General features: G+C 68.6%; 56 protein-coding genes and 1 pseudogene (1 of these 57 running past the window's edge). 28 read left to right on the top strand and 29 right to left on the bottom strand.

What is annotated here, in order from left to right; translation table 11 throughout:
- Positions 1-6: 6 nt before the first annotated feature.
- The 8 genes from sctJ to LGM42_RS28220 form a co-directional block, all read right to left on the bottom strand.
- Entirely contained in the window at positions 7-891 is an 885-nt protein-coding gene (sctJ, locus tag LGM42_RS28185) for a type III secretion system inner membrane ring lipoprotein SctJ (protein ID WP_319001467.1), read from the bottom strand.
- A gap of 54 nt (positions 892-945) precedes the next feature.
- Positions 946-1422: a hypothetical protein gene (locus LGM42_RS28190; protein WP_059585108.1), complete on the bottom strand. Its 477-nt coding sequence runs from the start codon at positions 1420-1422 to the stop codon at positions 946-948.
- A 124-nt stretch (positions 1423-1546) separates the two neighbouring features.
- Positions 1547-1759, bottom strand: coding sequence for a hypothetical protein (locus tag LGM42_RS28195; RefSeq protein WP_006480857.1), 213 nt, complete (start codon positions 1757-1759; stop codon positions 1547-1549).
- Positions 1760-1899: 140 nt separating this feature from the next.
- Positions 1900-3249 (bottom strand): type III secretion system inner membrane ring subunit SctD, encoded by a 1350-nt coding sequence (sctD, locus tag LGM42_RS28200; RefSeq protein ID WP_059639767.1) that lies wholly within the window; start codon positions 3247-3249, stop codon positions 1900-1902.
- Complete coding sequence (gene sctC, locus LGM42_RS28205; protein WP_060310647.1) at positions 3230-5281, bottom strand: type III secretion system outer membrane ring subunit SctC; 2052 nt, start codon at positions 5279-5281, stop codon at positions 3230-3232. Before sctC ends, sctD begins: the two co-directional genes overlap by 20 nt.
- Entirely contained in the window at positions 5281-5559 is a 279-nt protein-coding gene (gene sctS / locus LGM42_RS28210) for a type III secretion system export apparatus subunit SctS (protein WP_006480854.1), read from the bottom strand. The genes sctC and sctS overlap by 1 nt, the downstream gene beginning before the upstream one ends.
- Entirely contained in the window at positions 5556-7772 is a 2217-nt protein-coding gene (gene sctV / locus LGM42_RS28215) for a type III secretion system export apparatus subunit SctV (RefSeq protein ID WP_226233964.1), read from the bottom strand. Before sctV ends, sctS begins: the two co-directional genes overlap by 4 nt.
- A 250-nt stretch (positions 7773-8022) precedes the next feature.
- Positions 8023-8856: a helix-turn-helix transcriptional regulator gene (locus tag LGM42_RS28220; RefSeq protein WP_226233966.1), complete on the bottom strand. Its 834-nt coding sequence runs from the start codon at positions 8854-8856 to the stop codon at positions 8023-8025.
- Between the two features lie 283 nt (positions 8857-9139).
- Between LGM42_RS28220 and LGM42_RS28225 the strand changes: the two genes are divergently transcribed.
- Positions 9140-10048, top strand: a complete 909-nt coding sequence (locus tag LGM42_RS28225) for a helix-turn-helix transcriptional regulator (protein WP_059585107.1) — start codon at positions 9140-9142, stop codon at positions 10046-10048.
- A gap of 114 nt (positions 10049-10162) precedes the next feature.
- Here LGM42_RS28225 and LGM42_RS28230 read toward each other — a convergent pair whose 3' ends face one another.
- Both LGM42_RS28230 and LGM42_RS28235 read right to left on the bottom strand, forming a co-directional pair.
- Entirely contained in the window at positions 10163-11809 is a 1647-nt protein-coding gene (locus tag LGM42_RS28230) for an NRAMP family divalent metal transporter (RefSeq protein WP_226233972.1), read from the bottom strand.
- Between the two features lie 122 nt (positions 11810-11931).
- The gene (locus tag LGM42_RS28235) at positions 11932-12069 is read right to left on the bottom strand and encodes a hypothetical protein (RefSeq protein WP_180278249.1); all 138 of its coding nucleotides are present in this window, start codon (positions 12067-12069) and stop codon (positions 11932-11934) included.
- 1079 nt (positions 12070-13148) lie between these two features.
- On the opposite strand from LGM42_RS28235, the gene LGM42_RS28240 reads away from it, so the two are divergent.
- On the top strand, positions 13149-13415 hold the full coding sequence (locus LGM42_RS28240; protein WP_226233974.1) for a hypothetical protein: 267 nt from the start codon (positions 13149-13151) through the stop codon (positions 13413-13415).
- A gap of 85 nt (positions 13416-13500) precedes the next feature.
- Positions 13501-14988: a carbohydrate porin gene (locus LGM42_RS28245; protein ID WP_226233975.1), complete on the top strand. Its 1488-nt coding sequence runs from the start codon at positions 13501-13503 to the stop codon at positions 14986-14988.
- A gap of 103 nt (positions 14989-15091) precedes the next feature.
- Here the strand turns inward: LGM42_RS28245 and treA are convergent, their stop codons facing one another.
- Positions 15092-16810 carry an alpha,alpha-trehalase TreA gene (treA, locus tag LGM42_RS28250; protein WP_226233977.1) on the bottom strand — a complete coding sequence of 573 codons (1719 nt, stop codon included), beginning with the start codon at positions 16808-16810 and terminating at the stop codon, positions 15092-15094.
- 137 nt (positions 16811-16947) lie between these two features.
- On the bottom strand, positions 16948-17577 hold the full coding sequence (locus tag LGM42_RS28255; RefSeq protein WP_226233979.1) for a TetR/AcrR family transcriptional regulator: 630 nt from the start codon (positions 17575-17577) through the stop codon (positions 16948-16950).
- Positions 17578-17946: 369 nt separating this feature from the next.
- Between LGM42_RS28255 and LGM42_RS28260 the strand changes: the two genes are divergently transcribed.
- From LGM42_RS28260 to LGM42_RS28275, 4 genes are all read left to right on the top strand, one after another.
- Positions 17947-19335, top strand: coding sequence for an MFS transporter (locus tag LGM42_RS28260; protein ID WP_059584688.1), 1389 nt, complete (start codon positions 17947-17949; stop codon positions 19333-19335).
- A 397-nt stretch (positions 19336-19732) separates the two neighbouring features.
- On the top strand, positions 19733-20503 hold the full coding sequence (uppS, locus tag LGM42_RS28265) for a polyprenyl diphosphate synthase (protein ID WP_226233981.1): 771 nt from the start codon (positions 19733-19735) through the stop codon (positions 20501-20503).
- A 53-nt stretch (positions 20504-20556) separates the two neighbouring features.
- A complete protein-coding gene (locus tag LGM42_RS28270) occupies positions 20557-21636 on the top strand; it encodes a terpene synthase family protein (protein WP_099317680.1) in 1080 nt (359 codons plus the stop codon).
- Positions 21637-21971: 335 nt separating this feature from the next.
- The gene (locus LGM42_RS28275) at positions 21972-23183 is read left to right on the top strand and encodes a winged helix-turn-helix domain-containing protein (protein ID WP_226233983.1); all 1212 of its coding nucleotides are present in this window, start codon (positions 21972-21974) and stop codon (positions 23181-23183) included.
- 60 nt (positions 23184-23243) lie between these two features.
- Here the strand turns inward: LGM42_RS28275 and fabI are convergent, their stop codons facing one another.
- The 4 genes from fabI to LGM42_RS28295 are packed head-to-tail and all read right to left on the bottom strand — an operon-like array spanning position 23244 to position 27354.
- Complete coding sequence (gene fabI, locus LGM42_RS28280; RefSeq protein ID WP_226233985.1) at positions 23244-24005, bottom strand: enoyl-ACP reductase FabI; 762 nt, start codon at positions 24003-24005, stop codon at positions 23244-23246.
- A gap of 28 nt (positions 24006-24033) precedes the next feature.
- Positions 24034-25155 (bottom strand): alpha/beta fold hydrolase, encoded by a 1122-nt coding sequence (locus LGM42_RS28285; protein ID WP_226233987.1) that lies wholly within the window; start codon positions 25153-25155, stop codon positions 24034-24036.
- Between the two features lie 8 nt (positions 25156-25163).
- Positions 25164-26372, bottom strand: coding sequence for an acetate/propionate family kinase (locus LGM42_RS28290; protein WP_226233989.1), 1209 nt, complete (start codon positions 26370-26372; stop codon positions 25164-25166).
- A gap of 10 nt (positions 26373-26382) precedes the next feature.
- A complete protein-coding gene (locus LGM42_RS28295) occupies positions 26383-27354 on the bottom strand; it encodes a phosphate acetyltransferase (RefSeq protein WP_226233994.1) in 972 nt (323 codons plus the stop codon).
- 148 nt (positions 27355-27502) lie between these two features.
- Here LGM42_RS28295 and atpG point away from each other — a divergent pair, with 148 nt between their 5' ends.
- Together atpG and atpC are read left to right on the top strand one after the other, a co-directional pair.
- Positions 27503-28372, top strand: coding sequence for an ATP synthase F1 subunit gamma (gene atpG, locus LGM42_RS28300; RefSeq protein WP_099317684.1), 870 nt, complete (start codon positions 27503-27505; stop codon positions 28370-28372).
- A gap of 10 nt (positions 28373-28382) precedes the next feature.
- A complete protein-coding gene (gene atpC, locus LGM42_RS28305; RefSeq protein WP_059584674.1) occupies positions 28383-28841 on the top strand; it encodes an ATP synthase F1 subunit epsilon in 459 nt (152 codons plus the stop codon).
- A 27-nt stretch (positions 28842-28868) separates the two neighbouring features.
- Here atpC and LGM42_RS28310 read toward each other — a convergent pair whose 3' ends face one another.
- Positions 28869-29087 (bottom strand): DUF1653 domain-containing protein, encoded by a 219-nt coding sequence (locus LGM42_RS28310; protein ID WP_006480837.1) that lies wholly within the window; start codon positions 29085-29087, stop codon positions 28869-28871.
- A 57-nt stretch (positions 29088-29144) separates the two neighbouring features.
- On the bottom strand, positions 29145-29588 hold the full coding sequence (locus tag LGM42_RS28315) for a GNAT family N-acetyltransferase (RefSeq protein ID WP_060311647.1): 444 nt from the start codon (positions 29586-29588) through the stop codon (positions 29145-29147).
- 204 nt (positions 29589-29792) lie between these two features.
- Between LGM42_RS28315 and LGM42_RS28320 the strand changes: the two genes are divergently transcribed.
- The 4 genes from LGM42_RS28320 (at position 29793) to LGM42_RS28335 (ending at position 31979) form a co-directional block, all read left to right on the top strand.
- Positions 29793-30053: a type II toxin-antitoxin system Phd/YefM family antitoxin gene (locus LGM42_RS28320; protein WP_226233996.1), complete on the top strand. Its 261-nt coding sequence runs from the start codon at positions 29793-29795 to the stop codon at positions 30051-30053.
- Positions 30050-30316, top strand: coding sequence for a Txe/YoeB family addiction module toxin (locus tag LGM42_RS28325; protein WP_226234003.1), 267 nt, complete (start codon positions 30050-30052; stop codon positions 30314-30316). The genes LGM42_RS28320 and LGM42_RS28325 overlap by 4 nt, the downstream gene beginning before the upstream one ends.
- Before the next feature lie 48 nt (positions 30317-30364).
- Positions 30365-30988 (top strand): HAD hydrolase-like protein, encoded by a 624-nt coding sequence (locus LGM42_RS28330; protein WP_226234004.1) that lies wholly within the window; start codon positions 30365-30367, stop codon positions 30986-30988.
- 385 nt (positions 30989-31373) lie between these two features.
- Positions 31374-31979 (top strand): DUF4142 domain-containing protein, encoded by a 606-nt coding sequence (locus tag LGM42_RS28335; RefSeq protein ID WP_226234005.1) that lies wholly within the window; start codon positions 31374-31376, stop codon positions 31977-31979.
- A 111-nt stretch (positions 31980-32090) separates the two neighbouring features.
- Here LGM42_RS28335 and LGM42_RS28340 read toward each other — a convergent pair whose 3' ends face one another.
- Positions 32091-32690, bottom strand: coding sequence for a GNAT family N-acetyltransferase (locus LGM42_RS28340; RefSeq protein ID WP_226234006.1), 600 nt, complete (start codon positions 32688-32690; stop codon positions 32091-32093).
- Between the two features lie 60 nt (positions 32691-32750).
- Positions 32751-33665 (bottom strand): LysR family transcriptional regulator, encoded by a 915-nt coding sequence (locus LGM42_RS28345; protein WP_059639790.1) that lies wholly within the window; start codon positions 33663-33665, stop codon positions 32751-32753.
- Between the two features lie 108 nt (positions 33666-33773).
- On the opposite strand from LGM42_RS28345, the gene lysA reads away from it, so the two are divergent.
- Positions 33774-35057: a diaminopimelate decarboxylase gene (gene lysA / locus LGM42_RS28350; protein WP_226234007.1), complete on the top strand. Its 1284-nt coding sequence runs from the start codon at positions 33774-33776 to the stop codon at positions 35055-35057.
- A gap of 132 nt (positions 35058-35189) precedes the next feature.
- On the opposite strand, the gene LGM42_RS28355 is transcribed toward lysA, so the two are convergent.
- Positions 35190-36077 carry a DMT family transporter gene (locus LGM42_RS28355; protein ID WP_060310630.1) on the bottom strand — a complete coding sequence of 296 codons (888 nt, stop codon included), beginning with the start codon at positions 36075-36077 and terminating at the stop codon, positions 35190-35192.
- A gap of 124 nt (positions 36078-36201) precedes the next feature.
- Here LGM42_RS28355 and LGM42_RS28360 point away from each other — a divergent pair, with 124 nt between their 5' ends.
- Complete coding sequence (locus LGM42_RS28360; RefSeq protein WP_226234008.1) at positions 36202-37665, top strand: PLP-dependent aminotransferase family protein; 1464 nt, start codon at positions 36202-36204, stop codon at positions 37663-37665.
- A gap of 42 nt (positions 37666-37707) precedes the next feature.
- Here LGM42_RS28360 and LGM42_RS28365 read toward each other — a convergent pair whose 3' ends face one another.
- A complete protein-coding gene (locus LGM42_RS28365) occupies positions 37708-39141 on the bottom strand; it encodes a nicotinate phosphoribosyltransferase (RefSeq protein ID WP_226234010.1) in 1434 nt (477 codons plus the stop codon).
- A gap of 73 nt (positions 39142-39214) precedes the next feature.
- Entirely contained in the window at positions 39215-40255 is a 1041-nt protein-coding gene (locus LGM42_RS28370) for a bifunctional nicotinamide-nucleotide adenylyltransferase/Nudix hydroxylase (RefSeq protein ID WP_060310627.1), read from the bottom strand.
- 191 nt (positions 40256-40446) lie between these two features.
- On the opposite strand from LGM42_RS28370, the gene LGM42_RS28375 reads away from it, so the two are divergent.
- Positions 40447-40899, top strand: a complete 453-nt coding sequence (locus LGM42_RS28375; RefSeq protein ID WP_059584660.1) for an SRPBCC family protein — start codon at positions 40447-40449, stop codon at positions 40897-40899.
- Here LGM42_RS28375 and speD read toward each other — a convergent pair.
- The 5 genes from speD to LGM42_RS28400 are packed head-to-tail and all read right to left on the bottom strand — an operon-like array spanning position 40827 to position 44400.
- On the bottom strand, positions 40827-41279 hold the full coding sequence (gene speD / locus LGM42_RS28380) for an adenosylmethionine decarboxylase (protein WP_226234012.1): 453 nt from the start codon (positions 41277-41279) through the stop codon (positions 40827-40829). The two genes, LGM42_RS28375 and speD, sit on opposite strands and share 73 nt — an antisense overlap.
- On the bottom strand, positions 41276-41425 hold the full coding sequence (locus LGM42_RS28385) for a hypothetical protein (RefSeq protein WP_155634559.1): 150 nt from the start codon (positions 41423-41425) through the stop codon (positions 41276-41278). The genes speD and LGM42_RS28385 overlap by 4 nt, the downstream gene beginning before the upstream one ends.
- Positions 41422-42936, bottom strand: coding sequence for a DUF4178 domain-containing protein (locus tag LGM42_RS28390; protein WP_226234014.1), 1515 nt, complete (start codon positions 42934-42936; stop codon positions 41422-41424). The genes LGM42_RS28385 and LGM42_RS28390 overlap by 4 nt, the downstream gene beginning before the upstream one ends.
- 9 nt (positions 42937-42945) lie before the next feature.
- On the bottom strand, positions 42946-43986 hold the full coding sequence (locus tag LGM42_RS28395; RefSeq protein WP_226234015.1) for an SPFH domain-containing protein: 1041 nt from the start codon (positions 43984-43986) through the stop codon (positions 42946-42948).
- Between the two features lie 27 nt (positions 43987-44013).
- A complete protein-coding gene (locus LGM42_RS28400; protein ID WP_099317695.1) occupies positions 44014-44400 on the bottom strand; it encodes a DUF350 domain-containing protein in 387 nt (128 codons plus the stop codon).
- A 121-nt stretch (positions 44401-44521) separates the two neighbouring features.
- Here LGM42_RS28400 and LGM42_RS28405 point away from each other — a divergent pair, with 121 nt between their 5' ends.
- The 5 genes from LGM42_RS28405 (at position 44522) to LGM42_RS28425 (ending at position 49587) form a co-directional block, all read left to right on the top strand.
- Positions 44522-46036 carry a polyamine aminopropyltransferase gene (locus LGM42_RS28405; protein ID WP_069617304.1) on the top strand — a complete coding sequence of 505 codons (1515 nt, stop codon included), beginning with the start codon at positions 44522-44524 and terminating at the stop codon, positions 46034-46036.
- Positions 46036-47655 (top strand): NAD(P)/FAD-dependent oxidoreductase, encoded by a 1620-nt coding sequence (locus tag LGM42_RS28410; protein WP_226234017.1) that lies wholly within the window; start codon positions 46036-46038, stop codon positions 47653-47655. Before LGM42_RS28405 ends, LGM42_RS28410 begins: the two co-directional genes overlap by 1 nt.
- Positions 47656-47779: 124 nt before the next feature.
- On the top strand, positions 47780-48544 hold the full coding sequence (locus LGM42_RS28415; RefSeq protein WP_226234019.1) for an N-acetylmuramoyl-L-alanine amidase family protein: 765 nt from the start codon (positions 47780-47782) through the stop codon (positions 48542-48544).
- Positions 48545-48599: 55 nt separating this feature from the next.
- Positions 48600-48989, top strand: coding sequence for a lysozyme inhibitor LprI family protein (locus LGM42_RS28420; protein ID WP_059584645.1), 390 nt, complete (start codon positions 48600-48602; stop codon positions 48987-48989).
- A gap of 67 nt (positions 48990-49056) precedes the next feature.
- On the top strand, positions 49057-49587 hold the full coding sequence (locus tag LGM42_RS28425; RefSeq protein WP_060310618.1) for a GNAT family N-acetyltransferase: 531 nt from the start codon (positions 49057-49059) through the stop codon (positions 49585-49587).
- A 25-nt stretch (positions 49588-49612) separates the two neighbouring features.
- Here the strand turns inward: LGM42_RS28425 and LGM42_RS28430 are convergent.
- Positions 49613-49777 (bottom strand): annotated as a pseudogene (locus tag LGM42_RS28430) (glutamine synthetase); the annotation flags it as partial.
- Positions 49778-50190: 413 nt separating this feature from the next.
- Here LGM42_RS28430 and LGM42_RS28435 point away from each other — a divergent pair.
- The 7 genes from LGM42_RS28435 to LGM42_RS28465 form a co-directional block, all read left to right on the top strand.
- Positions 50191-51339 (top strand): acyl-CoA dehydrogenase family protein, encoded by a 1149-nt coding sequence (locus LGM42_RS28435; protein WP_226234021.1) that lies wholly within the window; start codon positions 50191-50193, stop codon positions 51337-51339.
- A 35-nt stretch (positions 51340-51374) separates the two neighbouring features.
- Positions 51375-51779 (top strand): thioesterase family protein, encoded by a 405-nt coding sequence (locus LGM42_RS28440; protein ID WP_059584619.1) that lies wholly within the window; start codon positions 51375-51377, stop codon positions 51777-51779.
- A gap of 17 nt (positions 51780-51796) precedes the next feature.
- On the top strand, positions 51797-52816 hold the full coding sequence (locus LGM42_RS28445; RefSeq protein WP_226234024.1) for a nitronate monooxygenase: 1020 nt from the start codon (positions 51797-51799) through the stop codon (positions 52814-52816).
- A complete protein-coding gene (gene pheA, locus LGM42_RS28450; protein ID WP_226234026.1) occupies positions 52813-53955 on the top strand; it encodes a prephenate dehydratase in 1143 nt (380 codons plus the stop codon). Before LGM42_RS28445 ends, pheA begins: the two co-directional genes overlap by 4 nt.
- The gene (locus tag LGM42_RS28455) at positions 53952-54623 is read left to right on the top strand and encodes a hypothetical protein (protein WP_060968649.1); all 672 of its coding nucleotides are present in this window, start codon (positions 53952-53954) and stop codon (positions 54621-54623) included. Before pheA ends, LGM42_RS28455 begins: the two co-directional genes overlap by 4 nt.
- The gene (locus LGM42_RS28460; protein WP_226234028.1) at positions 54620-55144 is read left to right on the top strand and encodes a shikimate kinase; all 525 of its coding nucleotides are present in this window, start codon (positions 54620-54622) and stop codon (positions 55142-55144) included. The genes LGM42_RS28455 and LGM42_RS28460 overlap by 4 nt, the downstream gene beginning before the upstream one ends.
- A gap of 163 nt (positions 55145-55307) precedes the next feature.
- Positions 55308-55859, top strand: partial view of an efflux transporter outer membrane subunit gene (locus LGM42_RS28465; RefSeq protein WP_226234030.1) — the start only. Its footprint extends 894 nt past the window's final position; only the first 552 of its 1446 coding nucleotides appear in the window; it begins with the start codon at positions 55308-55310; the stop codon falls past the right edge of the window.

The following is a 55859-nucleotide window of genomic DNA, read 5'->3' on the forward strand; positions in this document are numbered from 1 at the left end:
GATCGCTCATGCGCCGTCGCGCGCGCCGACCGGCGTACGCAGCCCGCCGCCCGCCTGCTGCGCGGCCGCCCCGCCGCCGTTCGCACCGCGCGGCGCGCCGAGCAGGCCCGCGAGCCGCGCGCCGAACATCCCGCGCCGGGCGGCCGACAGCGCGATCACCGCACAGGTCAGCAGGATCAGCGCGAACACGAGCCAGCCGAGCGGCGAGCGCAGCCGCAGGATGTCCGACACCGCGCCGCCGATCCCGTCCACGCGCGTCGCGCGCGCCGCGGCCGGCTGCAGGAACAGCGACACGTTGTCGTACTGCAGCCCTTCGATGCTGTGCGCGACCAGATCCTTGACCATCGGCGCCATCGCGCGCAGGTCGACGCCCGGCCGGTAGCGGATGTACACCGCCGCCGACGACGGCTTGATCTTGTCGGCGAGCGGATCGTTCTCCGGAATCACGACCTGCACGCGCGCGACCACCACGCCCTCGATGTCCTGCAGCGTGCGCGACAGGTCCTGCGACACGCCGTACAGGTAGCGCACGCGCTCCTCGGCCGGCGTCGACACGAGGCCCTGCTTCTGGAACAGCTCGCCGAGGCTCGCATAGCTCGGCTTCGGCAGCCCGTTCGCGTGCAGCACCGTGAGCGCCGCCTGCATGTCGCCGTCCGCGACGCTCACGAGCCACGCGTTGCGGTCCGACGTATCGCGCGCGTCGTTGTCCTTCGACGCGCTGATGCCCGCGTCGCCGAGCACCGCGATCATCTGGTTCGCGTCGCGCTCCGACAGGCCCGAGTACAGCTCCTTCTGGCACCCGGCCAACAGCACGAGCAGCCCCGCGAGCAGCGCGCGCGCCGCCCGGCTGCGCCACGCATGCGTGCGCGGCGTCGAATCGATCGTCGTCATCCGTTTGTCCGGTTCAGGGCGCATGAGGCCGTATCCTCCGGCCCGCACGCGCTTTCACTCCTGCGTCTTCAGCACCGTGTGCGTGAAGCCGTTCGCCGCCTGCGCAACCGACAGGCTCAACTGGTATTCCGAAATCGTGGTGGTTGCCGTCCACTGGAAATCCATCGCCTTCACCATCGTCATCAGCGGGTCGCTGCGGCTGTCCGCCATCGACGTCAGCATCTCGGTGCGATGCTTGTCGATGTTCGCGTACCGCGAATCGAGATCGTTGCCGTACGTGCGCAACCGCTCGACGAGCGACGACGGGTTCGCCTGCGCGGGCGTCATCCGCACGGCCGGCGCCGCATCCGCCGGCGCGCGCGACATCGCGACGCCCGACGAAGACGGCGCAGCGGCCGGCGACGCGCCCGGCTGCATCAGCGCATCGAACTGGCGCACCTGCGCCGGATCGGACGTCGCGCCCGTTTGCTGCGCGGCGCCCGCGAGCGCGGCTGCGCCCGGCGGCGCCGCGCCTACGCCTGTTACCGACATGATCGTGTCCTCCTTGACCGGCAGAGCCGGAAACGGGCCGGCCGGCACGCGCACACGCCACGCCGGGCGCCCGTCGTGGGCGGCTCCGGCACGCGGCGTCGCGCGGCCCGGCCGGCGACCGGCGTCACGCGCGGCCGGCGGAACTCAGGTGTTGCGCAACCTGGGCGTTCGCCGTCCCCTCCTGCGCGGTCACTGCGTTGCTGGTTTCGAACGTCGCAGTCGATTGCTGAACCTGGAAATTGATCTTCGTCAGTTCGAGCTGCGTCTTGGTCAGGTCGTCGGCCTGCTTCTGCACGTCGCCCGTGTTCGTCACACCACCTGCTGCCGAGGTACCCATGCTTCGCTCCTTTACGTGAACCACACTCCACATTCCGGCGGCGGCCCCATGCCCCGCCGGCGACGTGACGCGCCGCATGCATGCGGCGTGTCGCGTGATGCGCGCATCGCAAAACGCGCTGCGCCTGATTCGTCGCGACGCTAATGCGCCGCCTCCTTCGCCGATACCCCGACACCGGCCGCCGGCTCGCCCGGCAGCAGCGTCGGCCCTGGCACCGGCCGCGCGACGCCGGCCGCCGCGCCGCTCGCGAGCGGCGCCACGGGCGGCGCGCTCGCCTGCTCGGGCGCGCTCGCCGGCGCGCCGCCGAGCGGCATCGTGATGCGCTGGCCGTTGCGTGCGAACACCACTTCGTCCGGGCCGATCGACACGACCGTCGCGCCTTCCTTCATCCGCGCACCTTCGAAATAGCGGCTGCCGTCGACCGTCTCGATGTAGCGCTGGTCGCCGTCGCCGGCGAACACGGTCGTGATCTCCGGAATGCCCGCCGTGCCGCCGAGCGTCGTCGCCGTGCGCGGCGCGGCCGCGTCGGCATCGCGCACGTGATCGACCACCTCGAGCGCCGGGCGCGCATCCTTCATGTAGTTGCGGATGCGCGGCTCGATCTGCGCGCGCGCGGCCGCCCCCGTCAGCTCGATCCGGCCGCGGCCGAGATACGTGACCGTCAGCGCCGTGTCGCTGAAATAGGTCTGCGCGGTCGCGACCAGATCGCTGACCACGTAGATGTTGCCGAGCGCCGCGTTGTCGACGCCCGCGACGATCTGCGCGACGCGCTCGCGCGCGGCCGGGTCGCTCACGTAGCCCGACACGATCACGCCGTCGTCGCGCGGCGCGACCGCCAGCTCCGGATACGCGTGCAGCAGTTGCTGCAGCCGGTGCGTGCGCGCGAGCACCGATTCGTGCTGCCACGGCAGCCGCCCCGACCACGCGACGAAGCCGTAGCCGAGCGCGCCGAGCAGCACGCCGACCCACAGCGCGACCAGCGCGATCACGAGCCGCCGGCTGCCCAGCCGCCGCAGCCCGCCCGTGAGCCAGCCGAGCCACGCGGCCTCGCGCGCGGCGTCCGGCGCGTCCGTTTCGTCGGGCACCGCGACGCTCGCCTGCGCATGCCGTGCGATGCCGAGCCGGATCGAGCCGACGGTCACGACGTCGTTCGGCGTCAGCGAGCGGCGGCCGGCGCCGAGCGGCTCGTCGTTGAACAGCACCGGCGCGCCAGTGTCGCCGCCGTGGTTCTGCACGGTCACCGCGAGCGCGCCGACCTGCAGGCACACCTGCTTCGCGCCGATCTCGCGATCGGGCAGGATCACTTCGCAGTCGGCCGCCGTGCCGACCCAGTTCGCGCCGCGCGCGAGCGACATCGTGCGGCCGTACATCGGCCCGCTCAGGAAGCACAGGTTCCACGGCGACGCGAGCGCGGCCGAACCAGCCCCCGCGCCTGCCGCGCCGCCGGGCAATGCGCCGTCGCCGTGCGGATCAATGATGCTCGTCGACATGCGTGACCACTCCTGCGGTCGTCGCCGCCGGCTGCGACGCCGCGCCCACGGGCGGCGGCAACGCGGGCGGACCAAACTTCGTGCCGGGCAGCGGCTTCGGCGTCAGCGGCACCGTGACGTCGTTGTCCGGCGGCCGATACATCGACATCCCCTCCGGGTTCGCCGGACCGTCGACGCCCGGGTTCACGGGCGAGCCGTCCGGCGCATACATCGACGCGTTCGTCACGACGCGCGGCGTCAGCAGATAGAAGCGCTCCATGTGGTTGCCCGACTTGTCGGTGTACTTGAACAGGTTGCCGATCAGCGGGATGTCGGACAGCCAGGGCACGCCGCTCTTGTTCAGCCGCACCTCGTCGTCGTTGAAGCCGGCGATCAGGAGGCTCTTGCCTTCGTCGATCATCGTCTTGGTGACGATGTTGCGCTGCTGGATCACCGGCACGTTCGACACGGCCTGCCCCGGCACGATGTTGCCGTCCTGGATGTCGATCGACATCATCACGCTCTGTGGGCTGCGAACGGCTACCGCGGACACGGCCGCGGCGTTGCGGATCGCCTCGTCGACGATCATCGGCGTCACCTTGATGCTGGTGCCGGTCGTCACGCTGTACAGCGACGAATCCTGGTAGCCGGGCACCTGCACGTAGAACTGCGTGAGGTTCTCGAGGATCGCCTCGGTGTTGTCGAGCGCGAGCACCTTCGGCTTCGATCGCAGTTGGGCCTGACCCTTCTGCGCGAGCGCGTTCACGCGCGTGAGCAGGTAGTTGCGCAGCGACCCGCCGATCGACGCGGTCAGCGCGATGCCGGTCGGCATGAAGGCGCCCGTCTGCCCGGTTTCCGACGTGCCGATGCCGAACGTCAGCGGCGGGTTGCCGACGCCGTTGTACTGCGTGTTGCCGTTCAGCGGGTTCTGGCCGTTGCCGATCTGCACGTCGCCGTGCGTCGTGTGCAGGCGCCAGTCGATCCCGAGGCTGTCGAGCGAATCCTCGTTGATGTCGATGATCGTCACGTTGATCTCGACGATGCGCGGCCGCTCGTCGAGCTGGCCGATCAGCGACTGGTAGCGATACATGTTCTCCGGCAGGTCGCGCACGATCACCGCGTTGATCGCCGGATCGGCGACGATCTGCGGCAGCGTGTCGCCGCCGCCGGTCGAGAACGGCGAGAAGCCGCCGCCCATGCTGCCGTCCGTACCGCCATAACCGCCCTGTCGCGGGCCGCCGGAGATGTCGGGGAAGTCGAGCCGCGGCACCGCGATCGTCAGCCCCGAGCCGAGCTTCACCTGTCGCGCGGCCTGGCCGAGCGGCGTGCTCGCCGGCGCCGCGGCCGTGTCGCCGGTCTTGCCGAACAGCCGGCGCAGGATCGTCGCGACACCCGGCACCGTCACTTCCTTGCCCGAGCGGTTGATCGTGAAGTCCGACGCCCAGCCGTATTTCAGCCGGAACGCGCGGATATCCGCATGCGCGCCGTTCGCCGACGGATCGCCGACCGAGCCGATCGCCTGCCGCACGAGTTCGACATAGCGGCGCGGGCCGGCCACGTACACGCTGTTCGAGCGGTCGTTGATCACCAGCGTGTAGCGCTTGTCCGGAATCTGCATCGCCTGCAGCGCACGGCCGATTTCGCCGGATGCGTTCGGCGGGATCGGGATCATCTGCGTCTGCGACTGGTCGGCCGGATCGACGTACAGGAACGAGCCGTCGTAGTACCACGTGAGCCCGTAGGTCGAGCAGATCGTGTCGAGCGTCTGCTGCGGCGTGCCGGAAAAGCGGCCGCTGATCACGCCGTCGACCTTCGGGTCGACCACCGCCGTCACGCCCTGCGACGACGCGAGCTCGCGGATGAAGTCGCCGATCTTCTTGCCGTTCGCGACGATCGTGAACGGCTTGTTGCGCCAGCGCAGGTCCGCGGCGCGCGCATGCTGCGCGGGCGCCATGCACAGCGACGCCGTGAGCAGCGCGGTCGCGCACACGGCAAGCGCGGCCCGTTGCAGGCTGCGCGGTTGAAACCGGATCGAGGCGACGCGTCGACGCATCAAAGGACTCCTGTTGAAGAAACGAACATGCGTTCCAGCGCCTGCTGCGCGAAGCGCAGCACTTCGCCGCCGAGCCAGCCCGACAGCAGCACGAGCGCGACCATCACGGCGATCAGCCGCACCGCGATGCCGATATTGGCGTCCTGCACCTGCGTGACGGCCTGCAGGATCGCGACGACGAGGCCCGTGACGGTCGCGATCAGCACGATCGGCAGCGACAGCAGCAGCACGAGCATCAGCGCCTGGCGCGTCAGGTCGAGGATCGTCGAGCTCGTCATTGCACGGCTCCCGGCGCGCGCACGTCGGCGCCCGCGCCGACCGTACCGTCGTCCGGCGGGTTCTTCACCCAGCCGACCGTATGCAACTGCACGTCCTCCTCGACTTCCTGGTACGACAGCACCGCGAGGTCGGGCAGCACCGGCTGCAGGATCGTCTTCACGTAGCGGCGCGCGCCGAGCGCGACCATCACCGCGAGCCGCGCGGCGCCCGGCGCGTTGCCGTGGCCACTGTGGCCGCCGGGGCCGGCCGCCTGCGCAGCCTGCACGATCGCGCGCACCTGTTCGCCGATGTCCTGCTTGACCGCGCTCGACAGCGCGAGGAAATTGCCCTGTTTCGTGCGCATCACCGCGCGCTCGATCCGCTCCTGCAGGTTCTGCTCGAACAGCACGACCCGCAGCTGGCGCGCCGTGCCCGCGTGGCGATCGGTGATCATCCGGCGCAGGTCGACGCGCACGAGTTCGACCAGCGCGATCACGTCGTCGGGCTCGTTCGGCGCCCACGTGATCAGGCTCTCGAAGATCACGCGCAAGTTGCGGATCGGCACCTGTTCGGCGAGCAGCCGGCGCAGCACCTCGGTCACGCGCTGCAACGGCACGAGCCGCGTCAGTTCGCCGACGAGCTCCGGGTGATCGCGACGCACCAGATGCACGAGCGCCTGCGTCTCCTGGATGCCGAGCAATTCGTCCGCATGCTGGCGCACGATCTGCTCGACGTGCGCGGCCAGCGCGCTTTCGCTCGACAGCCACTTGCCGTCCGGCGCCGCACCGTCGGGCTTGATCCACAGCGCGGTCGCGAACGGGCCGAACGCCTCGGCCGGCTGGCGCTCCGCGCGCTCCGGCAGCGGCGCGACGCCGTCCCACAGCAGCCAGCCCGGCTTCAGCGCGCCGTGCGCGGCGAGCACGTCCTGCAGGTAGATCCGGTACGTGCCGGCCGGCGCACCCTCGTCGTCGTTCAGCGTGATGCGCGGAAACACCGTGCCGATGTCCGCGTCGACGCGCGCCTTCGCGCTCGACAGCGCCGCCTGCAATTGCGCGAGGTTCAGGCCCGTGCGCAGGTCGTCGGACAGCGATACCGCGATCAGCGACGTGACGCCGGCCGCGTGCGACACCTTCGCCGGCTGGCCGTCGTCGGCCGCGCCGACGCGCCCCGCGACATGAATCAGGTTGAAGCTCGGCGCGGACGTCTTGCGCTTCAACTGCGAGAACGCGAAGGCGCCGAGGCCGAGCGCGATCAGCGCGAACGACCATTTCGGAAAGCCGGGCACGACCAGAAAGCCGCTCAGCACGAACGCCGCGATCAGCAGCGCGCGCGGGTGCGCGCCCAGTTGCTCGCCGAGCTGTTCGCCGAGCTGGCGCTGTCGCGCATCGCGCGTCGCGACGCGCGTCGTCACGATGCCGGCCGCGATCGATACCAGCAGCGACGGAATCTGCGACGCCATCCCGTCGCCGACCGTCAGGATCGCGTAACGCTGCAGCGCCTCGCCGATGTCCATCCCGTGCATCAGCGTGCCGACCGCGATCCCCGCGACGATGTTGATGAACGCGATCACGAGGCCCGCGATCGCGTCGCCCTTCACGAACTTCATCGCGCCGTCCATCGCGCCGTGCATCTGCGATTCCTGCTCGAGCTTCTCGCGGCGCTCGCGCGCCTCGTCGGCGCTGATGATGCCCGCGCGCAGGTCCGCGTCGATGCTCATCTGCTTGCCCGGCATCGCATCGAGCGAGAAGCGCGCGCCGACTTCGGCCACCCGCTCCGACCCTTTCGCGATCACGATGAACTGCACGACCGCGATCACGAGGAACACGACGCCGCCCACCACCACGTTGTTGCCGACCACCAGCCGTCCGAACGCGTCGATCACGTGACCGGCGTTCGCATGCAGCAGGATCAGCTTGCACGACGCGATGTTCAGCGCGAGCCGGAACAGCGTCGTAAACAGCAGCAGCGCGGGAAACGACGAGAAGCTGACCGCCGACGGCACATAGGTCGACACCGTCAGCAGCACGACGCTCGCCGCGAGATTCAGCGAGATCATCCCGTCTAGCGCGGCCTGCGGCAGCGGCAGGATGAACAGCGCGACGACCGCGACGATGAAGGTCGCGAGAAACAGGTCGGCGCGCGGCGAGGCGCCTCCGAGGCGCCGTCCGGACACGCCGCGGCCGGCGGAAAACAACCGCTGCCAGTCGCGGGGGAGCGCCTTCGGTTCAGCCATCGTGCCGTTGTCCTGTCGTTATCGCCGGCTGGCACGGGCAACCCTTCCCCGTGCTGCGCGGACCGTTGAATGGGACGAGTGTAGCGACGGGAAACCGCGGAAAAAGAAGCGCGCCTCGTAGCGTGAAAGCGCGTTTTCCTCAGACGATCGAATCGGACTACGAAACCCGGCGGCCCGCTCGGGCACGCGCCGCCGGAACCGCTTCCATCGCGCGCCGCGGGCGCCGGCGCGCGTGTCCGGCAGGCTTACGTCAGGACGGCAGCCGCCGCGCGGCGAGGTACGCGAGCTGCGCGCGGTTCTGCACGTTGAAGAGCTTTTCCAGCGAGCGGATGTGGTGCCCAACCTTGTGCAGCGACGTGCGCAGCGCGCTCGCGATCTCCTGGTCGGACAGCCCGTGCACGAGCCGGTCGAGCACCTGCTGCTGCTCGTCGGCGAGCGCGAAGCCGCGCATGCGCGCGACGCGCGCCTCGAGGAACGGCAGCGCGACGCGATGCACGGCAAGGCTGACCGACAGCGCGCCGCCGATCACGCGATCGTCGATCCATTCGGTGCCGTGCGTTTCCGACGTCAGGTTCACCGCGACGCGCAGGTCGAGGCGCGGCGCCGACAAGCTGAAGATCACGCCGCTGTTCATCGCATGCGCGCGCAGATGGCCGGCGAGCGCCAGCACCTTGCGGTCGCCGCTGCCGTGCGCGGCCGCCTCGATCTCGTCGAGCCGCCACGCGACCGGGAAGCCGCTCTGCCGCACCTGCGCGAAGCGCGGGTCGCTGTCGTACAGCATCCCTTCGATGAACGGCTGCATGAACGTCGCCGGCGCGAGGTCGCGCAGCAGATGCGCGCGCAGAATGCGCCGCCCGATCATTTCGTAGGCGCCGTAACCGAGCGTACTGAATCCGATTTGCCGCAATCGCGCATGGCATTGCGCGAAATCGAATGACGCGAGGTCGGTTTTACCGGGTGCCATTTGAATACCGGTAAAAAAGTCGCGCTCGACTGCGTGATATTCGTTCGAATAAGCGGCAGCGGCCGCTATATCGGCTTGTGAGAACCATTCGACGCGTGGTGCGCCGTCAGCATATGTCATGAGGAGCCCGCCCTTTCCCAATATGTGAAACTGCGCCCCGTCACGATCTGGTCTTTTCTTTATGATTTTCTGGTCGTCGTTATATGCGCGCGAACATGAACCTTTCGCCGACATTAGTATTACGGCATATTACCCACACACCGGCATTTTTGTACAATGCCCCCGCGTTTCGTCAGGGATGACGGTCGGCGCAGATCACAACGATGCTCGGTCGCACCGCCGCGAATGCCGTACTCGATACGGCCGCCGCCAGGCGATGCGCGTCGATTCCGAGGGATGGCTCATGTCCGATATTGCATTGCACGAAGAAGCGGTCGCCCCAACCACCTTGCCGCGCGCGTCGCGCGGATCGGACGCAGGCGCGGACGCGCTGCGCGAGCGCACCGTGCAGGTCGTCTGGTGCGACGACGTCAAGCGCGGCGACGTCGCGCAGCCGCACGCGCCGAAGCTCGGCGTGGCCGATACGCTCGCGCACGCGCAGAGCACGGCCGAGCGCAACCGGATCGTCACGAGCCTGCTGCATCTGACAGGCTTCTCGACGTTCGCGTACTTCGCACTCGAATTCACGCGCGAGCGCGTCGAAAGTCTCTACCTGCACGAGGCGTTCACGCCGGCCACCTATCGCGGCGACTACGTGCGCCACAACCATCATGACGTCGATCCGCGCACGCTCGGCGCGCGCGTGTGCAACATGCCGATCGTGTGGGATCTGCAGCAATTGCGCCGCGAGCACCGCGAGCGCGACGACGCGCCGCGCGTGAGCCCTGCCGCGCTCGACGGCTTCCTGCAGACGATGCAGGACGACGGGATGTGCAGCGGCATCATGTATTCGATGGCCGTGCCCGGCACGCGGCTGCACGCGTTCATGAGCTTCACCGCGCCGCGCCGCACGCGCGAATGGATCACGCCGGCGACGATCGAGCAGGCGCTGTCGATCGGGCTGTCGGTACACAAGTTCGCGTCGCCGCAATTGATCTCGACGTCGCGCGAGCGCGCGGTCAACGGGCTCACGCCGTTCGAGCAGGAACTGCTGCTCGGCATCGCCGAAGGCGCGTCCGACAAGGAAATCGGCCGGCGTCTCGACACCAGCGCGCACAACGTCGACTATCACCTGCGCAAGCTGCGCAAGCGCTTCGGCGTCGCGAACCGGATCCAGCTCACCTATCTGACGTCGAAGCTCGAGTTGATCTGACGACGGCGGCGCAGTGCGGTTTCGCGCCGACGAACGCGTCAACGCACATGCCGGCCTCGCGGGCCGGCATGTGCGGGTGGCGGCGCGGCGCCGCTTGCTGGCGGACGATCGCCGTTACTTCATCAGCGTCATCTGCACGACCTTCACGATCACGAGGCCGACCGCGATCACCAGATAGCCGCGCAGCACGGCCATCCAGATCCGCGTCGCGAGCGTCATGTTCTGCGGTTCGAGCGTATCGAGCGGCGGCATGCGCCACGTGTCGCGCAGCGAACGATCGATGGCCGGCTCGACGACGCGCCTGTTGCGGCGAATCAGTACCGTCGCGAGATAGCCGGCGATCGCGAGCACGGTGCCGCCCACCAGCACGTCGACGATCGCCTCGCCGCTGATGTCCGGATACATCACCGACGCGGTCAGGATGATCGACAGCAGCACCAGCACCCAGATCACCGCGCCCGTAAATATGTTGAGCTTCGTCGAGTTGACCCAGGGCCCAAGCACCTGGCGGTCGTTGCACAGCACCAGCAGGAACACCGTCGCGCTCGGCAGCAGCACGCCGGCCAGCGTCTGCACGGCTTCGGTCAGCAGGCCGAGCGGGCTGCCCGGGATCAGCACGAGCGCGGCCGCGGCCGCGACGATGCCGAAATAGACGAGATAGAAGCCCTTCGCGTCGGTCACCCCGCGGTGCAGCGAGTGGCGGATCCGGAATACGTCGCCGATCGCGTACGCGGTCGACAGCGACACGGCCGCCGCGCCGATGATGCACGCGTCGAGCAGCGCGACGGCGAACAGCGTCGCGCTCGTGCGGCCCGCATACTTCTCGAGGCCCGCGATGACGCCGCCAGCGTCGGTGAAGTTGCCGGCTTCCGGATGGCCGCCGAACAGCGCCGAGCTGAAGCCGATCATCGCGACCGCGCCGACCAGCACGAACGCGATGCCGATCCACAAGTCGGCCTTTTCATATTTCATGAAGCGCGGCGTGATGCGCTTGTCGATCACGTAGCTTTGCTGGAAGAACAACTGCCATGGCGCGACCGTCGTGCCGACGATACCGATCACGAGCAGCATCACGTCCGACAGCTTCGCGTGCGCGGGCCAGTTCGGCACGAAGAAATCGCGCGTCATCTGCGCGACGGGCGGGTGGATCGACACGAGCACCGGCACGAGCAGCAGGCTCAGCACGCACAGTCCGATCGCGAACCGCTCGAAGCGCCGGAAATCGCCGGTACTCACCGCGGCCATCGTCAGCGCCGCGGCCACGCATACGCCGGCCACCTTCGGCAATCCGAAGAAATCGAGCACGAAGGTGATGCCGATGAACTCGGTGACGATGGTCAGCGCGTTGAGCAGGAACAGGTCGATCACGCTGAACGCGCCCCAGAACTTGCCGAAGCGCTCGAAGATCAGGCGCGCATGGCCGACGCCCGTGACCGCGCCGAGGCGCAGCACCATTTCCTGGTTCACGTACAGCACGGGCACGAGCAGCAGCAACGTCCACAGCAGCGTCGTGCCGTAGTTCTGGCCGGCCTGCGTATACGTGCCGAATGCGCCGGCGTCGTTGTCGCCGACCATCACGATCAGCCCCGGGCCGATGATCGCGAGCAGCGTGCGCAGGCGCGCCCACCACGTGCCGCGCGCGCCGGTGTCGTGGTGCGAGATGGTGCCGAGCGCACCGCGGATGTCGCCCAGATGGGCTTCGTCGAGCACGGCGCCGCGCTCGACCGGGATCGGTGGAGAGACGTTGGAGGGCGTGGACATGATGTGTTCCGTACGGCTAAGGGTTATGCGATTCGATGAGCGTGTGACCTTGGAATGCGCACGGGGCGGCCCCTCGAAGGCGGCCGCGCGTGCGCATGCCGAGGCGCGCTCGGCGCTTCTTTTCAGTGGATCAATGCTTTCAGCTGGTTCAGCAGACGGGAGAACACCCGCGGACGGGCGTCGAGCGTCAGCATCGCGTCGTAGTGCTGGCGCGATTCCGTGACGTGCGGAAGGTTCGACAGCAGAAGGCCGAAGTTCATGGTCTGGCTCCGTGCGGCGACGGCAGCGTGCCGGCCGCGTGATGGGCGCGGGGCCAGTCCGGGGCCTGAACGGCGTGTCAGGCTAGTCGGCCGGATTGTCCCCGCGACCCGGGTTCAAAAGGGTCTGCGTATGCAACGGGCATAAGGGACAACTGTCACTGTCGTTCATGGCGGCTCCTGTGCGGTGTTCCGGGGAACACGGTTGACCGCCGTCCGGCCGGCGGGCCGGCATTCGCGCGCCCGGAGAACGGATGCGCGAACGCGGCCGCCTGCCTGGCGGCGGTGAAACCGGGCAACGCATGCGAGAACGCATCACGCTAACCGGCGCGAATCAGGGTGCACGTAGGGAGTGGCTGCGGAATACTGCTGCGCGCACCGTTTGCCTGGCAGACAAACGGCGGCTTCGATGAGGCGCGGACGTCGGTCGCTCAGGCGGAAATTTCGTTCGAAGATCGACTACTGCAGGCGTCCAAGGCGGCGGCCCCAAGAGTGAAGATGGCGGATTCTATGGATCGCGCGAAAGCGAAGTCAACCCCTTGAAACCCCATTTTTCGAAATAAATTCCCCGCATGATGCGACTGAAAGATTTGCCCTTGAATTGACGTTCTGAAACCTTTCAGCGTCGTCACGACGCAACGATGCGCCGATGCGCGGGAGCAACGGCCCGACCTGCGCCGCGCGCCCTCGTCACGCTCGCGGAGCGGGTACGTGGCCGCCGCGCGCCGCTGCGACACGCACACCGCGCAGCGCAACCGTCATGCGTTTTTTACTTGCGCCGCAGCAAAAGTCGCGACTACAATCCGCCCCAATTCATTACGGGAGTCCCTCCGTGGACGCATGCTCTAGTTGCAGTTCGATGCCGGTCCAGGCCGGCCAAGCCATCGCGAGATAGCAGCCAGACGCATGTCTTTCGCCGCTAGCTCGCACTCGTCGGGTTAGCGCGCCTCCATCCGGGCCGGCCATCGCCGGTTCGTCAGTCGCACGCTTCGCCATGTTCCACCCTCCGATCGCAGGCCGCGTCATGCACCCGCGCTCGATCACGTCGTCCGGCGTTCGCCGGACGGAACGGAGGCAGCGTCATGTTCTTTCAATCGTTCGCGTTCAAGTTCAAGCGCGTCGTGCACGTCGCGTGCGACCGCTCGTTTTCCGGCCGCTCGCCGCTCGCCCGTGCATTCGGCCGCTGGCGTGGCCTGGCCCTCGCCCACGTCCCCGCGGCGCCCCGCCCGCTCGATTGCGTGCTGATCGCCGCGACGGCGGCCGCGGTCGCGCTCGTCGCGCTACTGTGCTCGGCCGCGTCACACGTCGGCTTCGCGCAGGTGTGGCGCGTCGGCGGCTGGCTGCCGTAAGTCCTTCCCCATGCGGGCCGTCTCGCCATGCGGCCCGCATCACGTTCCCGTTTCTTCAGCCAACCTGATCAATCTGCCAACCCAAATGAAGAACCCGCTCGCTCCCGTCCCGCGCAAGCTTCGCCTCGACGCGCTCGCCGCGCTGTTGCTGTCGCTCGCCACCGCATCCGCATTCGCGCAAGCCTCGGCGCCCGCCGCCGAACCGGCGGCCGGCACGAACGATGCCGCCGCCCCCGCGCAACCACAGGCCGCCGATGCCGCCGCGCCCGCGCCCACCGGCTTGTGGGAGCGTTCGAACCTCCTAGGCAACATGGGCGGCCTGCGCGACGTGCTCGACGAACACGGCGTCACGCTGAGCCTGCAGGAAACCAGCGAATACCTGTACAACGCGTCCGGGGGCACGGGCCGCGGCGGCGCGTACCAGGGGCTCACGCAATTCGGTTTCAACGTCGATACCGGCAAGGCGATCGGCCTGCCGGGCGGCACGTTCAACGTGTCGGGGCTGCAGATCCACGGCACCAACCTGTCGCAGCGCTACCTGCAAACCTTGCAGACCGCGACCGGCATCGAGGCCAATTCGACCACGCGCCTGTGGGAGCTCTGGTATCAGCAGTCGCTGCTCGACGGCAAGGTCGACGTGAAAGTCGGCCAGCAGAGCGTCGACCAGGAATTCATGGTGAGCGAGAACGCGGCGACGTTCATGAACGCGACGTTCGGCTGGCCCGTGCTGCCGTCCACCGACCTGCCGTCCGGCGGCCCCGCGTATCCGCTGTCGTCGCTCGGCGTGCGGCTGCGCGTGAAGCCGGCCGACGCGTGGACCGCGATAGTCGGCGTGTTCGACGGCAACCCGGCCGGCCGCACCGACGGCGACGCGCAGGTGCTGAACGCGCACGGCACCAACTTCAATCTGCGCAGCGGCGCATTCGTGATCGGCGAAGTGCAGTACGCGCTGAACGCGCCGCCCGCCGACCCGAAGGCGCCGCAGCCGGCCGGCCTGCCCGGCACGTACAAGCTCGGCGTCTGGTATCACTCGCAGCACGCGAACGATCCGCGCTACGGCACCGACGGGCTGTCGCTCGCCGATCCGGCGAGCAACGGCACGCCCGCCACGCATCGCGGCAACTACGGCTTCTATGCGGTCGCGGATCAAATGGTGTGGCGGCCGTCGGCCGACAGCCCGCGCTCGGTCGGCGTGTTCGCGCGCGTGATGGGCTCGCCCGGCGACCGCAATGTCGTCGATTTCGCGGCCAATGCCGGCGTGACGCTGAAGGCGCCGTTCGCCGGACGCGACAACGACGTCGCCGGCATCGCGATCGGCTACGCGAAGATCGGCTCGCATGCGCGCGGCCTCGACGGCGATACCGGCGTGTACACGACGCCCGGCTATCCGGTGCGCCGCGCGGAAACCGTGATCGAGGCGACCTACCAGTATCAGGTCGCGCCGTGGTGGCAAGTGCAGGCCGACCTGCAGCACTTCTTCCGTCCGGGCGGCGGCATCCCGAACCCGAACACGGTCGGCGCGCGCATCGGCGACGAAACCGTGGTCGGCGTGCGCACGACGATCACGTTCTGATGCGAGCCGCATGAAGACCCGGGCCGGCCGGCCGCTTGCGCGACGGTCCGGCCCGTGCGGTGGCCTGCGGTACGGGCATGCGGCCCCTCCCGCGCACTACACATTATTCGCCGTACAGCCCGAGCAGTTTCAGCGTGACGCCGTTGGTCCAGCCGAAGCCGTCCTGCAACGGATATTCGCCCCCTCCGCCGCCGCCCGTGCCGGTGCCTTCGACCACGTACTTCTCGACGAGCTTGCCTTCGGTCGCGTACACCTGCTTCACGTCGGCCAGGAATCGCGTGCCAATGTCCTTCGCGAGCGCCGGTTCGCCGTAACGGCGCAGCCCGTCGATCGCGATCCACTGCAGCGGCGCCCAGCCGTTCGGCGCATCCCATTGCTGGCCCGTGTTCTCGGTCGTCGTCACGAGGCCGCCCGGCTGCAGCAGCGTCTTGCGCACTTCGCGCGCGGTCGCCTTCGCGCGCTCCGGCCACGCCACGCCCGCGAACAGCGGATACAGCGCGGCCGCCGTCACGCCGTCGCGCGGCTTGCGCAACTGCCAGTCATAGTCGCCGTAATAGCCGCGGCGGTTCCACAGGTAGTGATTGATCGCGGCCGCGCGCCGTCCAGCCCGCGCCGAGAAATCGGCCACGCAGCCGATGTCGCGCGTGAGCGCGCAGCCCTTCACGATGGTCGTCTCGAGATGGAACATCAGGCTGTTCAGGTCGACCGGCACGATCGAGGTCGTGCGGATCGTCGCGAGCGTCTTGCCGTCTCCGAACCAGCGCGAGCTGTAGTCCCAGCCGCTTTCGGCGCCCGCGCGCAGGTCGCGGTACACCTCGTTCGCCGGACGGGACGGCACCGATTTCGCGGTCGTCACGTCCTGGAGATACGATTCGTCGCGCGGCGTGTCGCTCGCATCCCAGTAGCGGTTCAGCACCGCGCCGTCGGGCATCGTGACCACGTGGCGCGCGGCCTGCCCGCGCGGCGTCGTGGTTTCGCCCTGCATCCAGTACGCATGCTCCTTGCGCAGCGCCGGCAGGTATTTCTGGTAGACCTTGTCGCCTTCGACCCGTGCGGCGAGCGTGACCATGTACGCGAAGAACGGCGGCTGCGAGCGGCTCGCATAATACGTGCGATTGCCGTTCGGAATGTGCCCGACCGTATCGATCAGGTAGGCGAAGTTGTCGAGCATGTCGTCGACGAGATCCTCGCGCCCCGACACCTGCAGCCCGAGCATCGTGAAATAGGTGTCCCAGTAGTAGCCTTCGCGGAAGCGGCCGCCCGGCACGACGTACGGCTTCGGCATCGGAATCAGCGAACTGTACGGGGGCGCCGTGACGCTCGTGCGCGTGAGCTGCGGCCACAGCCAGTCGATGTGCTGGCGCAGCGTCTGGTTCGGCGGCGGCGTCACGCCGCCTGCCGCGGGCGGTGTGAAATGCTGGTCGACGAACGCCTTCAGCGAGAAACCGGGCTGCGATTTCTGTTGCTGATACAACTGCACGATCGTCGCGGGATCGGTGTCGGGCGTGGCGTCGACGAAGGTCTTCTGGTCAGGATAGAGCTGCGCGGTCTGCACCGCGACGAACAGGTCGCCGTAGAGCTGGCTCGGCGGCGGCAGCAGCGTGCCCGACACGGGCGCGGAAGCGGCCGCGGTGGTGGCCGGCAACGCCGACTGGCTGGCCGCTTGCGCGGCGGCCTGATGCGCATTGTCGGCCTGCGCGGCGCAGCCGGCGACGGCGAGATAGGCGATGGCCAGCGCGGCGGCCCAGCGCAGACGCGGCGCGGGCGGCGACTGACGCGACGAGAAACGAGATGCAAGCGGTGCGGCACGACGTGACGTCATGGCGTGTCCCCTCCTTTCGAATGGTGAGTGGATCGGCACGAGGTCTCGTTCGCGCGCGCGTTCGTCTCGATGGCCTTCGATCGATACGCGTCATGTTGTGGTGTGAATGGGCCCGACTGTCGCACGAAACATGCGTGTCAAGCAAGTTTCGATTCGCGCGACTCCCGCAGATAACCGTGCACCGCCCGCCACGCGCGCACTTCGAGCGCATCGGCATCGGTCTCGCCGCGGGCGCCCGCCGCATCGACGATGCCTTTCACGATCGCGAGCAGATCGTGCGCGACCACGTCGGGCGCGGCGACGCGTGGCGCATCGCGCAGCCCAAGCGCATGCAGCAAGGTCGCGTGGATGCGGTCCGCGACGCGCGCGGTGCGCGCGCCGAGCGGCAACCGCGCCTCCTCGAAATCGATCAGCCGCGCGAGCGCCGGCCGGCGCATCTGGTGTGCGACGGCCCCGCGCACCAGCGCGCGCAGCACGTCGTCGCAGGACGACCGCGCGGCCGCGCGGTCGACGTCGTCGAGCAGATGCGCGCTCTCGCGCTCGACGAGCGCGGCCGTCAGCGCATCGCGGTTCGGGAAGTATTGATAGAGGGAGCCGATGCTCACGCCGGCCAGCGCGGCCACGGCATTCGTCGTGTAGCCATCGAAGCCGTCGCGCTCCAGAACGCGGGCGGCGGCCTCGACGATCGCATCGACGGTGGCCATCGAGCGGCGCTGGCGCGGCGCCTTGCGGGGCAAAAGCGGGATGCGCGAGGACGATTCGGACATGGCGGGAAGGCGGCTTTTGAATATGAGCAAGTGCTCATATTTTAGAAACGCACCGCCGCACCGTCAAAAGGAATCGACATGGCCGGCCGACGCGCCGGATGAAACGCCGCTCGGAGGAAATCACTGCGTCGACATACTGTCTGGCCTCGAAAATACGCACGCGCGTCGCCACGGCGACGCTGCGTGGTTCATCAGTCGAGCAGTGCATCCAGCACGCACAAGCGGCACATCGACCGCATGCGCGCAGTCGTTCTTTCCGCACCCTCAGCCGGAAAAGACGACTGTTGCAACATGCGGAACAACTGTTGTCATACGTGACGCAGCGCTCACATTATGGGCATAATGGCGTCTTTACCGCGCGCCCTCCTCATGTCGCCCGTCTTTCTAGCACCGCTCATCGTTGCCTGTGCGTTGTTCATGGAAAGCGTCGACGCGAACATCATCGTCACCGCACTGCCTGCGATGGCGAGGGACTTCGGGCACAACCCCGTCACGCTGAACATCGCGATCACGGCCTACGTGGTCGGTCTCGGCGTGTTCATCCCGATCTGCGGCTGGCTCGCCGACCGCTTCAGCGCCCGCTCCGTGTTCCGCACCGCGATCGGCATCTTCGTCGTCGGCTCGCTGATGTGCGCGGCATCCAACTCCCTCGGCGTGCTCACGTTCGCGCGCTTCATCCAGGGCGTCGGCGGCGCGATGATGGTCCCGGTCGGCCGCATCATCATCTTCCGCGCGGTGCCGCGCGCCGATCTCGTGCGCGCGATGAACTACCTCGCGATTCCCGCGCTGTTCGGGCCCACGGTCGGGCCGCTCGTCGGCGGCTTCATCACGACCTACCTGCACTGGCGGATGATCTTCTTCATCAACGTGCCGATCGGCCTTTACGGAATCTACCTCGCGAGCAAGCACATCGCGAACACGCACGAACCCGATCCGGGCCCGCTCGACTGGTTCGGCTTCCTGCTGTCGGCCAGCGGTGCCGCACTGCTGCTGATGGGCCTCACGCTGATCGACGGCTCGCTCACGTCGCGCTCGAACGCGATCATCATGTGCGCGGCCGGCGCCGCGATGCTCGCGCTGTATGTGCCGTACGCGCGCCGCAAGACGCGCCCCGTGCTCGACCTCGGTTTCCTGAAGATCCCGACCTACCACGCGAGCGTCGTCGGCGGGTCGCTGTTCCGCATCGGCCTCGGCGCGGTGCCGTTCCTGCTGCCGCTCGCGCTGCAGGAAGGGCTCGGCATGAGCGCGTTCCACTCGGGGCTCATCACGTGCGCGTCCGCGCTCGGCGGCGCGGTCAGCCGCTCGACGGCCACGCATACGCTGCGCCGCTTCGGCTTTCGCACGGTGCTGATCTACAACGCGGCATTCGCGGGCCTCGCGATCGCCGCATACGGTGTATTCCATCCCGGCATGGCGACCTGGGCGATCTGGCTGATCGTGCTCGTCGGCGGCATCTTCCCCGCGCTGCAGTTCACGAGCCTGAATTCGATGATCTATGCGGACATCTCGCCGCGCGACGCCGGCCGCGCGACGAGCCTCGGCAGCGTCGTGCAGCAGATGTCGCTCGGCCTGGGCGTCACGGTGGCCGGCCTCGTGCTGCACGTGTCGCACTGGCTCCAGGGCCATCAGGCGATGGTGTGGTCGGATTTCTGGCCCGCGTTCCTGGTGGTCGGGCTGTGCTCGTTCGCGTCGATTCCGATCACGCGGCGGCTGCCGCCCGGCGCCGGCGACGAAATCGCGCGCGGCAAGCGGCAGTAAACGGCCGCCGATCGATTGCGGCGGAAGCGTTTTCGCCGCAATCGATCGTCCGGGTATTACGTCGTTTTTATTTTCCAGTTCCGCGATTTATTCAATCGCGCGAAACACACAAACCGCTCGCCGAATCCCCTTGCCGAAATAACATCGGCTCGAAAATCGATCGCGCATCACCGCTTTCGATATCCGCCGGCGCCGCGCCACGCCTGCTCGGCCGCTTGCGCGCCCGGGCGCCCCGATATCGTGCATGCGAACGACTTGATAATCCGAAATCCATTGATCGATAATGGTCGCTCGCATCGGCGCGAACAGAATCCCCCCGCCGGATTGCAGCAGTCGCGATAACCATCCCATCCGCTGTTTCACGTTTCGATCGCTATCTCGCCTCGAAGGAGTCTCCATGACTCGAGAGCTGATTCTGCGCGCGCCGGAAACATTCGCCATCGACTCGCCCGCTGAACCGGATGCGGCCCGGCCGCCGTTGCCGACCCATCTCGCCGTCATTCTCGACGGCAACCGGCGCTGGGCGGAGCGCCTCGGCCTGCCGGCCGCCGACGGCTATCGGGCCGGCGGACGCAACGTGCATGCGCTGCTGTCGTGGTGCGAGGAAGCCGGGATCCCGCTCGTGACACTGTGGCCGCTGTCCACCGAGAATCTCGAGCGCGACGCCGGGGAATTGCGCGGCCTGCTCGCCGTGATCGCCGACGTCTTCGACGAGCTCGCCGCCAGCGGCCGCTGGCGCCTGCACGTGATCGGCGACCTGACGCAGCTGCCGCCCGCCACGGCCGAGCGCATCGGCGCCGCGCAGCAACGCACGGCCCACGCGCGCGGGCTCGACGTGAACATCGCGGTCGCCTATAGCGGCCGCCTCGACCTGCTGCACGCAGTCCGCTCGCTGATCGCGGAGCACGTCGCGGCCGGCACCGTCGATCAGTTGCTCGCGCAACTCAGCCCGGAGTCGATCGCGAGCCGGCTGTATACGGCCGGCCAGCCTGAGCCGGACCTCGTGATCCGCACGTCGGGCGAACAGCGCCTGTCGAATTTCATGCTGTGGCAAACCGCTTTCTCCGAGTTCTATTTCACGCCGACGTGCTGGCCCGATTTCGGACGCGACGATTTCGAACAGGCCATCGATGCGTACGGCAAGCGCGCGCGCCGGTTCGGCAAGTAGGCCGGCGCGCTCCTCACGACACCTGTTGCCACCCGCCATCCGCGAGGTACGCCATGTCCACCGTCGAAACCGTTGCCGCCGAAGCCGCGGCGCCCACGCTGGTGCTGCCGCACCTGTTCCACCCGTTCGAAACACCCGTGCATCCCGATGCCGAGCGCGCCGAAGCCGACCTGTACGCGTGGATGAACAGCCACGGATTGCTCGACGATCCGCGCTGGGCGCACGGCATCCGTCACGGCAAGGTCGGCGAATACTGCGCGCGCGTCTATGCGCATTCGTCCTTCGACGGACTGTGCACGACCGCCCGCGCTTACGGCTGGATCTTCGCGATCGACGACGGCCTGTGCAGCCTGCACGGCGTCGCGCGCGCCCCGGGCGAGCTCGGTGCCCTCTACTTGTGGCTTTACGAAATGATCGCCGATCCGACCGGCCATGACCCCGCGCCGCTGCGCGCCGCGCTGGCGGCGCGCCTGCCGCACCTGGCCGCGTTCCTGCCCGCCCTGCAACGCGCGACGCAGGACATATGCGCGCGTATCGCCGCCGTGTCCACGCGCGTGCAGTACGCCCGCTGGGTGGCAGGGATGATGACGTTCCTGTTCTCGACGCTGTGGGAAGCCGGCCGGTTCGCGACCGACGTCGTGCCCGGCGAGGCCGAATACCTGTCCGGTCGCACGTACAACGGCTGCGGCGAGGGTGCGTTCGCGCTGATCGATATCGCCGCGGGCTACGAAGCGCCGGCCGCGTTCTACGCCGACGAAGCGGTCGAGCGCCTGCGCAGGCTGTCCAACGCGATCCTGTGCCTGTGCAACGATATCTTCTCGTATCCGAAGGAGGCCGGCGAGTCGAGCAGCAATCTCGTGTGCGTGCTGATACACGAACGCGGGCTCTCGCCGCAGGCCGCGCTCGACGCGGCGGCGGACATCCACAACGGCTATCTGGCGCGTTATCTCGATCTGGAAAAAAAGGTGCGCGCGCGCACCGACGATCGTGCGTCGCTGCGCCTGCTCGACGAGGCCCGGACGTACATTCGCGGCAACTACGACTGGCACTTCGGTTCGCCGCGTTACGGCGCGGCGAAACACTACGACCTGTCCCGCGCGCTGCGGCCCGGACAGACGAGCGCCGCGGCATGACCTGTCGCGGGCAATGGAGGAAAAACCGGAAAAACAAAAAAATCAGCGGACATCCACACGGGGCCGGTGCATAGCCGCATGGATGTCCGCTCAGGGCTCCGGGTCTCTCGATGGGGGTTGAGAATCCCGGATTCGCTTCCTGCGTGCCATGGACATATGTGCGTCGGAAGCGGAATCGGTGCGCGCACGTGTCGTCGCGCCATGAACCGCACTATAGGGAAACTTGCGAAACGTATCTGTCAACCATTGTCAGACGCGTTGCAGCCGCACGTCGCGCGCGCGCGCCGCTTTCGCGCTAAAGTGGTTCCCGATCGCCACCCTCGACCGTCCTGCCGATGCTCACGCTTTCGTCCGCCGCCGCCCGCGCCCTGCATCTCGCCGCACAGGGCCTGCTCACGCCACCCCGCCGCAAGGCGACCAAGTCCGACGTGCTCGACACGATCCGCCGGATGGCGCAGTTGCAGATCGACACCATCCACGTGGTCGCGCGCAGCCCGTATCTCGTGCTGTACAGCCGTCTCGGCGATTTCCCGCCGCACTGGCTCGACGAACATCTCGCCGAGGCGCGCCTGTTCGAATACTGGTCGCACGAAGCGTGTTTTCTGCCGATCGAGCAGTTCGGGCTGATGCGCTACAAAATGCTCGACCCGTCGGGAATGGGCTGGAAATACGCGGCCGAATGGCATGAGCAGAATCGTCCCGAGATCGAACGGCTGCTTGCGCGGATTCGCGAAGAAGGCCCGGTGCGGTCGGCCGATTTCGCACGCGAACACGGCGTGAAGGGCAACGGCTGGTGGGATCGCAAGCCCGAAAAGCGTCATCTGGAAGTGCTGTTCACGACGGGCGACCTGATGGTGTCGGAGCGCCGCAATTTCCAGCGCGTGTACGACGTGCGCGAACGCGTGCTGCCCGACTGGGACGATGCGCGCGACCTGCCGCCGCGCGAGGCCGTGCTGCCCGCGCTGCTCGACTACACGTGCCGCGCGCTCGGCGTCGTGCGCGCGGACTGGGTGGCCGACTACTATCGGCTGCCGCGCCGCTCGTACCGCGCGGAGCTGGAGCGGCTCGCCGAGGCCGGCGACCTGATTCCGGTGCGGATCGACGACTGGAAGGAGCCGGCCTACGTGCATCGCTCGCTCGATGCGCTGCTGCCGGCCGCCGCGGCCGACACGCTGCGCTCGACGGTCACGACGCTGCTGTCGCCGTTCGATCCGGTCGTCTGGGACCGGCGGCGCGCGTCGACGCTGTTCGGGTTCGACTACACGATCGAGTGCTATACGCCCGAGCACAAGCGGCGCTACGGCTATTTCTGCCTGCCCGTGCTACATCGCGGCCGGCTGGTGGGCCGCGTCGATGCGAAAGCGCATCGCACGCTCGGCACGTTCGAACTGAAGGCCGTGCACGTCGAGCCGGGCGTGCGCTTCGGCGCCGGGCTCGCGGCCGACGTCGCGAAAGCCGTGAAGAAACTCGCGGCGTGGCACGGCACGCCGGAGGTGACGGTCGCCCACGCGCCGCCGGCCCTCGTGCAGGCATTCGCGCGCACCTGAACGCTGCGTGCAGCCGGCGCGTCAAGCCCTGTTCACGCCAATAACGGGCTTGCGTCGACCCTAGCCGAGCATGTGCATGCCGGCGTCGATATAGTGCGTACCGCCCGTGATCGCCCGTGCACCGTCGCCGGCAAGAAACGCGCAGAACGCGCCGACGTCGTCGATGTCCAGCGCGTGATGCAGCGGCGCCCGGCGCGCGGTGTCGTCGAGTAGCCGGCCGAAGTCCGGCAGGCCCGACGCCGCGCGGGTCGGCAACACGCCCGGCGAAATCGCGTTGACGCGAATGCCCGCGCCGCCGAGTTCGGCCGCCAGATACCGCACGCTCGCTTCGAGCGCGGCCTTGACCGGCCCCATCACCCCGTAATTCGCGACGACCTGCTCCGCGCCGAGATAGCTCATCGCCATCAGGCTCCCGCCGCGCGTCATCAGCGGCTCGGCGAGCCGAGCCATCCGGATGAACGAATGGCACGAGGTATCCATCGCGAGCGAGAAGCCTTCCGGCGAACTGTCGACCACGCGGCCGTGCAGGTCCGCCTTCGGTGCATACGCGACCGAATGCAGCACGAAGTCGATCTCGCCCCATTGCGCCGCGATCGCGTCGAACACCGCCGCCATCTGGTCCGGCCGCCCGACGTCAAGCGGCATCCGGATCGGCGCGTCGAGTTGCGCGAACAGCGGCTCGACGTGCGGCAGGGTCTTGTCCGACTGCCACGTCACCGCGAGCGTCGCGCCCGCCCGGCAAAACGCGCGCGCGCATCCCCACGCGATACTCTGTTCGTTCGCGATGCCGACGACGAGCCCGCGCTTGTGTCGCAACGTCATGTCGCTCTCCGTAACGATCCGCGCCGGCCTAGCGCTGCGCCGCGATCCATTGCGCAATGTCCGGCCACACCGTCTTCAGCGTGCGCGTCCCCATGAACAGGCCGATATGGCCGCCCGGCACGAGCCGGCTCTCGATGCGCGACGCGGGCGTGCCGAGACGATCGCGCGCCCCGAACACCTGCTCCGGCGTCGTGATGTCGTCGGCCTCGCCGGCGAGCAGATAGACCGGGCACGCGACATCCTTCAGGTCGAGCGTGCGCCCGAGCGCGACGAACGTGCCCTTCGCGAGCCGGTTCTCCTTGAAGATCTGCACGATCGCCTGCAGGTACCAGCGCCCCGGCAGGTCGATCGGGCTTTCGTACCAGTTCGCGAACACCTCGCGCTTGCGCAGGTATTCGGGATCGTCGAGATGCTCGTACAGGTCGACGTGCTCGGCGAGATAGTGCTGGTCGGGATGCATGTTTTTCCAGCCGCGCAGCATGAAGCGCCCGCGCATCAGCCCGCCGCCCATCGTGACGAGTTCCTCGTAGAACGACGTCGGATACGTGTGCACCATCTGCCTGATCGGGCCGTCGCCCGCGTCGGTGTCGATCGGCGAGCCGGCCAGCACGAGACTCGCGACCTTGTGCGGGAAACGCGCCGCGTACATCGCGGACATCCAGCCGCCCTGACACAGCCCGACGAGATTCACGCGGCCGCCGAGTTCGTCGACGCACACGTTCAGTTCGGCCAGATACTGGTCGATCTCGAGATCCTTCATGTCCTCGGTGGCCGAGCGCCAGTCGGTCAGGTACAGACGCGTCACGCCGTGCTCGCGCAGCGTCTGCATCAGGCTCTGCCCCGGCTGGTAGTCGGCGATCATCGCGCTGTGCCCCGCGTACGGCGCATCGACGATCGTCGGCAGCCCGTGCGCCGGCGCGGCCGAATAGTCGCGAAACGTCATCGTGCGCAGTTCCAGCAACGGCCGGTTCGGCGACGCCAGCGCCGGATGCGCTTCGAAATGGAGCTTCTCCTCTTCCGCAAGGAAGCGGAGATTGCGCGCCGCGATCTCGGCGCCGGCCGCGAACATCGCGTTGGCGGCGGCCATCGGCCAGAAAATCGGCAGCGCGAGAGCGCTGGCGGCAGGGGAAAGCGTGTCGCGTGCTGTCATCGAAGGTCTCACCGGGTCGGATACGGCGTGGAAGGGATCGCATCGTCCAGCACACGGCGCGTGTGCCGCGCGATCATCAGATTCTCGTCGGTCGGGATCACGCGCACCGTCACGCGCGACGCGTCGCCCGAAATCACCGGCAGGCCGGCGGCGTTCGCCGCGTCGTCGAGCACGATGCCGAGCCACGCCGCACGGCTGCAGATCCGTTCACGCACGCGCGGCGCGTGCTCGCCAATGCCCGCCGTGAACACGAGCGTGTCGAGGCCGCCGAGCACGCCGGCCAGCGCGGCGAGTTCGCGGGCCGCGCGATAGGCGAACAGCTCGACCGCGTGCGCGGCCGACGGTGCGTCGCTCGCGAGCAGCGTGCGCATGTCGCTCGACACGCCGGACACGCCGAGCAAGCCCGATTCGGCATAGATCAGATGCTCGACTTCGTCGAGTGACCGGCCTGCGTGACGCTGCAGGTACAGGATCACGCCGGGGTCCAGCGCGCCCGTGCGCGTGCCCATCGGCAGCCCATCGACGGCCGTGAACCCCATCGTCGTCGCGACGCTGCGGCCGTTCGCGAGCGCACACAGGCTCGCGCCGTTGCCGAGATGCGCGATCACCGTCCGGTGCCGCCCCCACGATGGATCGAGGGCCGCGAGCGCCGTCGCGATGTACTCGTACGACAGCCCGTGAAACCCGTAGCGCACGATGCCCTGCTCGGTCAGCGCGCGCGGCAGCGCGAACTCCCGTTCGAGCACCGGCACCGTCGAATGGAACGCGGTGTCGAAACACGCGACCTGCGGGAGGTTCGGCGCGACCGCGGCAACCGCGCGAATCGCGTCGACGTGATGCGGCTGGTGCAGCGGCGCGAGCGGCGAAAGCGACGCGATCGCATCGAGCACGCGCGCATCGATCCGCACCGGCGCGGTGAAATACGGGCCGCCATGCACGACCCGGTGCCCGACGCCGTCGAACGCGGCCTCGCGCCCGACATGAGCGGCGAACCACGCGTGCAGCGCCTCGATCGCGCCTTGATGCCCCGGTTGCGCGACGGGGCTGTCGGCGAGCGTCGTGCCGTGCGCGTCGGCCACGAACAGATGCGGCGTGTCATGCAGGTTCTCGACCTGCCCGTGCAGGCCCGCATCGAGCGAACGATCCTCGCGCGTGTCGTAGACCGAGAACTTGAGGCTCGACGAGCCAGCGTTGAGCACCAGGACGGGATGTCGCATCGCGGCCCCGTCAGCGTGCGTCGGCGGCAAGCGCCGGCGCGGCTAAGGGCGCCGCCGTCGCGCGCGCCGCCGCCGCGACGAGCGCCGCGACCGCGCAACTCGCCAGGCGCGTGCGTTCGCTGTCGGCGCGACTCGTCAGGATCACCGGCACGCGCGCGCCGAGCACGATGCCGGCCGCATCGGCATTCGCCAGGAACGTCAGTTCCTTCGCGAGCATGTTGCCGGCCTCGAGGTCGGGCACGAGCAGGATGTCCGCATCGCCCGCGACCGCGGAACCGAGATGCTTGAGCCGCGCGGCCTCCGGGCTGATCGCGTTGTCGAGCGCGAGCGGCCCGTCGAGCAGCGCGCCGGTGATCTGGCCGCGCTCGGCCATCTTGCACAGCGCGGCCGCGTCGAGCGTCGACGGCAGCTTCGAGCTGACCGTCTCGACCGCCGACAGGATCGCCACCTTCGGCCGGGCGATGCCGAGCGCATGCGCGAGATCGATCGCGTTCTGCGCGATGTCGGCCTTTTGCTCGAGCGTCGGACGGATATTGACGGCCGCGTCGGTGATGAACAGCGGCTTGGGATAAGTCGGTACGTCCATGATGAACACGTGGCTCAGGCGCCGCCCGGTGCGCAGCCCCGTATCGGCGCGCACCACTTCCGCCAGCAACTCGTCGGTGTGCAGGCTGCCCTTCATCAGCGCCTGCGCGTCGCCCGCGCGCACCAGTTCGACCGCGCGCGCCGCCGACGCATGGCTGTGCGGCGCATCCACGAGCCGATAGCCGGACAGGTCGATACCCAGCGTCGCGGCGAGCATCGTGATCCGCGCCACCGGGCCGACCAGCACGGGCACGACGATGCCGGCCCGAGCGGCGGCGGCCGCCGCGTGCAGCGATACCTCGTCGCAAGGATGCGCGACCGCGACCGTCACCGGGCGCAATGCGCGGCAACGCGCGATCAGCGCTTCGTATTTCTGATGCGTGCGTACATCGGTCATCGACTGCCCCTTCGCAAGGATCACGTGAACGGATTCTGGTGCGGGACCGGGCGAAGTCGTTTGATTTCAGTCAATCGTTTCAGGTGAAGTCCCGATAGCATGAAGTCGCACGATGACATCCGGATGGCCGCGACGCCTCCCCCCTGACATGCACACACGCGAAATCCGCTCGAAGATCGCCAGCACCTCGTCCACGCGCAAGATCACCAAGGCGATGGAGATGATGGCGCGCACCAAGATGGCGAGCGCGCAGCGACGCGCGCGCGAGTTCCGCCCGTACGCGGCGCGCATCGGCGCGATGGCGGAACGCGTGCTGCGCGACCGCCCCGACCACGTATCGGCGCTGATGGCGCGCCGCGATACCGTGCGCCGCGTCGGCCTGATCGTCGTCAGCACCGATCGCGGGCTGTGCGGCCCGCTCAATGCGCGATTGCTCGTCGAATGCGTGAATGCGCTCGAACGCTGGGACCGGGCCGGCGTCGCCTGCGAACTGAGCGTGATCGGCGCGCGCGGCCTCGCGCCGCTGCTGCGCCACGGCGCGACCATCGCGGCCCGTGCGGGCGGCCTGGCCGCCGAGCCGCACTTCGAGCAGTTGCTCGGGGCGCTGCTCGTGCCGCTGACCGCGTTCGTCAACGGCGAGCTCGACGAAGTGCACGTCGCGTACAACCGGCTGACGAGCCCGCTCGCGTACGAGCCGCGCATCGACGCGATGCTGCCGATCGCGGGGCTCGACACCGGCGCGCCGACCGACGGCGCGGCCGCATCCGATTATCTGTACGAGCCCGCGCCCAAGCCGGTCGTCGACACGTTGCTGCTGCGCTACGTCGAGGCGACGCTCTATCAGGCCGTCGTCGAAAACTACGCGTGCGAGCAATGCGCGCGGATGTTCAGCATGCAGACCGCGACGGACAACGCCGACCGCGTGTTGCGCGAACTGCGGCACCTGTACCAGAAGACGCGACAGGCGCAGATCACCACCGAGCTGTGCGAAATCGTCGCCGGCGCGGCGGCAGTCTGAAGGAGTACGCATGAAGACGTCGATGCGGCTCGACATCGTGAGCGTGGAAGCGGTGCTGTATGCCGGCGACGCGCATTTCGTCGTCGTCCCGGGGGAAAGTGGAGAACTGGGGATCTACCCGCACCACGCGCCGCTGCTCACGCGGATCCGGCCGGGCGTCGTGATGCTCGTCGATGCGCCGACCGGCGAGCATCGCCGCCTGCTCGTCGCGGGCGGCGTGCTGGAAGTCAGCCGCGAAGGCGTGACGCTGATCGCCGATCACGCGCTGCGCACGCCCGAACTCGACGATCTGCGCGCACGCGAAGCGCGGCATGCGGCCGACGACTGGCGCCGGCGCTACGCGCACGAAAACCGGCGTGCGTTCGATTTCGCGTCGGCCCGCGCGGAACTGATGGATGAAATCCGGCGCTTCTTTGCGATGGCGCTGCGGCAACAGGCGCCGCACGACAAGCCGGGCGGCGCCGGCTAGACGGCGGCTGAGGCGCCGCCCGCCCGCTCAGTCGCGCAGCTTGCGAAAACGCGGCGTGCCGTCTTCGAGATTGCCGTTGAACATTGCTTCCGGCCGCACCCAGAGGCCGCGCGCGTGCGGCCACAGATGCTCGTAGACGACCACCGATTCCTCGGTTTCGGAATGGCGGGCAACGCCGATGTAGCGGTACAGGCCGCCCTTGTAGTGGCGGTGCGTCGCGAGCTGTTCGGCTTCCTGTTCGGTCATGGTGTGCTTCTCTTCGGCAAAAACGGAAAGCGCGTATTGTATGCGCTGCGCCGCGCGTCAGCGTTTCGTGTAGATATCGGGGCGGCGAATCTCCATCAGCCGCTCGGGGTTCGCGGACGGACCGAAACCGACCGGCCGGTACAGTTCGTGTGCATCGGTCGTCACGAGCATGATGCGGCGCAGGCGCTGCACCCACTCCTGCGCGAATATATGGTCGATCAGCGCGCGGCCGTAGCCGTTGCCGCGTTCGGCCGGCAGCACGAACACGTCGCACAGGTACGCGAACGTCGCATGATCGGTGACGAGCCGCGCGAAACCGACGAACCGGCCGCCGACATACGCGCCGAAGCACAGCGAACCCTCGATGGCCCGCTCGACCACGTCGCGCGGAATGCCCTGCGACCAATATGCATCGCGATGCAGGAAGTCGAAGATCGCGTCGACGTCGAGTTCGCGCTTGTCGGTGGAAAATCTCAGCGTGGCGGAGGTGGCTGGGGGCACGTCGGTTCTCCGGTTCGAGGGGCGGAAGGCGGAGCATCGACGATACCGCGCTGTCGGGTGGGGGACAAGGGGATGGCCGCGACGCCGCGGGAGAACAGATGCGCGTCGCCCTGCCGCACGGCGCCTCAAGACATGTACGATATCTTGTACATATACTCGGTTAGCGCTACGCTTGTACCGTTATACGTACAAGTGAGGCGTACCATGCGCACGATTCATTTTTCCGATGCCCGCGGCAATCTGAAGACCGTCATCGACCAGGTCGTCGACGATGCGGACGTGACGCTCATCACGCGCCGCGATGCGCCGAACGCCGTCATCATGTCGCAGGACTATTACGACAGCCTGATGGAGACGGTCCACTTGCTGCGCTCGCCGGCCAACGTCGCTCATCTCGACCGTTCGATCGCGCAACTGCGCAAGGGCAAGGCGAAGGAACACAAGCTCGCCGAGGATGATGAATGAGCGTACGTCGCGTGCTTTTCACTTCCGATGCATGGGACGACTATGTCTACTGGCAACGGCAGGATCGCAAGACGCTCAAGCGCATCAACCAGCTCATTCGCGAAACCCGGCCAACGCCGTTCGAAGGCGTCGGCAAGCCCGAACCACTGAAGGCCCATCTCTCCGGTTTCTGGTCGCGCCGTATTGACGATACGAACCGTCTGGTCTACGAGGCTGACGACCTTCAGATCAGCATCGTGTCCTGCCGCTACCATTACGAGTAGCACGGCGCCAACTACCTTCGTCACGTTCAGCCTCCGACGCCTCGCCTGATGACCTACCGCCTCATCGCCTTCGACTTCGACGGCACGCTCGCCGATTCGCTCGACAGTTTTCTCGCCGCGCTGTCGGAAGCGTCACGCCTGCACGGCTTTCGCGACGCCACGCCCGAACTGCGCCCGGCGCTGCGCGGCATGTCGGCGCGCGAAATCATCCGCGCGCTCGACGTGCCGATGTGGAAAGTGCCGCGCGTAACGATCGACATGCGCCGCCTGATGCGGCCGCGCGTCGCGAACGTGCAATTGTTTCCCGGCGTCGACGCAACGTTCGACGCGCTCGCCGCGCGCGGCGTCCGCATCGCGATCGCCACGTCGAATACCGAGGAAATCGTGCGTGACCGGCTCGGCCCGCATGCCGGCGCGTGCGTCGACCATTTCGCATGCGGCATTCCGCTGTTCGGCAAGGCGCGCCGGCTGCGCGCGCTCGTTCGCGAGGCAGGTGTGCGCGCCGACGAAGTGCTGTACGTCGGCGACGAAATCCGCGATGCCGACGCGGCACGGCGCGCACGTATCGCGTTCCAGGGCGTCGCGTGGGGTTACACGGCGCCCGACGCGTTGCAGGCGCATTGCGCGATGCCGTTGCTGCCGCGCCTCGATGCGCTGCTCGAGCGCGTATAGCGCTTTCACGCACGCCACGCACCGACGCAGCCCACTCGCGCGACGCCATCACGCCCGTCAAATGCCGATGACACGCACGCGCATCTCATGCATTGCATGCGCCACGCGCACGCAAAAATTGCCGCCACGGCATGCGCATCAGGTACGCGCTACCTGCCTGCGCGCATGCCGACCGAATCGTCTTACCAACCGTTACACAAGCCACAGCACGGTTGCACCTGCTACCCGACCGCTCTCCTAGAATCAGTCGGGCCGGGAAACACTTCGACCGACGCCGCGGCAGAGCGGCGGTCGATTCCGGTCCGGGCGCGCCCGGTCTCTCTCGCACAGCGACGGATCGCACGATCCGTTTTTCAACCAGAGCCCCGATCGAAAGGAGGTCCCCATGAACCGCTTCCCCCACATTTCGCGCGTTGCCTTGTCTGCCGCCGGCCTGCTTCTCGTCGCCGTGACGGCGACCGCGCAAACCGCGCAGCCGGCGCCCGGCGCATCGGCCGCGCCGGCCGCGCCGGCCGCGCCGGCCGCGCCGGCCGCGACCGCGACGCGCATCCACGAAGCCGACCAGACCTTCATCACCGACGGCACGAAGACCGTGTCGACGCAGCACGACGCCGCGCGCATCGCCGATTCGCGCACGTCGGACAGCCAGGTCAAGGCATTCGCGCAACGCGTGTCGACCGACGATGCGAAGATCATCCAGGCGATGCGCGCGGCGAGCCCGCGCGGCGTCGACGTGCCGGCCAACGACCCCGACACGACCGTGCTGAACAGCATCAAGAGCCTGCGAGGCGCCGAGTTCGACAAGGCGTATATCGAACAGGTCGCGCTCGCCGGCCAGCAGAAGACTATCTCGGCATTCCAGGCCGAAATCGCGTCGGGCCGCGACACCAAGCTGAAGGAAGTCGCCCGCCAGGCGCTGCCGATCCTGCAGGCGCACTACGCGGACGCGCAGAAGCTCGCGCAGCGTCATCACCTCGCATCGGCGCAGTAACCGCTGCGATGCCGCGCCGCGCCACGTGCGCGGCGCACCGTTTCCCCCGCCGTCGCGCGGCCGCCTCCGCTGCCGGCCGCGCGACGCACGTCAAGCATCAAGCGTCCCGCGTTACGTCGCCAGCTTCGCCTCGAGCCGCGCCCGCACTTCCGGCCATTCGTCGTCGATGATGCTGAAACGCACCGAGTTGCGCTTGCGGCCATCCGGCATGATCCGTTCGTGGCGCACGATGCCCTCCTGTTTCGCACCGAGCCTCAGGATCGCCGCCCGCGATCGCTCGTTCAGTTCGTCCGTCGTGAACTGCACGCGCACGCATTGCAGCGTGTCGAACGCATAAGCCAGCAGCAACCACTTCGCTTCGGTATTCGCACGCGTACGCTGCGCCGATTCGCTCAGCCACGTATGGCCGATCTCGAGCTTGCGGTTCTTGCGATCGATCTTCCAGAAGCGCGTGCTGCCGATCGCGCGGCCCGATGCGCGATCGACGATCACGAACGGCATCACGGTGCCGGCCGCCCGCCCCTGCAACGCCGTATCGATGTAGGCGTCGACCGTCTGCACACCCGGCACGACCGTGACCTTCAGGTCCCACAACGCGCCGTCGGCCGCGGCGTCCAGCAGCGCCTGCCGATCGGATGCGTCGAGCGGGCGCAGGACGACACGTTCGCCGGTGAGGGTCGGTTGTTCGAGGAAAGACGATGCGTCGGTCATGACGGGATTCCGGAGAAATGACGGCGATGGCGGTGAAGCGCCCATCATACGGCGATGCCGCTAGCCGAGGTGTGCGGCGAGCCGGCGGCGGATCGCCTTCGCTTCGCCGCGCAGTGCATCGGCGAACGCGTCGACGAGCAGGTTCTTCGGCCGGTGCTCGGGCACGATCAGGCTGACGCGGTACGGAAACGAACGCGTCAGCGGCCGCACGTGCAGGTCCCGGCCGACGAAATCGAGCGCCGTGAGCGGGTTGACGATCGCCGCCCCGAGCCCTTGCCGCACGAACGCGCATACCGACACGGCCGACGGCGTGTCGACCACCGAGCGCGGCGCGACGCCGAGCTGCGCGAACGCCTCGTCGATCAGGATGCGGTACGGATCGTTCAGTGACAGGCTCACGAACGGACGGTCGGCGAGATCCAGCAGGTCGATCGCGTCCTGCGCGAGCAACGGATGACCGTCGGGCAGCACGCACACCTCGTCGACTTCCAGCAGCGGCGTGAGCACGGTGCCGGCCGGCGCGACATCGTGCTCGGTCAGCCCGAGGTCGTAACGCTGCGCGGTCAACCACTCCTCCAGCACCGGCGACTCCTGCGTCGCGACCGACACGCTGACGCCCGCATGCGCGTCGTGAAAGCGCCGGCACGCACCGGGCAGGATCGCATGCGAGAACGCGGGCAGCGCGATCACCGACAATTGCCCGTCGCGAAACTCGCGCAGGCGCGCGGCCGTCGCCGCGACGCGTTCGAGCCCCACATACGCGAGCCGCACGTCGTCGAACAGCGTGAGTGCGGCCATCGTCGGACGCAGCCGACCGTGCGCGCGCTCGAACAGCGCAAAGCCGACGACCTGCTCCATCCGCGCGAGCTCGCGGCTGATCGTCGGTTGCGACGTGTACAGCATCTCGGCCGCCCGGGTCGTGCTGCCGGTGACCATCAGCGCGCGGAAAACCTCGATATGACGGTGCGTCAGCATGATCGTATATATCAGAAATGAATCGAGTATCGATATATAGGCATTTTACTGTATAGCCGATCAGGCGCATCATCCGGCTATCCGTTCATTCGATCCGATTCATCCGCCATGTCCCTCGATTCCCGCCAGCTCGCAGCGCTCGCGCAGCAATACGGCACCCCGCTGTGGGTGTACGACGCCGACGTCATCCGCGACCGCATCGCCCAACTGCGCCAGTTCGACGTGATCCGCTATGCGCAGAAGGCGAACTCGAACGTCCATATCCTGAAGCTGATGCGCGAGGAAGGCGCGTGCGTCGACGCCGTGTCGCTCGGCGAGATCGAGCGCAGCCTCGCGGCGGGGTTCAGTCCGGCAGGCGATCCTGCGGCAGGCGATCCTGCGGCAGGCGGTCCTGCGGCAGGCGAGCCGGAAGGCGTCGTGTTCACGGCCGACCTGATCGACCGCCCGACGCTCGCGGCGGTGCTCAAGCACGGCGTGACCGTGAACGCCGGTTCGCTCGACATGCTCGCGCGCGTCGGCGAGCACGCGCCCGGCCACCGCGTGTGGCTGCGCGTCAACCCGGGCTTCGGCCACGGCCACAGCAACAAGACCAACACCGGCGGCCCGCAGAGCAAGCACGGCATCTGGATCGACGACGTACCGCGCGCGATCGAGATCGTGCGCCAGTACGGGCTGAAGCTGGTCGGCATCCATATGCACATCGGTTCGGGCGTCGACTACGGCCATCTGTCGCAGGTGTGCGATGCGATGGTCGATCTCGTCACGTCGCTCGGCCACGACATCGACGCGATCTCGGCCGGCGGCGGCCTGTCGATTCCGTATCGCGACGGCGAGCCGCGCGTCGACGTCGGCCACTACTTCAGCCAGTGGGACGCCGCGCGCAAGCGCATTGAACGGCATCTCGGCCACCCGGTGCGCATCGAGATCGAACCGGGCCGCTTTCTCGTCGCGGAAGCCGGCACGCTCGTCACCGAAGTGCAGGCCGTCAACCGTCGGCCGAAGCACGATTTCGTGCTGATCGACGCGGGCTTCAACGACCTGATGCGCCCGTCGATGTACGGCAGCTACCACGCGGTGTCGGTGCACGCGCACGATGGCGCGCTGCCCGCCGGCCGGCCGCTCGTCGACCTCGCGATCGCCGGGCCGCTGTGCGAATCGGGCGACGTGTTCACGCAGGATGCAGGCGGCGTGGTCACGCACCGCAAGCTCGCGCAGCCGCAGATCGGCGACCTGCTGTTCCTGCACGACGCGGGCGCGTACGGCGCGTCGATGTCGTCGAACTACAACAGCCGGCCGCTCGCGCCGGAAGTGCTCGTCGATCGCGGCACGCCACGGCTGATCCGCCGCCGGCAGACGATCGGCGAATTGCTCGCGCTCGAAACGTTCGAGTAACCCGCGTCCGGCGTGGCGAACGCCCACGGCCAGGCTTGCCGCGACCGGCGGCCTGGCCGTTCTGCGTTGGGTCGCCGCCAGCCGCGCACCGGGTGATGTCAGCCCGAGGCCCGGCAAGCCGCGGTACCTGCGTCACCCCGCGCGCTGCACGGGCGCCATCTTCGAGAAGTACTTCGCGCCCGCGACGCAGCCCACCACCACGACCGTCACGACGACCATCGACGGCGGCACCGTCTCGTGCAGCAGTCCGGCCGCGAGCAGGAAGCCGAAGAACGGCTGCAGCAGCTGCAACTGGCCGACGCCCGCGATCCCGCCGAGCGCGAGCCCGCGATACCAGAACACGAAGCCGATCAACATGCTGAACAGCGACACGTACGCGAGCCCCCACAGCGCGGCGGCATCGACGCCGTCGAACGACGCGGGCCAGGTCAGCCACGTGAGCGGCAGCATCAGCGGCAACGACAACACGAGCGCCCACGAGATCACCTGCCAGCCGCCGAGCTCGCGCGACAGGCGCGCGCCTTCCGCATAACCGAGCCCGCACGCGACGATCGCGGCCAGCATCAGCGCATCGCCGACCACCGACGCCTGCCCGCCGTTGCGCAGCGCAAATGCGGCCACCGCGCCGCTGCCGACGATCGAGAAGATCCAGAACGGCAGCCGCGGCCGTTCGCCGCCGCGCCACACGCCGAACAGCGCGGTCGCGAGCGGCAGCAGCCCGACGAACACGATCGCATGCGCCGACGTGACGTGCTTCAGCGCAAGCGCCGTCAGCAACGGAAAACCGACCACGACACCGAGCGCGACGATGGCCAGCGACGCGGCCTCGGCGCGCGACGGCCGCCGCTGCTTCAGCACGACGAGCAGCAGCAGGCCGAGCGCGCCGGCGATCGTCGCGCGGGCGAACGTAAGGAACAGCGGGTCGAGCCCTTGCACCGCGACGCGCGTCGCGGGCAGCGAGCCACTGAAGATGATGACGCCCAGCAGGCCGCTGAGCCATCCGTCGGTCGTTTTCTGCACGGTCGATCCTGATGGGAAGGGGGATGCCCGATGATCCGCCGCCGGCCAAAACGGCGTAAGCTACAGCCCAATACAATTCACACAAACTGTACTGAACAACCGGCCGTACAGTTCATCGTTCGCCATGCGCCATTCCGCCCCGCTTCCCGTCCCGATTCCCGCTCCGCCCGCGCCGTCGCGCACGCGCGTGGAAACCGTCATGGACACGTTGCGCGCACGGATCGCGAGCCGTGCGCTGATGCCCGGCGCGCGCGTGCCGTCGATCCGGATGATGGCCGACGCGCTCGGCGTGTCGAAATCGACGGTCGTCGATGCGTATGAGCGGCTCGCGAGCGAAGGCGTGCTCGTCGCCCGGCGCGGCTCGGGCTTCTACGTGTCGGGGCACGCCCCGCCGCTCGCGCTCGCGGAGCTCGGCCCGCGCCTCGATCGCGAGCTCGATCCGCTGTGGCTGTCGCGCCAGTCGCTCGAAGCGGCGCCGACGTCGGTAAAGCCCGGCTGCGGATGGTTGCCGTCGTCGTGGCTGCCCGACGAAAGCCTGCGTCGCGCGCTGCGCGCCGTGTCGCGCGACGAATCCGACGCGCTGACCGACTATGCGACGCCGCTCGGCCTGCCTGCGCTGCGCCAGCAGCTCGCGTGGCGGCTCGCGCAGCACGGCGTCCACGCGGAACCCGCGCAGATCATGCTGACCGACGGCGGCACGCACGCGCTCGACCTCGTGTGCCGCCTGCTGCTGGAGCCCGGCGATACGGTCGTGCTCGACGATCCGTGCTACTTCAACTTCCAGGCGCTGCTGCGCGCGCACCGCGCACGGATCGTCAGCGTGCCGTTCACGCCGAACGGCCCCGATCTCGGGCGCTTCGAACAGGTGCTCGCCGAGCACCGGCCGCGCCTGTACATCACCAACGCCGCGCTGCACAACCCGACCGGCGCGACGCTCGCGCCGCCCGTCGCGCACCGGCTGCTGACGCTCGCGGCCGAGCACGGGCTGCTGATCGTCGAGGACGACATCTTCGCGGATTTCGAGAGCACGCCCGCGCCGCGCCTCGCGGCGTTCGACGGGCTGTCGCGGGTCGTGTCGATCGGCAGCTTCTCGAAGACGCTGTCGGCCGCGATCCGCTGCGGCTATGTCGCCGCGCGCCCGGAATGGATCGACGCGCTCGTCGACCTGAAGCTCGCGACGTCGTTCGGCAACGCGCAGATCGGCGCGAACGTCGTGCACCGGCTGCTGATCGACGGCACGTACCGGCGCCATCTCGACAGCCTGCGCGCGCGTCTCGCGGATGCGATGGGCGAAACGATCCGGCGCCTCGCGCGGGCCGGGCTCGAAATCTGGACCGAGCCGCGCGGCGGGTTGTTCGTGTGGGCGCAATTGCCGGACGGGCTCGATGCCGCACGCGTCGCACGTCATGCGCTGGACCACGACGTGGTGCTCGCGCCGGGCGACGTGTTCAGCGCGTCGCGCAGCGCGACGTCGTACATGCGCTTCAATGTGTCGCGCTGCAAGGGGCCGGCGGTGTTCGATACACTGGCGCGCGCGATGGAGGCGGCGCGAGTGGTAGAGCGCGGCGGTGTGCCGGCCGGCAATTGACGCAAGCCGGCCGCACGGCGGCGGGAGACCCCGCCGCCCGCGTCACACCTCGCCCGCGTGCGCCCTCGCCCGCACCTCGGCGAACGACGTATCGACGAGCAGACGGCCGGTGTCGAACACCGTCTCGAGCGCTTCGTCCCATTCGCCTTCCAGCGTGCGATCGTCCCACGCAACCGGCAGCGTCACCGTCCGATACTCGCCGGTGCGGCGATTGCGCAGCAGCGTGAGCCGCCCCTTCTTCGAGCGCTTGCCCTGATCGGTGGCCGGGTCCTTCCGGACGTCATGCCATACGTCGCCACGCCGGATCGCCGAGCACTTCATCGCGAAGCGCTGCGTATCGCGGTTCACGCGCTGCAACAACGCGCCGCCCATGCCGAACACCACGTTGCCGGCCGCGTAGCCGGCCTCGTCGAGCGCGACGAGGATCGCCTCGATCGACTGCTCGTCGACCCCATCGCCCTGGATCACGCGCACGTGGTTCAGCACGCGCCGCCCTTTGCCGTTCACCGTCGAGCCGAACGACGCGTCGAGCGCACGCACCGTTTGCAGCACGATCGTCACCGGGTCGCCGGAATCGGGACGCACGACGAGCGTTGCGCCCGAATCGATCACCGCCTGGCGCAGCGGGCCGCCCCACATCTCCAGCGCGGCGAACAGATCGTAGGAGTCCGACACGACCGATACGATCGCGCCCGGCAAACCGAAGCGGGCGATCATGTTGCGGTACGCATCGGCCTCGCCTTCGCGCCCCCACGACGTGATCGTGCTGTGCTCGGCCGCCGGCACCGAGTACGCGGCCATCGGCTCGCGATAGAAGCGGTTCGCGGCCAGCACGCCGAGCACCGTGTCCGAACCCATGAAGCTCACGAGGTGCGCGGCGCCGCCGATCGCGGCCGATTCCGCGCTCGACACGCCGCGCGCGCCGAAGTCGTGCAGCTTGAACGGCAATTGCGCGAGATCGTCGTCGGTCTTGTCGAGGAAGCGGCGAATCGTCTGCCGCAGGTGCCAGCTGCGGGTCGCCACCGTCACCGGATACCAGACGCGCAACAGCATCGTCTCGAGATACGACGCGAGCCAGAACACCTGCGGATCGTCGCATTCAACCGTCATCAGCACGTTGTGCACCGGCACGATCGAACCCTCCGGCACCGCGCGGATCTTCACCGGCAGGTAGCCGTCGTAGCGTTCGACGATATGGCGCCATCCGGCTTCGTTGAACGGCTCGCCGTGCACGGTGAAGAAATCGCGCGCCTCGTCGATCATCGCGTGCGTAACGGGCTTGCACAGATACGCCTTCAGCAGCATCTGCAGGCCGAAGAACAGCGTGCGGTCGTAGCGGCCGCCGCGCGATTCGACGTACGAGAACATCGCCGATGCGTCCGGCGGATATTGCAGGAAGTGGGAAGCCTTGTACGAATCCGTGTTGAGAATCGGATTGGCGAGAACCGCGGCAAAGCCGCCGGGAACGTTTTGCATGGCTAGAGCTCCTCTAGGCCGTTGAAGTGCCGCCGCGTCTGTCGCGGCGGACCGGATGCGGGGAATCAGCGCGTCACAGCTTCCCCAGGAAGTGATATGCGATGTCGAAGTGATCCTCGAACATCACGTTGCGCATCTGCGCGAATTCGTTGAGCGGGACCCAGCGCGCCTTGTCGGCGTCGTCGCTGCCCTTCACGCGCGGCAGCTCGCCGGTCGGAAAGCTGAACAGGCACGCATGCGTGATCGTGCGGCCGCGCAGCGAGCGCGTCGGGTGATCGAACACCTGGCGATCCTTGATCGAGCCGCGCAGCACCGGCTCCGGCAGCTTGAGCCCGGTTTCCTCGCGCAATTCGCGGATGCAGGCCGCATCGAGCCGTTCGTCCTGGTTCACGAAACCGCCCGGCAGCGCCCACAGGCCGCGGCCCGGTTCGCTGCGGCGGCGCACGAGCAGGATATGCCCCGAGTGCACGACCACCGCGTCGACCGTCACGAACGTGACGGGATACGGCGCGGCCGCCCACGCCTTGCGATACGCGGCGATGAATTCGGCTTCCGACTTCAGTTGCGCGAATTCCGGCTGCGTGCGGAACCGCTCGAGCCAGCCGAACACGGGTTCCGGCACGGCCCACTGCACGAAGCTGTTGGTTCGTTCGGCGAAATACTGGTCGCGGATTTCGGTCGCGGAAATGTCTTCCGTCGCGTCGACGTCGACGAGCTCCCATTGCGGGAACATCCGCAGGTAGTACGACGTGGCGTCCTTCTCGTGGCCGATCAGCCCGACCTTGCGCTGCGCGACGTCGCCGAGCGCGGAGGCAACCGCGTCCTGCACCCAGCGCACCCAGTCGCCGTCGTTGTAGGTCGAATCCTGCAGCGGCGCGATCGTCACGCGATCGCGCTCGGACGCGTCGAGCAGCGAAGCCAGCATCTGCCGGCGCTCGTCGAACGAGAACGGATCCTTGATGGTGCGGGGCTTGTCGGTCGACCCGATCAGCACGCACACGCGCTCGGCCCGGCTCAGTGCCGACTTCAGCACGTTCAGGTGACCACGATGCGGAGGCTGGAAACGACCAATGAAAACGAGCGCGTCGAAGCGCCGGTTCTGTTGCGTACTCATGAGGCTCCCTCAAGAGATTGAAACGCTCCGGGTCTGTCCCGAAGGGTTGAAGTGAATCCTAGGGGAAATCCCGGGGTACGTCAATCGAGCAGGGTCGAGCTCGCACTCGACTTGACGAAGTCTGACGAAACACCGTTTATTGGCGCGTTACACTCGATTGCATCCCATTCCGCAACCTGGCGCCCGCCCTCATGAGGATCTCAGTCAGCCGGACCGTCGACGTCGATCGCAGGCGCCTCTTCACGTGGTCGCAGGACTACGGCCGGCGGCTCGTGTGGGACAACTTCCTCATCGATGCGTATCTGCCCGACGGAACGACCGCCGACGTCGGCGTCGACGCGTTCTGCCGCAGCCGGTCGGGCGCGACGATGGTGTCGCGCTACATCTCGTACCGTCCGCCGCAGGTCGCCGCCGTCGAAATGGTCGAAGGACCGAAGGTGCTCGAACGCTTCAGCGGCAGCTGGAACTTCACCGAGCACACGCCCGGGTCGACCGAGGTGAAGTTCACGTACCACTTCCGGGCGCAGCCGTCGTGGCTGCGCTGGCTGCTGGAGCCGCTGATCGGCGCGTTCTATCTCGTGCAAACGCGCCGGCGTCTCGATTCGTTCAAGCGCTGGGCCGAAGCCGAAGCGCTGCCGCGCTGATCGGCGCCGCCGCCGCGCGCCACCTGCTGCCGAACCTGCGCATGCGTGCCGAGCGCCGTGGCGATCGCATCGACGGCATCGGCCGCGCGCGCCGCGCCGCACATGAACGCGTCGACGGCCGCGAAACGATGCTCGGGCCACGTATGGATCGTGATGTGCGACTCCGCCAGCAGCACGACGCCCGTCACGCCATGCTCGCCGCCGAAATGGTGGAAGTGCGCGCCGATCACGCGCGCGCCGGCCCGTTGCGCCGCGTCGGTGAGGATCGCCTCGAGCCGCGCGGCGTCGCGCAGCAGCGCCGCGTCGATGCCGGCCAGGTCGGCCAGCACGTGCGAGCCGAGCACCGCGCAGGGCGGCGCGATCCCGTCGCGCGCGGTCATTTGTGCGACCCGTACGACGAGTAGCCGCTGCGCGCGGAGGAACTGCCCCACCCGCCACCGCCCGAACCGCCGCCGCCGATCGACGCGCAACTGAACAGCGTGACGACGATCAGGCCGTAGATGCCGTAAAGGATGTACCGGATCACGCGTTGCCCCCGTCCGACGCAAAACGCGCCCACAGCCATTCCGGCAGCCACAGCACCAGCAGGCCGACCAGCACGTAGACGGAGCGTCCGGTAAACGAGAACAGCGAACCCAGGTTGAAGATCACGAGCAACGCGCTGAACATGAACGGCAGCGGCGCGAAACTGTGCGGCCCCTTCCTGCCGAACAGGCCCGTCGATTCGGTGGCGCCCGCGGCAGCCGCGGCGGCTGTCGCAAGCGCCGGCGTGCCGAAACGCTCGGCGAGCGCGCTGCCCGACAGCGGCCGCGCACGCGACCAGACGATCTCCGCATCACTGCGCTCGCGCGTCAGCTTGTCCTTCTGCCAGCCGTAGTCGACGATCGACGTGCGGTCGCCCGCCTGCACGCGCCAGTTGAATGCCCCGACCACGTAGACGACCTCCGATTCGTATTCCTCGCGCAAACGGTAGGTCTTGCCGCCATCGGTCACGCTGGATTCGCCGCCGATCGTCGGCCAATGGTCGAGCACCTGCACGCGCTCCCAGCGCCCTTCGCTTTGCACCAGCCACAGGAAGCCGCGCTTCGGGTTCAGCAGCAGGTATTCGTCCCATGTCTCGGCGTCGCCCGGCACCCGGCAGCGCATCATGCCGATCACCGTGTACTTCACGCCGTCGAACGTGCCGATCGCGCCGAGTTCGAGCGCGCCCTTCACCGATTCGAGCTTGCGCTGCGCCGCGAACACGGTCTGCTGCTCGGCCGTGCACTGCACGCCCGCGTGGCAGTTGCCGCACACGACGTAGTCGGCCACGTTCGGCGCATAGGACAGTGGCGCACCGCAGCTCGGGCACGCGAACGGCACCATCTCCGCGCCGCGTTTCTCGCGCATATCGTTTTCGCTATCGCGCAAGCCCGTGAACGCGAGCGCATCGAATTCCAGCGCCTCGCCCGAATAGACGGCCGGGATGCCGCCGTTCGACTCGGCGTCCGAATAGTCGTAGGTCGCGAATGCATTGCCGGTGCGCAGGTCGACGACGCGCGCTTCCCACCCGGCATCGACGCGGAACGGCAGCTCGCCGTCGCCGCCCGTGCAGCGTGCGGTACGCACGTCGGACACCAGATACGCGCGGCCGCCGTGGTCGATCCGCATGCCCGGTTCGAGCGTGCCGAATGCGGGCCACGCTCGGCCTGCCGCATCGTCGGGTTCGCGCACCGTGATCGCGTACTGGCCCGACGCATCCGACAGCCATCCGAACGCGCCGTCGTCGAACACGACGTACCATTCGCTCCACGCGCCGGCGTCGTAGGTCATCTGGAGGCGGCCGAGCACCGTGAACACGCGGTTACCGTAGCGCCCGGCCGTGCCGATCTGGATCGGCGATGCATCGTCGAGCACCGTGGCCAGTTCGCCGATACGCTCGACGTCGGCGCCGCGCTTGAGCAGCGTGCTGCGGCAGAACGCGCAGACGGCCATCACCGCCGCGGCCGAGCGAAACTCGACCGGCGCGCCGCATTGGGGGCACGAGGTACGGAACATGCGCGACGCTTACCGCGTGAGCTTCGCGAGGATCTCGGCCTTCGCGCGCGAATATTCGTCTTCGGTCACGAGGCCCTTGTCGAGCAGCGCCTTCAACTGCTCGAGCCGCTGCACGTAATCGGTGCCCTCGGCCGCTGCCGCGGCGATCGGCGCCGCAACGGGCGCCGGCGGCGCAGCCTGCGCCGGTTGCGCGGCGCCCGCGATCTGGCCGGCCATCGCCTGGCCGATCGCCGCACCGGCGGCCAGCCCCGCGCCGACCCCGGCGATGCCGCCCGGGTTTTGCGCGGCGAGCGGAATCGCCTGCGCGGTCTGGTATTGCGTGGCGCGCGCGAGATCGCCGGCCATCCCCGCTCCGATCCGCAGATCGAGGGCCTTTTGCAGCTCGGCCGGCAGCGACACGCTCTCGACCGCGAACGCGTCGAGCGCGAGCCCGTAGCGCGTGAACACCGGCACCAGCGCGTCGGCGACACGCTGCGACAGCAGCGACTGGTTCGCGGCCATGTCGACGAACGGCACGTCGGCCGAGCCGAACGTCGTGCTCATCGCGGTGACGACCAGGTTGCGCAGTTGCTGCTCGAGATCGTCGACCGTATAGGCCGCGCGCGTGCCGCTGACCTCGCGATGGAACGCGGCCGCATCGACGATCCGGTACGAGTAGATGCCGAACGCGCGCAGTTGCACGAAGCCGAATTCGCGATCGCGGATCGTTACCGGCTGCGCGGTACCCCACCGCCGGCCGAGCTGCAACCGCGTGCTGAAGAAGTAGACGTCCGATTTGAAAGGCGACTGAAAGAATTTGTCCCAGTTCTTCAGGTTCGTGAGCACCGGCAGCGTGCGCGTTTCCAGCGTATAGAGCCCCGGCTGGAACACGTCGGCAACCTTGCCCTCGTTGACGAAGATCGCGACCTGCGTTTCGCGCACGGTCAGCTTGCCGCCGTACTGGATTTCCTGGTCTTCCATCGGATAGCGCCAGGCCAGCACGCCGTCGGTGTCTTCCGTCCATTGCAGGACGTCGATGAACTGCTTGAGGATGAATGAACCCAGACTCATGTCGGTCTCCTCGAAGCGCGTGGCGCGTCAGGTCAGGCAGGCGGCATTGATGATGCCGACGACGAGCGACGCGGTGCCCATCAGGCCGCCCATCGCGACGTTGCGATCCTCGATCGCATGATTCATGCCGGGCATCACGCGCGTCAGCACCACATAGGTGATCAGTTGCACGATCATCGCGCCGACGGCCCAGATCACGACTTCGCCGAGCGTGGAATTGTGCGCGATGCTGGACGCGAGCGTCAGGCAGAAGCCGATCAGCGCGCCGCCGAACGACAGCGTCGCGGCCGCGTTGCCGTCGCGGATCAGCGCGAGTTCGTCGAACGGGGTGACCTTCAGGTACACTGCCGCGAACACGAGAAGCAGCACGAACGCCGACAGTAAATGAACCGCATAAAGATAGGCACTATTCATTCTTTTCCTCGGATTTTGTGCTCGGTTCGCCGCCCCGTCGCCGGTCGGCCCGCGCGGGGCCGCCAGACGAAAATCCGCGCCAGTATATCCACATTGCCGAACACTGCACAACGGATGCGCGATGCTGCATAAGCGTGCGCTCGTCCTGTCGATCCTCGTGCTCGCGTCGTGCGGGCTCGGCTATGAACTGATCAGCAGCGCGCTGTCGAGCTACCTGCTCGGCGATTCGATCCTGCAGTTCTCGTCGGTGATCGGCTGCTACCTGTTCGCGATGGGGATCGGCTCGTGGCTCGCGAAGTTCGTCGAGGACGACGACGTGCTCGATCGCTTCGTCGACATCGAGTTGCTCGTCGGCCTGCTCGGCGGCGTATCGGCCGCGCTGCTGTTCGTCGTGTTCGCCTGGCTCGCCGCACCGTTTCGCGCGGCGCTTTACGCACTGGTGCTCGCGCTCGGCCTGCTGATCGGGATGGAAATTCCGCTCGTGATGCGCGCGTTCCAGCAGCGGCGCCAGGCGTTCCGCCATACCGTCAGCGAGGTGCTGACCTTCGACTATCTCGGCTCGCTCGCCGTGTCGCTGATCTTCCCGCTCGTGCTGGCGCCGCGTCTCGGCCTGCTGCGTACGAGCTTCCTGTTCGGGCTCCTGAACGCATTCGTCGCACTGTGGACGACCCACCTGTTCCGCGACGAAATCCGCAACGTGCGCGGCAAGCTGATGCGCGCGTCGCTCGTGATCGGGCTGCTGATCGCCGGGTTCGCGCTGTCGGAGCGCATCACGCACTGGGCCGAGCATGGCGTATACGGCGACGAGACGATCTATTCGGAAACGACGCCGTATCAGCGCATCGTGCTCACGCAGTGGCATGACGACATGCGGCTGTACCTGAACGGCAACCTGCAATTCTCGTCGCGCGACGAGCACCGCTATCACGAAGCGCTGATCCATCCGGCCATCGAGGCGCTGCCGTGGGCCAAACGCGTGCTCGTGCTGGGCGGCGGCGACGGCCTCGCGGTGCGCGAACTGCTCAAGCACCGCAATCTCGAACGCATCACGCTCGTCGATCTCGATCCCGCGATGACGAAGCTGTTCTCGACGTCCGCGCCGCTCGTCAAGCTGAACCAGGGCGCGCTGAAGGATCCGCGCGTGCAGGTGATCAACGACGACGCGGTGCGCTGGCTCGAATCGAATGCCGACGTGTACGACGCGATCGTCGTCGACTTCCCCGATCCGACCAACTTCGGGCTCGGCCGCCTGTATTCGGTGCCCGTATTCCGGCTGCTCGCGCGGCACCTGTCGGAGAACGGCTACACGGTGATCCAGTCGACGTCGCCGTATTTCGCGCCGCATGCGTACTGGACCATCATCGCGACGCTGCGCGAAGCCGGGTTCAACACGTGGCCGTACCACTGCTACGTGCCGTCGTTCGGCGACTGGGGCTTCGTGATCGCCGGCAAGCGCCGCGATTTCACGGTGCCGACGCACTACTCGGTGCCGACGCGCTGGCTCGATCCGCAAACGGCCGCCGAGATGTTCCACTTTCCGGCCGACATGCCGGCGCTGCCGATGTCGCCGAACGAACTCAACGACCAGCCGCTCGTGCGCCGCTTCGACGACGACTGGAAGCACGTACTGCGCTGATGGACCGTCGCACGTTCCTCGTCGCGTCGGCGGCCGCGTCGCTCGCCGCCTGCGGCCGCACCGGCTGGATCGAGACGACGCCGCGCATCGACTACCCCGGCATGCGCGAAGGCCATGCGCTGCGCGACCATGCCACGCTGCCGCCGCCGTCCGGCACGATCGAGACGGACGTCGCGATTCTCGGCGCCGGCGCGGCCGGGCTGTCGTGCGCATGGCAGCTCGCGCGCGCCGGTCATACGCGCTTCACGGTCCTCGCCGGCCCCGAATTCGGCGGCAACGCGGCCGGTGGCCGCTTCGGCGAGCTCGGCTATCCGACGGGCGCGCACTACCTGCCGCTGCCGTCGCTCGAATCCGTGCATCTGCGCGACATGCTCGCCGATCTCGGCGTGATCGAATCCGCGCCGTTCTCCGCGCGCCCCGTGTACGACGAGCGTGCCCTCGTCCACGCACCGGACGAACGGCTGTTCATCGGCGGGCAGTGGCAGGACGGCATCGTGCCGACCGCCGGCCTCGACGCCGACGCACTCGCGCAGCAGGCGCGCTTCTTCGCGTACACCGACGGGCTGCGCACCGCGCGCGGCACCGACGGCCGCAAGGTGTTCTGCATCCCGATCGCGGAATCGTCGCGCGACCCGCGCTGGCGCGCACTCGACCGGCGCTCGTTTCGCCAGTGGCTGCGCGACGAGGGCTACACCGCGAAGGCGCTACACTGGTATCTGGACTATTGCTGCCGCGACGACTACGGCGCCGGTTACGAGCACGTCTCCGCATGGGCCGGGCTGCACTATTTCTCGTCGCGCGGCGGCCATGCGGGCGACGCGGGCGACGGCGCGGTGCTGACCTGGCCCGACGGGCTGCACACGATGGTGACGAAGCTGGGCGATTCGATCGCCGCACGCACCGGCTCGAACGCATGGTCGCGGGACGGCTTCGCGGTGCGCGCGACCGAACGTGCGGGCGGCGTCGACGTGCTGTGCGCCCGCGTCGGCCACGACGGCGCGCTGTCGACGTTCATGCTGAAGGCGCGCCGGGTCGTTTCCGCGATGCCGCTGTTCGTCGCGGCGCGCGTGTTTCCGCAGATGCCCGCATACGGCTTCGATCCCGCGCGCGATCTGCCGCCGCGCGCGCCGTGGCTCGTGTCCAATTTCCTGCTCGACGGCATGCCGGCCGAGGAAGCCGGCGTACCGCTCGCGTGGGACAACGTCGTCTACGACAGCGTGGGGCTCGGCTATGTCGTGTCGACGCACCAGTTGATCCGGATGTCGCCGCCGACGCGCTCCGTCTTCTCCGCCTATCAGGCATTGAGCACGCAAACGCCGGACGATACGCGCCGCTGGCTCGCGCAGGCGAAGCCCGACGCGTTGCGCGAGCAGGCGGCAATCGACCTGCAGGCCGTGTACGGACGCGAGCTGTGGAAGCATGCGACCGCGCTCGAGATCACCGTGCGCGGCCATGCGATGGCGACACCCGACGTCGGCTTCCTGAGCCGACCGGGGCTGCTCGCGCTGCGCGATGCCGACGGCCCCGTCGTGTTCGCGCATGCCGACCTGTCCGGGCTGTCGCTGTTCGAGGAAGCGTCGTACTGGGGCATGCTGGCGGCCCGGCGCGTGCTGGCCTGACAACCGCCGTTCGTCATTGCGGCGTCGCCGCCACCCGCTATAATCGCGCGACATTCCGACTGCATTGAGCAGGCCGACGGTGGCGCGCCGTTCGACGCACCGCACGCCCTTCTCGACAACAACAATGACGAACCGAACCCTCCGACGCCTTCGCCCGCTCGTGCGCGCCGCCGCGCGCGTGCTCGCGTGCGCTCCGCTCCTCGGCGCGCCACTGGCGCTGCATGCGGCCGACGCCGCCGGCACGACCGTCGCCGCGCCCGCGTCCGGGCGCTACATCGTCGTCGACACCGGCCATACGCCCGCGCATCCGGGCTCCACCGGCGCCAGCGGCCGCGTCGAATACCTGTACAACCTCGACCTGTCCGGCGCGGTCGCCGACACACTCGCCGCACACGGCGATCGCGTGCTGCGCACGTCGGCGGACGGCCGCGAGATCGCGCTCGATCGGCGCTCGACGCAAGCGCCCGACGCGAACCTGTTCGTATCGATCCATCACGACTCGATGCAGCAACAGTTCATCGACGCGGGCCGGCAGCGCGAATTCCGCGGCTTCTCGGTGTTCGTGTCGGCGCGCAACCCGCACTATGCGGAAAGCCTGCGTTGCGCGAAGGCGATCGCCGAGCGGCTGGTCGCGGCCGGCGAACGGCCGTCGCTGTATCACGCGCAGCCGATCAAGGGCGAGAACCGCCCGCTGATCGACCCGCCACTCGGCATCCATCGCTTCGACGATCTCGTCGTGCTGCGCACCGCGCCGATTCCCGCCGTGCTCGTCGAGGCGGGCGTGATCGTCAATCCGGACGAAGAAGCGCGGCTCGCGCGACGCGAGACGATCCAGCGCCTGTCCGCCGCGATCGCGGGCGGCATCGACGCGTGTACGACGCCCGGATAAACGACGGTATCGCCCGCCCGGTTCACCGGTTTTCACCCCAGTCAGGAGACTCACCATGAAGAAAAAGAATCTGCTCGCGTCCTGCGCGTTGCTCGCCCTTGCCGTTCCGTTCGCCGCGCATGCGGCCGGCTGCGGGAAGCCGCGCAGCGCGTTCGACCAGGTGTATTGCACGAGCACGCAGTTCTCGCAGTCCGACCGCGATCTCAACGACGAGTACGGCCGGCTGCGCAAGCAACTGAGCGGCGACCAGCAGGCGGCGCTGAAGTCCGGGCAACTCGCGTGGCTGAAACAACGCGATGCGCAGTGCAGCGAGACGCGCGGCAGCAGCTACCTCGTCGATATCCAGTGCGCGAACGACATGACGCAGGCGCGGCTGTCGTTCCTGCGCGAGCGTGAGCGCGAATGCTCGAGCACCGGGTGCGTGACGTCGAAGCTCGGGGAGTAAGGGCGTCGTTACCCATGCCACGCCGCGACGCGTTTTGCGGCGCGGCGCCTTCGAACGCGAGGAACGCATGGCACCGAACACGACGACGATCGACATCCGCGCGGCCACGTCCGCCGAGGCATCGACCATCGCCGACATCCACGTCGCGTCGTGGCAAGCCACCTACACGGACATCATGCCGGCCCCGTTCCTCGCCGCCGGCGTGTCGGTCGAAAAACGGACGGCCGCCTGGCGCCAGGCACTCGACGCAGGACGGCCGCGTGTCGCGCTCGCGTTCACGACCCACGCACCGGCCGGTTGGATCGCATACGGTCCGACGCGCGACACCGACAAGGATCGTGCCTGGGGCGAAATCGAAGCGATCTATCTGCATCCATCGCATTGCGGGCAAGGCATCGGCGCATTGCTGGTCGACCATGCATGCCGATCGCTGCATGACGCAGGCCATGCGTGGGTGTCGCTGTGGGTACTGGTCAAAAACCGTCGGGCAAGCGCGTTCTACGAGCGCGAAGGTTTCGTCGCCGAACCCGACATCAAGACGTTCGAGATCGACGGTGCACCGATCGAAGAAGTGCGCTACTGGCGCGCGCTTCCCTGATCCGCTTTTCCGGCGCGCACGGCAATCACGGAAACCACCGGTACTCCCGCGCGCCGATCTCGTTGCCGAAATCCAGCTCCTCCTGGCGTTTGCTCTCGCAATACACCATCACGAACTCGCCGCCGAGCCCTTCTCGCACGGCCGGATGATCCCGCATCGCGGCCACTGACGACAGCATCTCCTTCGGAAAGGTGTGCGGCAACGAAACGAGCGCCGCGAATTCGACGCGATCACATCGCGCGTCTCCTGATGATCTGTACTGCGAAACCAATCGAATCGACCCGAACGACGAAGCGTCGACAGTTCGACCTCGTGTCGCCTCCACGAGCGGGGCGCGGCCGATCGTTCGCCCACCGGCGCGCAATCGTCTCCCGTCATCGACGCGCCGCGACGCCGCGGACGGCCGCGCGGCGCGAGCGCCGATGTACGCGACGCGCGTCAAGATCCCCTCCGGCAATCGCGCTCCGCCGCCCATCGCCTCGCCGATCACGCTCGCTTCACTCCCCGCTGCGCGCCGCGCCGAAGTGCAATAACTGACAGTTTCTCGTCCGGGCGCTTTTCATTAGATTGGCGACACGATCCCTGCAAAGCCCGCGCCCCGACATGACTCTCACCGCCAGCGAAGCACAGCACACGACGACCGCCGCGTACCGGGACATCGCCGAACGCCATGCGCGTTCCGCCCCTTGCGGCGCCTTCCATCGCGACGCATGGGATGCCTTGTCGGACGCGGGACTGTGGCGCCTGCCGGTACCGCGCGAACTCGGCGGCGCGGGCGGCACGTGGCACGACTTCGTCGATGCCTTCGAAGCGGTCGCCGCGGCGCTGCGCTCCGTCGGCTTCGCGATGGCGCTCGCCAATCAGGCGACGCTGATTCGCGCGATCGTCGCATACGGTTCCGACGCGCAGCGCACACGGCATCTGCCGTCGCTGCTGTCCGGCGCCATCGGCGCCACGGCGATCTCCGAGAAAGGTACCGGCACCGAAGTGCGCGCGCTCGAAACGTGCCTCGTTCGCGACGGCGACCACTACCGGCTCGACGGCCACAAGTACAACATCAGCCACGCGCCCGAAGCGCGCCTGATGATGATCGTCGCGACGCTGACCGGCGACGGCAAGCCGGCCACCGCGCTGCTGCTGATCGATCCCGAACGCGCGGGCGTGCGGCGCAGCGCCCCGCAGGCGACGTTCGGCGTCGCGGATCTTCCGATCGGCGATCTCGCGCTGTCCGGCGTGCGCGTCGACGCCGACGAACTGCTCGGCACGCCCGGCGACGGGCTGCGCCTGCTGATGGACATCGCGTCGATGAATCGCGCGCTGTTCGGCCTGCTGTGCGCGAACGTCACCCAGCCGTTCCTCGCCGACGCGCTCGCGCATGCCAGCGGCCGCAAGACGCTCGGCGTCGCGCTGGACGCCCATCAGCACGTGCAGCGCCGGCTGGTGGACGTCCAGGTCGGCATCGAACGCACGCGCTGGACGGCGCGCGCGGCGCTCGATCAACTCGTCGGGCAACGTCCCGAGGCGCTCGCGAACTGTTCGATCGCGAAGCTCGCGGGCGCGCGCGATCTCGCGCAGGCCGCGCTGCACCTGCTCGCGATTCACGGCAGCGACGGCTACCGGCGCGGCCCGCTCGCCACCTTCGTCGCCGACGCGCTGGCGATGGGCTCGGCCGGCGGCACCGAGGAAATGCATTACCGCAACATCTTCAGCCAGATGCAACGACGCGCGGCCGCCACGGCGCGCGCGGCGTGAGCGTTCACCCTTCCATCCCCCTTCAGGAGCTGCCCTTGACTATCCAGACTGGCCTGCGTGCCCGCGCCACCCACCGCGTCGACACGATTTCGCTCGCCGATCAATGGGGAGGCGAAGCGCACGCGCTCGCGAGCCCGATCATGATCATCTTCATCGAACAGACCTGCATGCAGGCGACCGACCATCTGCTGCCGGCCGGGCAGATGACGGTCGGCTACAACTTCGAGATCAAGCATCTCGCGCCGACGCCGCCCGAATGGGAGGTGACGGTCGACGCCGAACTGATCGAGGTCGACGGCCGCATGATGACGTACCGGGTCGAGGTGCGCGACGCGGTGGGCGTCGTCGGCGAAGGCGTGCATACGCGCTGCGCGGTCAGCCGCGACGGCTTCCACCGCCGCCTGGACGAGCGGCGCGACAGCGCGGCGCTCGTGCGCTGACGAGCCGGAGCCCGACCATGATTCCGCTTCCGCTGCAGGGTCTCCGGCTGCCGGTGATTGCGTCTCCGATGCTGATCGCGAGCTATCCCGAGATGGTGCTCGCCCAGTGCAGGAGCGGGATCGTCGGCGCATTTCCGGCGCTCAACGCGCGGCTCAGCGCGCAGCTCGGCGACTGGATCGACACGATCGACGGCACGCTGCGCGCGTACCGGGAGGCCCATCCCGATGCGCCGGTCGGCCCGTACGCGGTCAACCATATCTGCCATCCGTCGAATCCGCGCGTCGAACAGGATCTGCGCATCTGCATCGAGCGCCGCGTGCCGCTGATGATCACGAGCCTGCGCGCGCCGTCGCGCGACATCGTCGACGCGATCCACGCCTACGGCGGGATCGTGCTGCACGACGTCACGACGGTGCGACATGCGCAGAAGGCGCTGGAAGCCGGCGTCGACGGCCTCGTCCTCGTCGCGGCGGGCGCGGGCGGCCACGCCGGCACGCTGTCGCCGTTCGCGCTGGTCACGGAAGTGCGGCGCTTCTACGACGGCTTCATCGCGCTGTCCGGCGCGATCGCGACGGGCGACGCGATCGCCGCCGCGCGCGCGCTCGGCGCCGACTTCGCGTACATCGGCACGCGCTTCCTGGCGTCGCACGAAGCCAACGTGGTGCAGCGCTACAAGGACACGATCGTCGAAGCCAGCGCTGCCGACATCGTCTACACCGATGCATTCACCGGCGTCCACGGCAACTACCTGCGCCAGAGCATCGAGGCGGCCGGGCTCGACGCGCGCCGGCTCGCACGGGTCGACGGCGCGCAGCTCGATTTCTCGCCGGACGGCGGCGCGAAGCAGTGGCGCGACATCTGGGGGGCCGGCCAGGGCGTCGGCGCGATGGACGCGGTGCTCAGCGTGGCCGACATCGTCGAACGCCTCGCGGCCGAATACGCGCGCGCCGTCGCACGCATGCAGCCGGGCGCGGCGGCGCACGTCGCCGCGCATCGGCCGGCCGTTTCCTCCGCTTCACGGATCGACACGCCATGACGCCGACCGAACTTGCCGCCCCGTCGTCCGTCGACGATGCGATCGCGCGACGCCGCGCGCGGATCGACGTGATCGACGCCCAGCTTCTCGAACTGATCGGCCAGCGCATCGCTCATGCAACCGAGATCGGTCATCTCAAGCGGCATGCGGGGCTCGCGGTGCGGCAGCCCGCCCGCGAAGCGTCGATCGTGGCCGAGCTGTGCACGCGCGCGCCGTGGGGGCTGCGCGACCGCGACCTGCGCGCCATCTGGCAGACGCTGTTCAGCGCGAGCCGTGACGCGCAAGCGCTGCCGTCCGTCGCGTTCCTCGGCCCGTCAGGCACCTACACCGAAACCGCGATGCTCCGTCATTTCGGCGAGTTCGCCCGCGGGCAGGCGCACGAGACGATCGACGCCGTATTCGACGCGCTCGCGCGCGGCGACGCGGAATGCGCGGTCGTGCCGATCGAGAATTCGTCCGAAGGCGCCGTGACCCGCACGCTCGACCTGCTGATCGCGCAGGCGGCGAGCGTCACGGGCGAGATCGAACTGCCGGTCGCGCACTGCCTGCTGAGCGCCAGCGGATCGCTCGCCGGCGTCGACAGCGTGGTCGGCCATCCGCAGGCGCTCGCGCAATGCCGCGCGTGGCTCGACGCGCATGCGCCCGGCCTGCGCCGCATCCCGGTGTCCAGCAACGCGGTGGCCGCGCGGGAGGCGGCGCACCTGTATGACTGCGCGGCGATCGCCGGTGAGCCCGCGGCCGCGCTTTACGGACTGCGAATCGTTGCCAGCGCGATCCAGGATCACCCGGACAACCACACGCGCTTCGTGATCGTCGGTGGCCAGGCGCCCGCGCCGACCGGCCACGACCGCACGAGCATCGTGCTGCGGCCGACCGATGCGCCCGACGCGCTCGCGCGCGTATTCGACGCGCTCGCCCGACACCGCGCCCCGCTGCTGTGGGTCGGCGTGCGCCCGGCACGCGGCGCCGGCCATGCGTATCGGTACTGCATCGATTTCGGCGGGCACCTGCTCGATCCGAACGTGCGCGCGGCGCTCGACGAGATGGCGCCCGCCGCGTCCGAGCTGCGCGTTCTCGGCGCCTATCCGCGAGCCGCGGGTTGTCCCGACCGGCACGCCGACGGCCCGGCCGCATCATGACGACGGCGCCCGCTTCGTCCCGCGTCGCCGCCCGGCTGCTCGCGATTCGCGACGGTCGCGACGATCGCCTGCTCGTGCTGTGCGGCATCGCCGCGGCGGACTGCCTGTCGCTCGCCGCCGGGCGATGGCTGCGCGCGTTGCGCGCCGAATACGACGACGAACTGGAGCTGCTGCCGTTCGTGCGCGGCACACCCGACGCCGCCGGCACCGCGTGCCTGCTGCGGCGCTGCGAGCGCCTCCGGCTTCCCGCGGTGGCGATCGGCGACAGCCTGGCGACCGCCTATGGCCGCTGGCGCGCATGCCTGCCCGCGGCGCCGCTGACCTGGCGAGTGCTGGAGACATCCGCCGCACGGGCCGCGACGCCGCTGCCCGGCGGCCTGCTGGCGCGCTGGCCGGTACGCCCGGCCGAGCCGGTCGACTGGCCGCGCTCGCGCCGCGTCGTTGCAGATCTCGGCGTGGCATCGCCGGCGCTCGGCGCGCGAATCGGCGCGCTCGCCGACGCACTGTGCGACGGCACGCTCGTGGTCGCCGGCATTGCGCTGGACACGGCTCCGGGCGCGCCTCACACCTTCGTCACCGATGCGCTGGACCCGCTCGCCAACTACGTCCGGATGCAGCGCATCGCCGCCGTGACCCGCCGCGCGCCGTCGCTGCGGAGCCGCCTGTGAGCCCGCGCCCGCAGGCCGGCCCGATGCGCATCGCGCTCGTCGGCATGCCCGGCGCCGGCAAGACAACCGTCGGCAGCGCACTGGCCCGCGCACTCGCGCTGCCGTTCGTCGACGCCGACCGCGAACTCGAACGCCGCTTCGGCGCACCCATCGCCGCGCAATTCCATGCGGGCGACTTCCGCGCACGCGAAGCCGACGTCATCGACGCGCTGACCGGCGGGCCGGCGCTCGTGCTCGCGACCGGCGGCGGCGCCGTGCTGCGCGACGACACGCGCGCCCGGCTCGGCCAGCGCTGTTTCGTGATCCATCTCGCGAGCGATCTCGACACCCTGTGGCACCGCACGCGCGGCGACGCGTCCCGCCCGTTGCTGAACGTCGCCGACCCGCGCGCCGCGCTCGCCGCGCTGCACGACGCGCGCGAATCGCTGTACCGCGCGTGCGCGCACTGCCGCATCGATACCTCCGGCCAGTCCGTCGCACAAACGCTCGCGGCCGCGCTCGACGCACTCGCCATCGCGTAACCCGCGCGCCTCTGTCCTTCCCCTTCCGCTTTTCGACGATGCCGGCCGCCGGTGCGGCCGGTGCGGCCGACTGCCATTTCTACCAGTTGCCGATCGTCGAATAATATCTAAAGATATATTTTTAGATACAGACCGTTCGCCTTCACGCGACAGGAAATCGACCATGCCCCTCCTCATCGACCGAGCGTGCGGCGCGCGCCGCCTGGTTCCCGCGCTCGCCGCGCTCGCGATCGCCGGCTGCGCCCCGTTCGGCCCGCAACGCCCGGCGGCGCGGATCACGCCCGTCGAGCAACTCGACGCGGGCGCCGCGATTCGCTCCGCCGGCGCCGGCTCGCCGACGATCGCCGAACGCTGGTGGACCGCGTTCGGCGACGCGCAGCTGGATCGCCTCGTCGACGATGCGCTGGCCGGCGCACCGACGCTGCAGGCGCAGCGCGAACGTGTCGCGCAGGCGCTGGCCGACGCCGACGTCGAAAACGCCGCGCTGCTACCGCAGCTCGGCGCGACGGCGAGCGCGGTGCCGACGCGCCTGCCGGGCAGCTATCGGACGCCGCCGCCCGCGGCCGGACACTGGCAGGTCGACGCGCAGGCGCTCCTCGGCGCGTCGTGGGATCTCGACATCGCCGGCCGGCAGCACGCGCTGGCGCGCGCCGCCGCGCTGCGCGCGGATCAGCAGCGCGCGCTCGAGCATGCGGCCGCCGTGTCGCTGCAGGCG

Source organism: Burkholderia sp. AU39826 (assembly GCF_020419965.1).
GTDB classification, from domain to species: domain Bacteria; phylum Pseudomonadota; class Gammaproteobacteria; order Burkholderiales; family Burkholderiaceae; genus Burkholderia; species Burkholderia semiarida.

Excerpts from the sequence above, each read along its gene's own strand:
- sctJ (WP_319001467.1), bottom strand. The coding sequence starts at position 891 with ATGACGACGATCGATTCGACGCCGCGCACGCATGCGTGGCGCAGCCGG.
- LGM42_RS28190 (WP_059585108.1), bottom strand. The coding sequence starts at position 1,422 with ATGTCGGTAACAGGCGTAGGCGCGGCGCCGCCGGGCGCAGCCGCGCTC.
- LGM42_RS28195 (WP_006480857.1), bottom strand. The coding sequence starts at position 1,759 with ATGGGTACCTCGGCAGCAGGTGGTGTGACGAACACGGGCGACGTGCAG.
- sctD (WP_059639767.1), bottom strand. The coding sequence starts at position 3,249 with ATGTCGACGAGCATCATTGATCCGCACGGCGACGGCGCATTGCCCGGC.
- sctC (WP_060310647.1), bottom strand. The coding sequence starts at position 5,281 with ATGCGTCGACGCGTCGCCTCGATCCGGTTTCAACCGCGCAGCCTGCAA.
- sctS (WP_006480854.1), bottom strand. The coding sequence starts at position 5,559 with ATGACGAGCTCGACGATCCTCGACCTGACGCGCCAGGCGCTGATGCTC.
- sctV (WP_226233964.1), bottom strand. The coding sequence starts at position 7,772 with ATGGCTGAACCGAAGGCGCTCCCCCGCGACTGGCAGCGGTTGTTTTCC.
- LGM42_RS28220 (WP_226233966.1), bottom strand. The coding sequence starts at position 8,856 with ATGACATATGCTGACGGCGCACCACGCGTCGAATGGTTCTCACAAGCC.
- LGM42_RS28225 (WP_059585107.1), top strand. The coding sequence starts at position 9,140 with ATGTCCGATATTGCATTGCACGAAGAAGCGGTCGCCCCAACCACCTTG.
- LGM42_RS28230 (WP_226233972.1), bottom strand. The coding sequence starts at position 11,809 with ATGTCCACGCCCTCCAACGTCTCTCCACCGATCCCGGTCGAGCGCGGC.
- LGM42_RS28235 (WP_180278249.1), bottom strand. The coding sequence starts at position 12,069 with ATGAACTTCGGCCTTCTGCTGTCGAACCTTCCGCACGTCACGGAATCG.
- LGM42_RS28240 (WP_226233974.1), top strand. The coding sequence starts at position 13,149 with ATGTTCTTTCAATCGTTCGCGTTCAAGTTCAAGCGCGTCGTGCACGTC.
- LGM42_RS28245 (WP_226233975.1), top strand. The coding sequence starts at position 13,501 with ATGAAGAACCCGCTCGCTCCCGTCCCGCGCAAGCTTCGCCTCGACGCG.
- treA (WP_226233977.1), bottom strand. The coding sequence starts at position 16,810 with ATGACGTCACGTCGTGCCGCACCGCTTGCATCTCGTTTCTCGTCGCGT.
- LGM42_RS28255 (WP_226233979.1), bottom strand. The coding sequence starts at position 17,577 with ATGTCCGAATCGTCCTCGCGCATCCCGCTTTTGCCCCGCAAGGCGCCG.
- LGM42_RS28260 (WP_059584688.1), top strand. The coding sequence starts at position 17,947 with ATGTCGCCCGTCTTTCTAGCACCGCTCATCGTTGCCTGTGCGTTGTTC.
- uppS (WP_226233981.1), top strand. The coding sequence starts at position 19,733 with ATGACTCGAGAGCTGATTCTGCGCGCGCCGGAAACATTCGCCATCGAC.
- LGM42_RS28270 (WP_099317680.1), top strand. The coding sequence starts at position 20,557 with ATGTCCACCGTCGAAACCGTTGCCGCCGAAGCCGCGGCGCCCACGCTG.
- LGM42_RS28275 (WP_226233983.1), top strand. The coding sequence starts at position 21,972 with ATGCTCACGCTTTCGTCCGCCGCCGCCCGCGCCCTGCATCTCGCCGCA.
- fabI (WP_226233985.1), bottom strand. The coding sequence starts at position 24,005 with ATGACGTTGCGACACAAGCGCGGGCTCGTCGTCGGCATCGCGAACGAA.
- LGM42_RS28285 (WP_226233987.1), bottom strand. The coding sequence starts at position 25,155 with ATGACAGCACGCGACACGCTTTCCCCTGCCGCCAGCGCTCTCGCGCTG.
- LGM42_RS28290 (WP_226233989.1), bottom strand. The coding sequence starts at position 26,372 with ATGCGACATCCCGTCCTGGTGCTCAACGCTGGCTCGTCGAGCCTCAAG.
- LGM42_RS28295 (WP_226233994.1), bottom strand. The coding sequence starts at position 27,354 with ATGACCGATGTACGCACGCATCAGAAATACGAAGCGCTGATCGCGCGT.
- atpG (WP_099317684.1), top strand. The coding sequence starts at position 27,503 with ATGCACACACGCGAAATCCGCTCGAAGATCGCCAGCACCTCGTCCACG.
- atpC (WP_059584674.1), top strand. The coding sequence starts at position 28,383 with ATGAAGACGTCGATGCGGCTCGACATCGTGAGCGTGGAAGCGGTGCTG.
- LGM42_RS28310 (WP_006480837.1), bottom strand. The coding sequence starts at position 29,087 with ATGACCGAACAGGAAGCCGAACAGCTCGCGACGCACCGCCACTACAAG.
- LGM42_RS28320 (WP_226233996.1), top strand. The coding sequence starts at position 29,793 with ATGCGCACGATTCATTTTTCCGATGCCCGCGGCAATCTGAAGACCGTC.
- LGM42_RS28325 (WP_226234003.1), top strand. The coding sequence starts at position 30,050 with ATGAGCGTACGTCGCGTGCTTTTCACTTCCGATGCATGGGACGACTAT.
- LGM42_RS28330 (WP_226234004.1), top strand. The coding sequence starts at position 30,365 with ATGACCTACCGCCTCATCGCCTTCGACTTCGACGGCACGCTCGCCGAT.
- LGM42_RS28335 (WP_226234005.1), top strand. The coding sequence starts at position 31,374 with ATGAACCGCTTCCCCCACATTTCGCGCGTTGCCTTGTCTGCCGCCGGC.
- LGM42_RS28340 (WP_226234006.1), bottom strand. The coding sequence starts at position 32,690 with ATGACCGACGCATCGTCTTTCCTCGAACAACCGACCCTCACCGGCGAA.
- LGM42_RS28345 (WP_059639790.1), bottom strand. The coding sequence starts at position 33,665 with ATGCTGACGCACCGTCATATCGAGGTTTTCCGCGCGCTGATGGTCACC.
- lysA (WP_226234007.1), top strand. The coding sequence starts at position 33,774 with ATGTCCCTCGATTCCCGCCAGCTCGCAGCGCTCGCGCAGCAATACGGC.
- LGM42_RS28360 (WP_226234008.1), top strand. The coding sequence starts at position 36,202 with ATGCGCCATTCCGCCCCGCTTCCCGTCCCGATTCCCGCTCCGCCCGCG.
- LGM42_RS28365 (WP_226234010.1), bottom strand. The coding sequence starts at position 39,141 with ATGCAAAACGTTCCCGGCGGCTTTGCCGCGGTTCTCGCCAATCCGATT.
- LGM42_RS28370 (WP_060310627.1), bottom strand. The coding sequence starts at position 40,255 with ATGAGTACGCAACAGAACCGGCGCTTCGACGCGCTCGTTTTCATTGGT.
- LGM42_RS28375 (WP_059584660.1), top strand. The coding sequence starts at position 40,447 with ATGAGGATCTCAGTCAGCCGGACCGTCGACGTCGATCGCAGGCGCCTC.
- speD (WP_226234012.1), bottom strand. The coding sequence starts at position 41,279 with ATGACCGCGCGCGACGGGATCGCGCCGCCCTGCGCGGTGCTCGGCTCG.
- LGM42_RS28390 (WP_226234014.1), bottom strand. The coding sequence starts at position 42,936 with ATGTTCCGTACCTCGTGCCCCCAATGCGGCGCGCCGGTCGAGTTTCGC.
- LGM42_RS28395 (WP_226234015.1), bottom strand. The coding sequence starts at position 43,986 with ATGAGTCTGGGTTCATTCATCCTCAAGCAGTTCATCGACGTCCTGCAA.
- LGM42_RS28400 (WP_099317695.1), bottom strand. The coding sequence starts at position 44,400 with ATGAATAGTGCCTATCTTTATGCGGTTCATTTACTGTCGGCGTTCGTG.
- LGM42_RS28405 (WP_069617304.1), top strand. The coding sequence starts at position 44,522 with ATGCTGCATAAGCGTGCGCTCGTCCTGTCGATCCTCGTGCTCGCGTCG.
- LGM42_RS28410 (WP_226234017.1), top strand. The coding sequence starts at position 46,036 with ATGGACCGTCGCACGTTCCTCGTCGCGTCGGCGGCCGCGTCGCTCGCC.
- LGM42_RS28415 (WP_226234019.1), top strand. The coding sequence starts at position 47,780 with ATGACGAACCGAACCCTCCGACGCCTTCGCCCGCTCGTGCGCGCCGCC.
- LGM42_RS28420 (WP_059584645.1), top strand. The coding sequence starts at position 48,600 with ATGAAGAAAAAGAATCTGCTCGCGTCCTGCGCGTTGCTCGCCCTTGCC.
- LGM42_RS28425 (WP_060310618.1), top strand. The coding sequence starts at position 49,057 with ATGGCACCGAACACGACGACGATCGACATCCGCGCGGCCACGTCCGCC.
- LGM42_RS28435 (WP_226234021.1), top strand. The coding sequence starts at position 50,191 with ATGACTCTCACCGCCAGCGAAGCACAGCACACGACGACCGCCGCGTAC.
- LGM42_RS28445 (WP_226234024.1), top strand. The coding sequence starts at position 51,797 with ATGATTCCGCTTCCGCTGCAGGGTCTCCGGCTGCCGGTGATTGCGTCT.
- pheA (WP_226234026.1), top strand. The coding sequence starts at position 52,813 with ATGACGCCGACCGAACTTGCCGCCCCGTCGTCCGTCGACGATGCGATC.
- LGM42_RS28455 (WP_060968649.1), top strand. The coding sequence starts at position 53,952 with ATGACGACGGCGCCCGCTTCGTCCCGCGTCGCCGCCCGGCTGCTCGCG.